Annotated in this window: 39 protein-coding genes and 4 tRNA genes (1 of these 43 running past the window's edge); 27 read left to right on the top strand and 16 right to left on the bottom strand. The window is 68.4% G+C overall.

All coding sequences use genetic code 11. The features are described 5' to 3' along the window. Window positions 1-2: 2 nt before the first annotated feature. From ACYQ78_RS29130 to ACYQ78_RS29110, 5 genes are all read left to right on the top strand, one after another. Window positions 3-74, top strand: a tRNA-Gly gene (locus ACYQ78_RS29130). 1 nt (window position 75) lies between these two features. After that, a tRNA-Cys gene (locus ACYQ78_RS29125) sits at window positions 76-149 on the top strand. Window positions 150-219: 70 nt separating this feature from the next. Continuing rightward, window positions 220-291 (top strand) — tRNA-Gly (locus ACYQ78_RS29120). Window positions 292-304: 13 nt separating this feature from the next. Further along, window positions 305-379, top strand: a tRNA-Val gene (locus ACYQ78_RS29115). Between the two features lie 882 nt (window positions 380-1,261). Beyond that, complete coding sequence (locus tag ACYQ78_RS29110) at window positions 1,262-2,101, top strand: hypothetical protein (protein ID WP_459804136.1); 840 nt, start codon at window positions 1,262-1,264, stop codon at window positions 2,099-2,101. 312 nt (window positions 2,102-2,413) lie between these two features. Here the strand turns inward: ACYQ78_RS29110 and ACYQ78_RS29105 are convergent, their stop codons facing one another. Continuing rightward, window positions 2,414-3,214, bottom strand: a complete 801-nt coding sequence (locus ACYQ78_RS29105; protein ID WP_459804135.1) for a hypothetical protein — start codon at window positions 3,212-3,214, stop codon at window positions 2,414-2,416. A 680-nt stretch (window positions 3,215-3,894) separates the two neighbouring features. Between ACYQ78_RS29105 and ACYQ78_RS29100 the strand changes: the two genes are divergently transcribed. The 3 genes from ACYQ78_RS29100 (at window position 3,895) to ACYQ78_RS29090 (ending at window position 6,180) form a co-directional block, all read left to right on the top strand. After that, window positions 3,895-4,314 carry a hypothetical protein gene (locus ACYQ78_RS29100; protein WP_459804134.1) on the top strand — a complete coding sequence of 140 codons (420 nt, stop codon included), beginning with the start codon at window positions 3,895-3,897 and terminating at the stop codon, window positions 4,312-4,314. After that, the gene (locus ACYQ78_RS29095; protein ID WP_459804133.1) at window positions 4,311-4,505 is read left to right on the top strand and encodes a helix-turn-helix transcriptional regulator; all 195 of its coding nucleotides are present in this window, start codon (window positions 4,311-4,313) and stop codon (window positions 4,503-4,505) included. Before ACYQ78_RS29100 ends, ACYQ78_RS29095 begins: the two co-directional genes overlap by 4 nt. A 118-nt stretch (window positions 4,506-4,623) precedes the next feature. Then, complete coding sequence (locus tag ACYQ78_RS29090) at window positions 4,624-6,180, top strand: alpha/beta hydrolase (protein WP_459804132.1); 1,557 nt, start codon at window positions 4,624-4,626, stop codon at window positions 6,178-6,180. Here ACYQ78_RS29090 and ACYQ78_RS29085 read toward each other — a convergent pair. Both ACYQ78_RS29085 and ACYQ78_RS29080 read right to left on the bottom strand, forming a co-directional pair. After that, window positions 6,158-8,560 carry an FtsX-like permease family protein gene (locus tag ACYQ78_RS29085; protein WP_459804131.1) on the bottom strand — a complete coding sequence of 801 codons (2,403 nt, stop codon included), beginning with the start codon at window positions 8,558-8,560 and terminating at the stop codon, window positions 6,158-6,160. The two genes, ACYQ78_RS29090 and ACYQ78_RS29085, sit on opposite strands and share 23 nt — an antisense overlap. Window positions 8,561-8,808: 248 nt before the next feature. After that, a complete protein-coding gene (locus tag ACYQ78_RS29080) occupies window positions 8,809-8,979 on the bottom strand; it encodes a hypothetical protein (RefSeq protein ID WP_459804130.1) in 171 nt (56 codons plus the stop codon). Window positions 8,980-9,831: 852 nt separating this feature from the next. Here ACYQ78_RS29080 and ACYQ78_RS29075 point away from each other — a divergent pair. Continuing rightward, the gene (locus ACYQ78_RS29075) at window positions 9,832-10,113 is read left to right on the top strand and encodes a winged helix-turn-helix domain-containing protein (protein WP_459804129.1); all 282 of its coding nucleotides are present in this window, start codon (window positions 9,832-9,834) and stop codon (window positions 10,111-10,113) included. Between the two features lie 66 nt (window positions 10,114-10,179). On the opposite strand, the gene ACYQ78_RS29070 is transcribed toward ACYQ78_RS29075, so the two are convergent. Then, window positions 10,180-11,661 (bottom strand): serine/threonine-protein kinase, encoded by a 1,482-nt coding sequence (locus tag ACYQ78_RS29070; protein WP_459804128.1) that lies wholly within the window; start codon window positions 11,659-11,661, stop codon window positions 10,180-10,182. A gap of 803 nt (window positions 11,662-12,464) precedes the next feature. Between ACYQ78_RS29070 and ACYQ78_RS29065 the strand changes: the two genes are divergently transcribed. Next, a complete protein-coding gene (locus ACYQ78_RS29065) occupies window positions 12,465-13,295 on the top strand; it encodes a DUF4231 domain-containing protein (RefSeq protein ID WP_459804127.1) in 831 nt (276 codons plus the stop codon). A gap of 304 nt (window positions 13,296-13,599) precedes the next feature. Here the strand turns inward: ACYQ78_RS29065 and ACYQ78_RS29060 are convergent, their stop codons facing one another. Then, window positions 13,600-14,940, bottom strand: coding sequence for a restriction endonuclease (locus tag ACYQ78_RS29060; RefSeq protein WP_459804126.1), 1,341 nt, complete (start codon window positions 14,938-14,940; stop codon window positions 13,600-13,602). A 555-nt stretch (window positions 14,941-15,495) separates the two neighbouring features. Beyond that, the gene (locus tag ACYQ78_RS29055) at window positions 15,496-16,365 is read right to left on the bottom strand and encodes an LLM class F420-dependent oxidoreductase (protein WP_459804125.1); all 870 of its coding nucleotides are present in this window, start codon (window positions 16,363-16,365) and stop codon (window positions 15,496-15,498) included. Window positions 16,366-16,521: 156 nt separating this feature from the next. Between ACYQ78_RS29055 and ACYQ78_RS29050 the strand changes: the two genes are divergently transcribed. Then, window positions 16,522-17,100, top strand: a complete 579-nt coding sequence (locus ACYQ78_RS29050; RefSeq protein ID WP_459804124.1) for a dihydrofolate reductase family protein — start codon at window positions 16,522-16,524, stop codon at window positions 17,098-17,100. Here ACYQ78_RS29050 and ACYQ78_RS29045 read toward each other — a convergent pair. After that, the gene (locus ACYQ78_RS29045) at window positions 17,082-17,792 is read right to left on the bottom strand and encodes a helix-turn-helix domain-containing protein (RefSeq protein ID WP_459804123.1); all 711 of its coding nucleotides are present in this window, start codon (window positions 17,790-17,792) and stop codon (window positions 17,082-17,084) included. The genes ACYQ78_RS29050 and ACYQ78_RS29045 overlap by 19 nt on opposite strands. An 18-nt stretch (window positions 17,793-17,810) precedes the next feature. Between ACYQ78_RS29045 and ACYQ78_RS29040 the strand changes: the two genes are divergently transcribed. Next, the gene (locus ACYQ78_RS29040) at window positions 17,811-18,551 is read left to right on the top strand and encodes a phosphotransferase family protein (RefSeq protein WP_459804122.1); all 741 of its coding nucleotides are present in this window, start codon (window positions 17,811-17,813) and stop codon (window positions 18,549-18,551) included. A gap of 4 nt (window positions 18,552-18,555) precedes the next feature. Here ACYQ78_RS29040 and ACYQ78_RS29035 read toward each other — a convergent pair whose 3' ends face one another. Beyond that, complete coding sequence (locus ACYQ78_RS29035; protein ID WP_459804121.1) at window positions 18,556-19,260, bottom strand: VOC family protein; 705 nt, start codon at window positions 19,258-19,260, stop codon at window positions 18,556-18,558. A 109-nt stretch (window positions 19,261-19,369) separates the two neighbouring features. On the opposite strand from ACYQ78_RS29035, the gene ACYQ78_RS29030 reads away from it, so the two are divergent. The 4 genes from ACYQ78_RS29030 (at window position 19,370) to ACYQ78_RS29015 (ending at window position 24,370) form a co-directional block, all read left to right on the top strand. Further along, a complete protein-coding gene (locus ACYQ78_RS29030; RefSeq protein WP_459804120.1) occupies window positions 19,370-21,274 on the top strand; it encodes a vWA domain-containing protein in 1,905 nt (634 codons plus the stop codon). Then, a complete protein-coding gene (locus ACYQ78_RS29025) occupies window positions 21,271-22,641 on the top strand; it encodes an extracellular solute-binding protein (protein ID WP_459804119.1) in 1,371 nt (456 codons plus the stop codon). Before ACYQ78_RS29030 ends, ACYQ78_RS29025 begins: the two co-directional genes overlap by 4 nt. A gap of 112 nt (window positions 22,642-22,753) precedes the next feature. Further along, the gene (locus ACYQ78_RS29020) at window positions 22,754-23,377 is read left to right on the top strand and encodes a restriction endonuclease (protein WP_459804118.1); all 624 of its coding nucleotides are present in this window, start codon (window positions 22,754-22,756) and stop codon (window positions 23,375-23,377) included. Window positions 23,378-23,428: 51 nt separating this feature from the next. Continuing rightward, window positions 23,429-24,370: a glutathione S-transferase C-terminal domain-containing protein gene (locus ACYQ78_RS29015; RefSeq protein ID WP_459804117.1), complete on the top strand. Its 942-nt coding sequence runs from the start codon at window positions 23,429-23,431 to the stop codon at window positions 24,368-24,370. A gap of 4 nt (window positions 24,371-24,374) precedes the next feature. On the opposite strand, the gene ACYQ78_RS29010 is transcribed toward ACYQ78_RS29015, so the two are convergent. After that, window positions 24,375-24,995 (bottom strand): TetR/AcrR family transcriptional regulator, encoded by a 621-nt coding sequence (locus ACYQ78_RS29010; RefSeq protein ID WP_459804116.1) that lies wholly within the window; start codon window positions 24,993-24,995, stop codon window positions 24,375-24,377. Window positions 24,996-25,074: 79 nt separating this feature from the next. Between ACYQ78_RS29010 and ACYQ78_RS29005 the strand changes: the two genes are divergently transcribed. The 4 genes from ACYQ78_RS29005 to ACYQ78_RS28990 are packed head-to-tail and all read left to right on the top strand — an operon-like array spanning window position 25,075 to window position 29,680. Continuing rightward, a complete protein-coding gene (locus ACYQ78_RS29005) occupies window positions 25,075-26,508 on the top strand; it encodes a DHA2 family efflux MFS transporter permease subunit (RefSeq protein WP_459804115.1) in 1,434 nt (477 codons plus the stop codon). Further along, window positions 26,498-27,574 (top strand): enolase C-terminal domain-like protein, encoded by a 1,077-nt coding sequence (locus ACYQ78_RS29000; protein WP_459804114.1) that lies wholly within the window; start codon window positions 26,498-26,500, stop codon window positions 27,572-27,574. The genes ACYQ78_RS29005 and ACYQ78_RS29000 overlap by 11 nt, the downstream gene beginning before the upstream one ends. Before the next feature lie 46 nt (window positions 27,575-27,620). Beyond that, the gene (locus tag ACYQ78_RS28995) at window positions 27,621-28,529 is read left to right on the top strand and encodes a ketopantoate reductase family protein (RefSeq protein WP_459804113.1); all 909 of its coding nucleotides are present in this window, start codon (window positions 27,621-27,623) and stop codon (window positions 28,527-28,529) included. Next, entirely contained in the window at window positions 28,526-29,680 is a 1,155-nt protein-coding gene (locus ACYQ78_RS28990; protein ID WP_459804112.1) for an alpha-hydroxy-acid oxidizing protein, read from the top strand. The genes ACYQ78_RS28995 and ACYQ78_RS28990 overlap by 4 nt, the downstream gene beginning before the upstream one ends. Here the strand turns inward: ACYQ78_RS28990 and ACYQ78_RS28985 are convergent. Genes ACYQ78_RS28985 through ACYQ78_RS28970 form a run of 4 tightly spaced genes read right to left on the bottom strand, consistent with a single transcriptional unit; the run spans window position 29,610 to window position 33,384 of the window. Then, a complete protein-coding gene (locus tag ACYQ78_RS28985) occupies window positions 29,610-30,500 on the bottom strand; it encodes a hypothetical protein (RefSeq protein ID WP_459804111.1) in 891 nt (296 codons plus the stop codon). The genes ACYQ78_RS28990 and ACYQ78_RS28985 overlap by 71 nt on opposite strands. Next, window positions 30,497-30,823 (bottom strand): PadR family transcriptional regulator, encoded by a 327-nt coding sequence (locus ACYQ78_RS28980; protein WP_459804110.1) that lies wholly within the window; start codon window positions 30,821-30,823, stop codon window positions 30,497-30,499. The genes ACYQ78_RS28985 and ACYQ78_RS28980 overlap by 4 nt, the downstream gene beginning before the upstream one ends. Before the next feature lie 24 nt (window positions 30,824-30,847). After that, window positions 30,848-32,161: a DNRLRE domain-containing protein gene (locus ACYQ78_RS28975; protein WP_459804109.1), complete on the bottom strand. Its 1,314-nt coding sequence runs from the start codon at window positions 32,159-32,161 to the stop codon at window positions 30,848-30,850. After that, window positions 32,158-33,384: a DNRLRE domain-containing protein gene (locus ACYQ78_RS28970; protein WP_459804108.1), complete on the bottom strand. Its 1,227-nt coding sequence runs from the start codon at window positions 33,382-33,384 to the stop codon at window positions 32,158-32,160. The genes ACYQ78_RS28975 and ACYQ78_RS28970 overlap by 4 nt, the downstream gene beginning before the upstream one ends. A 329-nt stretch (window positions 33,385-33,713) precedes the next feature. Between ACYQ78_RS28970 and ACYQ78_RS28965 the strand changes: the two genes are divergently transcribed. Further along, window positions 33,714-35,120 (top strand): RCC1 domain-containing protein, encoded by a 1,407-nt coding sequence (locus ACYQ78_RS28965; protein ID WP_459804107.1) that lies wholly within the window; start codon window positions 33,714-33,716, stop codon window positions 35,118-35,120. 122 nt (window positions 35,121-35,242) lie between these two features. Next, window positions 35,243-35,794 (top strand): NADAR family protein, encoded by a 552-nt coding sequence (locus ACYQ78_RS28960; RefSeq protein ID WP_459804106.1) that lies wholly within the window; start codon window positions 35,243-35,245, stop codon window positions 35,792-35,794. On the opposite strand, the gene ACYQ78_RS28955 is transcribed toward ACYQ78_RS28960, so the two are convergent. The 3 genes from ACYQ78_RS28955 to ACYQ78_RS28945 form a co-directional block, all read right to left on the bottom strand. After that, window positions 35,787-38,294 carry a DUF4118 domain-containing protein gene (locus tag ACYQ78_RS28955; protein ID WP_459804105.1) on the bottom strand — a complete coding sequence of 836 codons (2,508 nt, stop codon included), beginning with the start codon at window positions 38,292-38,294 and terminating at the stop codon, window positions 35,787-35,789. The genes ACYQ78_RS28960 and ACYQ78_RS28955 overlap by 8 nt on opposite strands. Window positions 38,295-38,457: 163 nt before the next feature. Then, complete coding sequence (locus ACYQ78_RS28950) at window positions 38,458-40,338, bottom strand: APC family permease (protein WP_459804104.1); 1,881 nt, start codon at window positions 40,336-40,338, stop codon at window positions 38,458-38,460. A gap of 33 nt (window positions 40,339-40,371) precedes the next feature. After that, a complete protein-coding gene (locus tag ACYQ78_RS28945) occupies window positions 40,372-40,677 on the bottom strand; it encodes a hypothetical protein (protein WP_459804103.1) in 306 nt (101 codons plus the stop codon). 137 nt (window positions 40,678-40,814) lie between these two features. Here ACYQ78_RS28945 and ACYQ78_RS28940 point away from each other — a divergent pair, with 137 nt between their 5' ends. The 5 genes from ACYQ78_RS28940 to ACYQ78_RS28920 all read left to right on the top strand — a co-directional run. After that, a complete protein-coding gene (locus ACYQ78_RS28940; RefSeq protein ID WP_459804102.1) occupies window positions 40,815-41,576 on the top strand; it encodes a VOC family protein in 762 nt (253 codons plus the stop codon). 145 nt (window positions 41,577-41,721) lie between these two features. Beyond that, window positions 41,722-42,741 carry a glutamine synthetase GlnII gene (gene glnII / locus ACYQ78_RS28935; RefSeq protein ID WP_459804101.1) on the top strand — a complete coding sequence of 340 codons (1,020 nt, stop codon included), beginning with the start codon at window positions 41,722-41,724 and terminating at the stop codon, window positions 42,739-42,741. A 255-nt stretch (window positions 42,742-42,996) separates the two neighbouring features. Next, the gene (locus ACYQ78_RS28930) at window positions 42,997-45,738 is read left to right on the top strand and encodes an ATP-binding protein (RefSeq protein WP_459804100.1); all 2,742 of its coding nucleotides are present in this window, start codon (window positions 42,997-42,999) and stop codon (window positions 45,736-45,738) included. Window positions 45,739-45,808: 70 nt separating this feature from the next. Then, window positions 45,809-46,906: an alpha/beta hydrolase gene (locus tag ACYQ78_RS28925; RefSeq protein WP_459804099.1), complete on the top strand. Its 1,098-nt coding sequence runs from the start codon at window positions 45,809-45,811 to the stop codon at window positions 46,904-46,906. Continuing rightward, window positions 46,893-48,197, top strand: the 5' portion of a protein-coding gene (locus ACYQ78_RS28920) for an FAD-dependent oxidoreductase (RefSeq protein WP_459804098.1). It continues 876 nt past the right edge of the window; only the first 1,305 of its 2,181 coding nucleotides appear in the window; it begins with the start codon at window positions 46,893-46,895; its stop codon lies beyond the right edge, outside the window. The genes ACYQ78_RS28925 and ACYQ78_RS28920 overlap by 14 nt, the downstream gene beginning before the upstream one ends.

The following is a 48,197-nucleotide window of genomic DNA, read 5'->3' as shown; positions in this document are numbered from 1 at the left end:
ACGCGGAAGTGGCTCAGGGGTAGAGCATCACCTTGCCAAGGTGAGGGTCGCGGGTTCGAATCCCGTCTTCCGCTCGGTGGAGTGGCCGAGAGGCGAGGCAGCGGCCTGCAAAGCCGCGTACACGGGTTCAAATCCCGTCTCCACCTCCAGGTCGTCACGAGACGTCGTGAAGTCCGCTAGAGTAAGACAGGTGTCGCGGAGGTAAATCCGAGGCGTCACGCGGAAGTGGCTCAGGGGTAGAGCATCACCTTGCCAAGGTGAGGGTCGCGGGTTCGAATCCCGTCTTCCGCTCGGAAGTTTGCTTGGACGATTAGCTCAGCGGGAGAGCGCTTCCCTGACACGGAAGAGGTCACAGGTTCAATCCCTGTATCGTCCACCAGGAGACGGGAGACCTGCGGTCGGCGCCTAGCGCCTTCGGCGGGTCTCCTTCGTTTGTACGGGGGGACGACCCCCCGAACCCCCCGATGACAGGGGGCTTCGCCCCCTCACGCTCCCCCTGGTCCGCTATCGCGGCCCCGACGTCGCATTCGCTCCGGGTCGCTGCGCTCCTGGCGAAGGGCTCCGCCCCTCGCGCTCCCAGGCAAGGCCTCGCTCCGCTCGGGCTGATCTCGCTCCGCTCGCTTGCTTCTTAGCGCTTCGCCTCGAAACTCGGAACGTCAGCACTAGTGGTGACGTGGTCATATACGAACCGAGCCCCAGTTCACAGCACATGCTGTGAGAGCCTGGGTCTTTCGTTGTTTGCGGTTGTTTGCTGTCCCTCTCAGCACCGGCGCTGATTTCATGTTGACCTAGCTCGCCGCCAGCGCTCTCACAGCACGAGTTCATAGCCGCGGCCGGTATCCGATCAGGCGTTGTCCGTCAGTAGCGACGCAACCGGAACAGCGAATACGAACCGACTACGGGCTGGAGTCGTGTTCAAGAATGACGACCTCGCCCATTCTGGATCTACGACGTGGCTGCGCGACATCGGACTCAGCTGCCCGGCCAACGATACCCCGCTGACCCGGACAAGAGGATTCCGTGACCGAGGAGTCCCGATCGGGTATACGGGCGAACTGCGCTACTAGAAGCAGCGGCTCGCTTGGTGATCTTACTACTTGTATATTCCTACACTTAGTCGACCTCCAACTTCGGCCCCCGAAAATTTCCCTTGACGATGTGCCTATTGTCGACACTTCGAGACTCCAGGAAATCACCCGTAAGACGCATCAGCCCATGTATGCTACCGCTTCGCGCGAGAATCTCTCTTGAGGAGGAATCGATGGGCTCCAGCAATCGTCGGCCAAGCCGCCCACAGCAAGCCGGAAGTAACAGCAACACGCAGGCAAGAGATGAGCGCAATGCACAGGGAACAGACGAAGGAGATGAGCGGAACGATATCACCGGCTTCTTAAAAGAGCATGGCGGAACCCTGGGGCTTATATTGATTTTAATCCCCATTGCGATCAGCCTAACTCGAATATTATTTATGGCCAGAGGAAGTCGAGACACTCTCCTCGTACTATCACACCGACTTGACCTACCAGCACTTGCATACGCCAGCTTCATTAATAGCTTCCCAACAATGTTTATTATTGTGGCCATGATCCTCATAGCCGCAACCCACACCTCGCCATGGGGCAATTCCGTACGAGGAGTCTTCCTCGGGCTCGCAGTGGTCGTGCTGCCACCAGTCTCGGCATTCATCTTCACCGCACTTGGCTTCAGTCAAACCATTGCCACGCGACTACGCTATTCTTCACAAACGCCGGCACTGTTACGGATTCTAATAGGATCGCTCATTAGTGGGGCGCTCGTACTCACTGTTACAACAAATAATGCACTGCCAGTCGAAGCGATCAAGATTGGACAAGAGCCGGAGGCTGCCGTATTCGTGGCGAACGCCGACGACCACCAGATCACTTTTCTGTATCCTGATGGTCGCGTGCGACTCGCCAACCCGAACGAAATTATCTCTAGACGTTTATGCTCTCTAGACGAAAGCAACCCCTGGGATGCCGTGCTTTTGATGCCAACCCTTGATTTTGCAAAATCGTTGATTCAGACTGGAGATATTCAGAAAATTACCCCAACGCCCATGGCTAGATGTCCATCATCATAATCCTCCACCGCTTAGCCCATGGAGCTTCGGGCGCCTCCAGATTGAATCGGCGGGACCTTCGTCACACCACCGGCAGGAACTCTCCGCACTCACAACCTCCGCCGCAGCTTCAAGTCCAACCGACTCGCCGACGATTAAACCCTCACCGATGTGGCCATGATTGTTGGGCATGGGAACTTCCGGACCACCGCTCGGTACACCCACCGCTGAACCTTTCGCTTCACCTCGAATCTAACGAGAGCGTGAGCATGCAAAGCCAAGGCAAACTGGTGGTCTGCGGTGACGGTTCGCGACGGCATCGCGGTCGCTACCTCATCGTTTGGCGGCCGGCTGCACGACGTCCGGGCCGCCGGTGTGCGGTGTTGGAACGTAACCCGGGTGTGGCTCTGGCAGCGCCGCCACACACGCCGCAGAACATGCGTTCACCAGTAACGGCAGCACGTCGGTGCCCACCCAGCGGGAGATCCAGACCTGGTAATGCTCATCTTGGACCGGCCCGTCGCAGATGCTGCAGGTCCGCACCGCGTCGGTGCCCCAGACACCCGGGTCTAGCGCTGCGAAATCTGCCGCTTCTGCACCGGTCACCGGCATCAGTTTCGGAAACGGCGGCCGGAACTTGAAATTGCCGTAGAGGACGCGAGTGCTCACCGTGCTATCGGCCAACTTGGCGCATCTGGTCAGCTCATATGGATACCAGTGCAGTCTGTGTGAGGTGTAGGGCACGAAGGTCTCCAGGCTCGTCATGGCCCCGATCTCGGGTGGGATGCGAACCAGATTCGTGCCGTAGAGCACCAGATGCTTGACGGCGGTCAGGTTCGCGATCGCTGGTGGCAGCGTGACAATCTGCCGGCGCTCGGAAGCGCTCATACCTACGAACGGCTTGAATAGCGTGCGTCCATCCGCAACCGCCTCGTCGATCCGCGCGAGCAGATGCTGCCAGCCTGCTGCCTCGGTGTCCTGCCGGTCTTCGTGGAAGGAGACGGCCGCAGGCCGGGTCGCGACCGAGCGGCCGACGCACTGGCAAAAATCGCGTGCAGGGCGGCCCGCGCCGGGTCTGGCCGCATCGGCAAAACGATGGGGAACCGGTTGCGGAGTGATCTCGCCTGCCTCCATTGGCGGAGCATATGGGACCTCATCGACCTGACGCTTTTACACATCGGCTGAGCGGAAGTCCGTTGTCGCCCGCACGGTCCAGCTCCGCTCGTACCCGTGTACACCTCATGTCTGCGCCAGGCGGTCCGCGCTGTCAGGCCGGCGTCATCGCACCCGAACCGCGCGGTGGATGCCAGACAAGATTGATGCTGTACGCCGGGTGTCCTCCTTTCTCTCGGAGTCACGGGAGCCAATCGGGGAGCCAGTGCTTTTCTGCTTCCCTTACTCCTCACGCCTCAACTCGGCATTACCTGGGTCGACCTGCGAAATTTCGCGGCGGCTTTTACGGGTCTCCTTCGTTTAGACGGAGGGATGACTCGCCCCGGGGTCGGCGGTGAGGTCTCGGATGGCGCCGCGAAATCACCCGCAAGAACAGGGATCGACGACGAATACGCCGTGATCCTCGCCGCAGCCAACGCGGAGGGTTAGTCGCCGGGCACCATCAGCGTCGCCTCAAGGCTCTCTCGGTCGCCGATGGCCCGTAAGCAGCCCGAGCGAGGCGAGGCGAGACCGCGCACCGCGCGACCGTCTGCCCAGTCCAGGTGGGTCAGCCTGGTCGGTGTCAAGTGTGCTTGACACCGCGACGGGCGCCTTCTACCGTGTCAAGCACACTTTACTTTTCGTCGCAGGAAGGGCAGCTCGTGCAAGCACACAACGCGGCCGGGGCCTATGGGGACTCGATCAAGGCGACCGTTCGGCTCGGGCTCTGGACGCTCGCCTGGGTGGCGACGCTCGCCCTGGCCAGGTTCGGGCCGGGGCTTCTTTGGGATTCGCGGCAACCCCTGGCCAGCTGGGCCGCCGTCGCCGTCAATCTCGTCGTCGGCGTCGGATGGATCGTCGCCTTCGCGCGCTTTCTTCGAGGGATCGATGAACTACAGCGGAAATTCCTCCGGGACGCACTGGAGGTCACTCTCGGAGTGGGGTGGGTCTGCGGGTTCGCCTATGTCGTGGCGGACGCCGCCGGGCTCATCGCTTACGACGTGAACATCGCGCTCTTTCCCGTGCTCCTCGGAGTCGTCTACTCGATCACCTTCGTCATCGGCAAGATCAGGTACCGATGAAGAATCGCATCAAGGAGCTTCGGGCCGAACGCTCCTGGACGCAGGCTGACGTGGCACAACGTGTCGGTGTGTCGAGGCAGACGATCAACGCGATCGAGACCGGGAAGTTCGATCCGAGCCTTCCGTTCGCCTTTCGGCTCGCCAAACTGTTCCACCTGACGATCGAAGAGCTCTTTCTCGACGAGCAATAGTCGCGAATCGTGCCGCGCGCCAAGCGGCACGTGCGGGTTCAGTGGGTGGTGAAAGGAAAGCCGTCCGCGTCACCAAGGGAAGTACATCCCGGAGGTATTCGTGCGATTAGGTCTGACAATGCTCATCGTCGGTGCGGTCACGATGGCCACCGTCGGGGCGGGTGCGCCGACGCCTCCGGGCACGGCGGGGCCCGTCTGGGGTGAGTGCGCGATGGCGCCGCAACCCGGCGTCGAGCGCGATCCGCGCCAGCAGTGCGCGACTTTGAAGGTGCCGCTGGACTACCGTGCGCCGCGCGGGCGGACCATCGAGATCACGATCTCCCGGGTCGCGACCGCGCAGGCCGCGACCCGGCGGGGGATTCTGCTGTCCAACCCCGGTGGGCCCGGCGATCAGGGGCTCGACCTGCCCAGTGCGCTGGCCGGGGTGCTGCCACCGGAGGTTCTCGAGCGGTACGACCTGGTCGGGTTCGATCCGCGAGGGGTCGGCAACAGTACGCCGGTCACCTGTGGGATCGACCCTGCGACCCCTCGGTCGCAGGTGCTGCCCTATCCGGCGCCGGACGGTGACATCCGGGGTGATGTCGCCTTCGCGCGGACCACCGCCGCCGCGTGTGCCGAGCACTCCGGCGACGTGCTTCGGTTCATCACCACGGCCAACACCGCTCGGGACATGGATCGCATCCGGGCCGCGCTCGGCGAGCGGAAGGTCTCCTACTACGGCACCTCCTACGGGACCTACCTAGGGGCCGTCTACCTCTCGCTGTTCCCTGGCCGGAGCGACCGGTTCGTTCTGGACAGCGCCGCCGATCCGAACCTGGTGTGGCGGGACATGTTCCGGACCTGGAGTGAGGCGGTCGCGCTGCGGTTGCCCGATCTGCTCGCCTTCGCTGCCGAGCGGGACGCCGTCTACCACCTCGGCGCGACGCCGGATGAGGTGCGGCGTACGTACGACCGGCTGACCTCGGCGCTCGACGAGCGGCCGCTGCCGAATCCGGGTGGGCCGGAGCTCGACGGCAACGCGCTGCGTGAGGTCACCCGGTGGTTGCTCTACTTCGACTTCGCGCTGCCGACCCTGGCCGGGGTCTGGCAGGAGGTGGCCGAGGCCGTCTCCACGGGATCGGCGGTGGACGGTGCGGGAGCCCTCTCCGCTGGTGGGCTGACGGTCGGCGGCCTGGCCGGGGCGGCGGGCGTGCCGGCGGACAACCAGGTCGCCGCGCTCTACGCCGTGGTCTGCGGTGACGCCGCCTGGCCGCGCGATGTGGCGTTGTACGCCCGGGACGTCGCGGGCGACCGGCGGGCGTGGCCCCTGACGGCGGGGATGCCGTCGAACTTCTGGACGTGCGCGGCGTGGCCGACGCGGCCGATCGAGCCGCCGGTGACGGTCTCCGATCATGGGCCGCGCAATGTGCTGATCCTGCAGAACACGCGTGATCCGTCCACCTCTCTGCGTGCCGCGCGTGGCATGCGGGCGGCGCTGGGGCGGCGGGCTGTCATGATCACCGTCGATCAGGGCGGTCACGGGGTGTTCGGGCTGGGTAGCTGCGCCGACGAGGCGACGAACACCTTCCTGGCCACCGGGGCGCTCCCGGCGCGGGATCGGTTCTGCCCGGCACCGGCCGGGGACGCTTTGCGGTCCTCGGCCGGTCCGTACGTCACTCCTGCCTGGCCGTTCTAGTGCCTATCTCGGCTACCCGTAGCCTCGCCGCCGTTCTGCTCGGGGCGGCGGCGAGCAGGGCGGCCAGGAGCAGGGTTGCCGGGATGACCAGCCATAACGTCCCTTGTGTGGACGGCGGAACGTACTGCAAGGGTGTGGTCTCGGCCACGAAGCGCCATACCGCCTGGCCCAGGGCAACGCCCAGCGGGAGGCCCAAAGCCAGGGCGACGGCCGCGAGCACGGCCGCGTGGGTGAAGACGATCTGGCGGGCCTGCGGGCGGGTCAGGCCGAGGGCACGCAGGATCGCCACCTCGTGGCGGCGGCGTCGTACCGCCATGGACAGGGCGTGGCCGACGGCGCCGGTGGCCAGTACGGCGAGGAAGACGCCGAGCAGGATCGGCAGGACCGCCACGTCTCCGATCTCGGCGATCTCTCCCGGGCGGGCCACGGGAGGGACGAAGCCCACCTGGTCGCGCACGACCACCAGCTCATGGAGGCGGGCCAGGGCGGCGTCCTGGTCGGCGCCTGGGGTGAAGGCGATATGGCCTACGTGCCACAGGTAGTTCAGGGGCGCTCCGGCGAACAGGTCTTCGTAACCGTCGGCGGTCATCCAGCCCCCTTCGGTGTACGTGTTCTGCAGGCCTGCGAGGACGAATCCGATCCCCGTCACGGTCAGGGTCCGCGGGGTCGCGCCTGTGACGACGATTCTGCTGCCCACCTGGGCGCGCAGGTTGGCTGCCGTCGCGGTGCCCAGGGCGATCTCGCCGACGCCGGCGGGCAGGCGGCCCTGGGACAGTACCGAGGGCAGCGGGTCGCCGACCGGGTTGTGGGTGAGGACGACGAAGGTGAGGCCCTGGGACTCGGCCCATTGGCTGCGGGAGTCGTTGACTCCGGCCACCGCCGGGTCGCGGGCGATGGTCTCCAGCAGTGGGCGGGCCGCCACGCTGTCCTGGCCGCCGAAGCCCAGGTAGATCTCCACCTGCTGGGTCTGGCCGAAGCGGGCCGGGTTGCCCGCGGCCTCGCTCACGCCCGCCGAGAAGGTCAGGGTCGCCACCACGCCGAGCACTCCGGCGACGGCGCCTGCCAAGGCGGGGCGGACCGCCACGGCGGTGGGTCCCCGGCCGGGTTCCAGCGCGAACCGCACTCCGGTGATCACCGGTACCGGCAGTCCGATCTGGGCCGCGGCGAGGGCGGCGGCCGACGGGCGGCCGGTCCCGCTCGAACCGCCCGCCTGGGCCGCCCACGCGCTCGCCGCCGATCCCGCCGCCGTCAGTGCCATGGTCAGCAGTGCGCCGGGGAGCAGGATCCGCGGGTCGGCGTGGACGCCGGGGGCCGGTTCGTGCAGGGCGGCGCTGCCGATCGGCATCCAGTACGACGCGGCAACCGCGCCCCCGACGGCGACCACCGCGCCGACCGCCCCGGCCAGTGTGGGGGCGGCCGAGGCGGCGGCCACGTGCTGGCGGACGGTCAGGCCCGCGGCGCGCAGAGCGGTCAGTTCGGCCGTGGCCGTCGTGGTGTAGCGGGAGAGCGCCTGGCCCACCAGGACCAGCGCCGCCACGGCGGCGGCCGCGCCGAAGATGAGGAGGCTGGTCGACTCGGTGCGGTCGACGCGGCGCCGGTGCTCGGTGAGGGTGGCGTCGATGTCCTGGACGTCCACGTCCATGCCGGCGGCGGTGTTCAGGCGGCCCCGGAAGGCGTCGATCGCCGCGGATCCGCCGGTCAGGCGGGCCAGGCCGACGATCGGGATGCCCTCGTCCTCCGGGGGTCCGAGCAGGTTCGCGCGGTAGCGGGCCAGGAGCGCCGGGGACGCGATGACGCCGCCTCGGCCGCCGGGATCGTCGGCGAACCAGGCCGAGCGGACCACCCCGACGACGCGGGCCGGCACGACGGGGCCGCGCGGGACGACTCCCCCGCCGACCCTGTTGGTGGCGACCGCCTGCGTGGGGGTCAGCAACCGCAGAGTGACCAGGTCACCGGGGTGTTTGCCGTACTGGGAGGTGACCACGACCTCGTCGAGGCGGCCGGGGTCGGGGAGGCGCCCCTCGAGGACGACCGGGGTTTCGATCGTCCGGAACAGATCGGCGTCGGCGGGTGGCAGCGTGAGGCCGCTCAACGTGTCGGGGCGGTCGTCGACGGCGAAGGCCGCCGCCGGGAACGTGGTGAGCGCCGCCACGTCGTCCATCGCCCTGACCATCGACCAGAAACGGTCGTCGGAGGCGAACGGGCGGATCGCGACGGTCGCCGCACCGGTCGCGGCGGACAGCCGGTCGGTCGCCGTCACGCCGCGCACCGCGCCCGCGACCGCCGCGAGCACGACGGCGGCCGAGAAGGCGACCAGCAGCCCGAGCACCACCAGGGACCGCCACCGGCGACGCACCTCGAGCGCCAGCCAGCATCCCACCAGGGGCCACAACCCGTGATGCGCTCGGCAATCCATGGCCCGCATTACATCTCGCCGGTATGACTCCGTCGAGGGTGCTAACCCTCGTAGGGGTTTCCATTCCATCTCTGCGTTGAGACGCACCTGATGGATGTCGAGACCGCCGCGCAGACGATCATCACTGCACTCAAGATCACGAATGATTACTGAGATGTGGTGCTCCGGCGGGGCTGCCTGAGCGGTGACCTCGAAGCGGCCCCGCCGGAGGACTATCGAACCCGCCAGATTGGCGTGATCTCGTTCATGGACACCACGAGTTGGTGAGCGACGGCGTAGGACAGAAGATCGCTTCCCGACAGGGGAAGTTCGACGTCGTGTTCGCCGGTGAAAGCCGCGTAGCCGTCCGCTGCGGGCGTGTAGACGTGGGCGAGGACGCTCACCGGGTTGGCCTGCCCACCATGTAGACCGCCGGCGCGTCACGAAGGTGAGGACAGAAGGAGAGCGCCACAGGCATACAGTCCAGACAGGTCGGTGGTGTGGCGGTCTGGCCGCAGTCGATCCCTGTACGGCGGAAAACCTCGTCGGTTACGAGCCATGGAACCCTTCCCGACTTGTAGTCCGTGGCAGGACAGCCACAGACCTGGCACAGAAGGTTCTCCATGCACTCCCATTGGCGGCGCGCGTTGGGTGAGCCCCAGATGGGCCGGCCTTCACGCGATTGACCGGCGCGAGCGCGGAGCACTCCCAGCCGCCTGTCGTCGTCACGCGCATGCTCGTAGGCAAGCCGTAGCGCGCCAACGTGGTTCTTGATGAAGATGAGCGGTGATGGGTCGGTCTCGCCTGAGTACGCGGTGATGTAGGGAACGGGCATCGTAGAATCGTCGCCAGGTTGGTGGCGCTTCATCGAAATCACCTGCTCCCGATCGCTGGTTGAAGGGCTTCCGCAAGGACTTGGGCGAGGCGGGCGAGCGTGGGGCTGTGCAGAGTGCGGCGGCACTCGCAGAACTGAGCCGGGCAAGCACTCGTCGCGTACCAGATGCCTCCCAGCTCCCAGATCGTCCACTCCGGGTAGTGCTCTCTGAGCTGGTCAGGGGTCATGCGTCACCATGCCGGGCGGCCCGCCGACCTTGGGTGACGCCAGAAGCCGACGGGCCTGATCAGGTGGAAGTGCGGACCTTCCAAGGTCTCGTCACCGCCCGCCGCAGAGCATAGACAGGCATATAGAGCGGTAAATAGCGGTATGTCGCGTCACGCACGTCTATGCAGCTCAGGGGTGTTCTAGGGTGATCAGCATGAGTGCCATCCCGCCGTACGATCCTGACGCACCCGGGCCCGCCATGTACGTCTACGCGCGGGTGGCCGACCATATTGCTGCACGGATCGAGGCTGGCGAACTTACACCGGGTTCACGGCTTCCTGGAGAGAGGGATCTCGCCGCAGACTATGGCGTCGCACTAGGGACCGCGAGACGCGCAGTCGAGGACCTTCGCGATCGAGGACTGGTGGTCACTTTGCCGGCGAAGGGAACCTACGTCGCCCGTCCGGAAGACATGCCGTCACGGACCACGGAGTAGGGAACCGAGAGTATTGGGGCGTTAAAACCAAAGCCCGCGCCAACAGCGCGGGCTGGATTGCGTGTTTCAGTTCGGCCTACTTTGTCTCCAACTTCCCTGAGGCTCTCGCTCTGGCATGTGGCTGGGATGGCTTAGTCGCCCCTCCGCTGCATCTGCGAACCAGCTAGCCCATCTGTCGATAAATTCGTCAAGTTCGCCAACGATCAAAGGCGTGAACGGCCAAGCGGCTTGCCACTCGGCCATACCGCTCCAGAGTGCTTTTGCCGACTCTTCTCCGGGCTCCAGCATGAAGGGGTCAAGGCGACCTCGCTTCGCCATGAGCGGCGAATACATGAATGCTGTTTCGGACCATTGATATTGGCCCTCATTCTGGGCGTCGCAATACCACAGAGAATGACTCCGTCCATCGTACTCATAGCGATTTGACGGGAGGCGAATTCCGATGGCCGCGTGCGCGATAACGTCGAAAGCGGGTGGTGTCCACGCTCCCCATGGCGCGGCTTCCGTATTAGTTATAGAGGACATTGCGAGATTGGCGTGGTTCAAAATAATTGACCATCCGTTGCCATGTCCAGCCTGAACAGTTGCAGATGGAGCGGCGCGGATAATCGCTTCTTTCAGGGTGGCGGAGATTCTCGCCAGGCTCTTGGAGGCTGCTTCGGCAAGTGCGTTTCGCCGCTCGCTTTCGGTGCGACCCTGCGATAGTTGCCGCTCTGATTCGCTACGGCGCATAACCTCAGCACGGTATGCCTCTTGCAATCGTGCGAGACCACCAGCCGGTTCTTTCGCTGAAATTCCGGAGAGGCGGGCCAAGACGTTACTCGGGCGGGGACGCGCCTCGGCGGCTTTATATAGACACTCTTCAACTAGTGCACTTAGGGATGCCGGATGGGAGGTCAAGTGTCGAGGATCTGCATGAAGGTGCTGATCGCGAAAATCGTGCATATCTGGACCGTTAAAGGGCCATGCACCAGACACCAACTCGTAGGCGATGATGCCCAATGAATAGACGTCAGTTGCGATCGTAGCTCGTTCGTTTCGCCATCGTTCAGGGGCGGAGTAGGGTGGCGACATAGCGTATTTCCGGGTGTCCAGAGCTGTAGTTGCCTCGGCATAACGGGAAATCCCAAAGTCCGCCAGACACCACCGCCCATTCAGGAGCAACACATTCTCCGGCTTGAGATCGCGATGGACCACCTTGCCGTCCAGGTCGACGAGCGTCTCGGCAATATCCGACAGAATAGCGACACTCTCAGCGAGGCTGAGTGGGCCGTCAGTTTCATCTAGGTGTTGGCGCAGGGACTTCTCCGCTCGCGGCATAATGATCACCCAGGCATCGGGTGTGTCGCCGCTGTCGATCACCGGCACCACGTTACTGATGCCGTCGAGCTGCACGAACAGAAGCTCCCGCTGTGCGCCTGATGCCTTGGGGATGAATTTTGCAGCCGCGCTCTGACCTGAGGTTGCCTTGGCGGCATAGACCTGGCCAAAACCTCCTTTGCCGATAGGCTCAGCGAGAGTCCATTTCCGATTGAGGTCCAGTTGCACGGCCGATCCCCTGACTTCCATCTCGATTCCCTGTAATCAAATGTAGTGGTGGCGTGAACTCTGCCCCACGTAATTCACGCCACAGCCACATGATCAGTGATGATACTCCTGTAACGGTCATGCCGGGCGGAGTGAAAGAGGACCTTTCGATCCCGACTCGGTCGATAAATGCCGACCTGTCCGTTCTGTTGCCGGCCTGCTTGCCTGTTCAAGGGTCCATTGATGTCGCAGTGCGAAAGCTATCAAGATCAAAAAAGAGGGCTGTGTGACCGTAGCCCAAGTTGCTGGCAGGGGAAGAGTGCAGGAGTCGCAGTGAGTCGCGCGAGCCAGCCAAGTTCGCTCGAACCCTAAATCATAGCTGCCTCGGTGGTGCTATGTTCGTTTCGTTAACGTTTGGTGGCTTGTGGTTGCTGCTCTTCGAGCAACTATCACGGGCCATTCGTGTTTGGCCATAAGAGGGGACGACGCCCGAACCTCCGATAAGAGATGGCTGCGCCCCTCGCGCTCCCCTTGGTGCGCTTGCGCGCCCCTCGTATCGCTTCACCCTGGGTCGCTTTGCTCCCTGGCGAAGGGCCCCGACACTCGCGCTCCCCGGCAGGGCCTCGCTTCGCCCGTTTTCGAACGGCCTGCCACGTCACACCTTGCGCAGGAACTCGGGTGATGTCCTCGCGCAGAGCCACCTCAACTCATGCTGAAGATAACAATGTGACCGCACCCGTTACGATCCAAGGTTCTATAGCGATGCACTCGTGAGTGCAGCGATGTAGGGACCTGTGCGCGTGAGGTAATGAAAGAGGGGGCATATGAGTGGTGGCGTGCCAGCTCGCTCGGGCAACAATACAGTGGGAGATCTCGACGCTGAGCGGCGTGAATCAGAACGTAAGATCGTCCAACAACAGTCGACACTGCGCAATCTTCGAACCACGAGACTCCTTCAAGCGATATGGCTTATCGCAAGTCTGGTGGCGGCCGCGTTCCTTGGCAGCGCTATGTTTATTGGGATCTGGACCAACTATCGAACGCCCTTTACCCTTATAGGGTTTGCTGCGGCAGCTATCTCAACAGTTTTTGCTGCTGGATACCTTATAAAGCTCCGTCCTGAAGTATCTGAAAATGTACACACGCTTCGAACGCTTGAGACGGAACAACTCCACTTGGCTGCGAGGGAGGAGGCTAACCCGATCTCAGCCCTTCGCATTTATCGCCTGATCGCTTCCAGTGATATCGATGAGCTGAGTCGCCATGCGCGACGCAACCAGCGTTATGCCAATATCCTGCAGTGGATAGTGATCCTTGGCTCCGTAGTCTCTACGAGCCTGGCAGGTATAGCGGTAGGTGGTGGTGATCAACCTGTAGTGCGCCTCATCACTGCCATCTCAAGTGGGCTCGTCAGCGTCGCTGCAGCTGCTGCGGGATTCTTCAAATTCCGTGAACGCAGAACAACTCAACAGCAGACGGCTGACGCGATGAAGCGACATCTAAAAGCTGTAGAGCTACGGATTAGCGAGTACGACGAGGAGGATGAAGCATTAGTGCTCAAACGATTTGCTCAGAACATGGAAGAGCTGAAGGATGAGCAACGCAAGCGTGAATTGCAGTTAGAAGAATCTACGGATAAAAACCCCGGCCAATGACCTGGGCTCAAATCTTCTCCGAGCGCAGCGGAAGGCACTGCTGGTGCGTAGTGGGGAGTGGCAAGCACCTGGGAGTGAGGTCCAGAAATATGGGCATTTGAGATAGGCTGACATTCGCTGGTTTCTGAAGGTCGGAAAAATAGTGTCGGTGGTAGCTGTTCTAAGGCTTGTCAATACGGACTCCGGTCGCTTCTTTAGATCGCGCCATAGTGGAAGTTGACCGCCGAAGGGCGAGTGCGCATCCATCTCGACATGAAGTGAGTGCTGCTAGAAGTAAGTTCCACCTCTGTCCGGGAGTGCGATACTACGGCCGAATGCGTCTTCTAAGGACCGAACTAGTTCTTCTGAAGATCAAAACAGTGTCGGCTAAAATACAGAAGACGCGGAGTTTTGCATCGTCGTAACCATAGAACTGGTCTGGGGGAAGGTTGGCATCGGGATATTCTGTGAAGTCAACCTGGATGATCTCCCGCCATTTTGGCCAGCCCTCTCCTGTGCGCGATCGGCTAATAGCCGATCTGAGCCGAGCTATATCGCGATGTAAAGTAGCGAAGAATAGGTAAATATAAATCAATAACATGACGATAGCGAAAAGCAGTGCTCCGAATGAGGCTTGCGTAATGGTTAGATAAGCGAGGAGGGAAGTGAAGAAGATCAGGCCGACCAGGGAGACGACAGAAATGACGATCTTGCTTCTTAAGGAACCTGGTTCTCTAAATGCGCTTGGTAGCATAGTGCGGGACTTCCAGATTGCTCGCCTTGCGAGATAGTTCTTCGCAACTAGGCTTCCATCGGATCTAATTAGGAACAGGGCCACATTGGTTTCGGGGTCGCGCGCCCACTCTTCTGCTTTCTTTGTGTAGCCGAAAGCGGCAAAAAAATAGGCTGCCTGCCCAGGTTTGGCAGTTCCTGATAGGCGTTGGACATCACCAATCCCCACACGCTTGTCGCGCCAAAATTTCACCTGGGCAATGGCTCGATTTGCATATGCATCAACACCTCCGTCAGGACCAGGTGGAACAGCTTTCGCATCTCGATACCCAAACCTTCGCAGCCATGCTGCAGCCATGAACTCTGCGTCGCGGTAGTCGGCAAGAATCGCTTCTGCCGATGCCCCACCTGTCGCAGTACCGACATTCGATATATAGTCCTCGAATACGGTATCCCAGTCCAGGAAGGGGCTTTCTGGAATTCGCAGACCGATTGCGAGAACGGCGATCATTGAGATGCTCGCTAGCACTCCGGAAATTTGATGCAAGCTAGCCGGCCCTGTTGGTGTATCGATCAATAGTGATGCCGTATTTATAGTGGGGAATGTCCATGCTGCGAGCCATAGTGTAAAATTTGCAGTCCATTCTTTGGCCTTTTCTGCTGCGTTAGCGGCCAGGCTGAGCGGAAGTAGAACTGTCGCGACGGCGAATATAGCGACCTGAATCCATGCCGGACTTGTCTCGGACGGCGGAAGATGAATTACCATTGATAGTGCATAGGATGCAAATATTATTGCGAGTATCCATGAAATGGTGCGCTTTCTGCGGTGCGTTGCAACGTAGTAGGCGGCGTAATCGCGTTGATGATCCATTGCAAGCTCAACGAAAGTTTTTGGGTGAAGTGCTCGATCTTCGTTGGATGTCGTTTTGTCCATCTCTCGATGATGCATGCCGGCACTGACATTTTTGCTGGCCGTCATCGCGTCGCACGATGACGGCTACGTAAGGCTTACTTTCGGGAATGTTTCTCTTACCTCGGAGGCCCCTCGTCGCCGAGGTCCACGCGTGCCGAGTGGTGTCGTGGACAGCAGGTAGTTGGGGCGGCGTTAGACGCAAAGCGTCCTCGGGGCACCTGACTCCGTCCAGCGACGGTGTCGTCGATTTGATCTGGTTGCTGGATAGGCTTCTCCCGCTTGTGAAGGAGCCAATTCGGGGAGCCAACACCTTCTGACTCCCGCAGACTCGCTGCGACTCCATCAGAGCGTTGACGCAGGTGAGAAGCTGTCCGTCCGACTCGCCGCGACCTAGATCGGCTCACGGGCTTCGATGGCCTGGAAGTCACAGCGACGGTCCACGTGCCGGGGGGCCGTCACCGGCCCTCAAACCCCGAGGGCCGAGCGTTTGTGACCTCCAGGGCCGTCAGCGGTGATCGGCAACGGTCCACATGCCGGCGCCCGGGGCCGCCGTCCCCGGCCCTGAGAACCGAAGGCCTAGTGCTTCGACAGGCCCAAGGCCGCAGCGGCGGACTCCAGGGCGGTCAGGTGATCGTCGACGGTGCGCAGGCCCGCTTTCATCGTGTTGATGGAGATGTGGGTCGCGCCGTGGTCGCGCCACTGCTCGGCCAGTGCCGCCACCGCGTCGGGGTCGCCCTGCCAGGACAGGCGGCCCTCCATGCCGAGTGTGGACGGGTCGCGGCCCGCCGCCACCGCGGCCTCGTCGACGGCCGCTTTCGCCTCGGTCAGGTGGGGGCCGGGGGACATCTGGGGGAACCAGCCGTCGGCCAGGCGGCCGGCGCGGTGGTAGGCGGGAGCCGATTGGGCGCCGAACCAGATCGGGATCGGGCGCTGTACCGGGAGCGGGGCCAGGCCGGCGCCCGTGACCCGGTCGAACTCGCCGGTGAAGGTGAGCGAGGGTTCGGTCCAGAGGCGGCGGAGCAGGGGGACCTGTTCGTCGATCCGGCGGCCTCTCTTCGTGAAGTCCTGGCCGAGGGCCTCGTATTCGACCTGGTTCCAGCCCAGGCCCACGCCCAGGCGGAAGTTTCCGCCGGTCAGGAGGTCGACCTCGGCCGCCTGCTTGGCGACCAGGGCCGTCTGGCGCTGGGGCAGGATGATGATGCCGGTGACCATTTCCAGGGAGGTCAGGGCGGCCAGGTAGCCGAACAGGACCATCGGTTCGTGGAAGGTCGTGGTCACGTCGTAGGGGCCGGACCACTCTTGGTGGACGGCCGGATCGGCGCCCAGCACGTGGTCGTAGGCCATGACGTGGCGGAAGCCCAGTTCCTCCACCCGCTGACCGTAGGCGCGGACCGCGCCCGCGTCGGGGCCGATCTCCGTTTGGGGGAAGACGACGCCGATCCGCATGTGGGGCTCCTCTCGAAGATCAACTCACCGGACGTCATTCCCCCGTTCCGTGCTCCTACCGCTGTGCTTCACGAACGGATGACGTTTCCGTACAAGACGACTGTCGGCGGCGCTTTCTAGCATGGGCTCGGTATTCGAAGCGATGAGGAGTGCGGCATGCGTGAGCTGGTCTATACGGGGTTCGTCTCGCTCGACGGCGTGGTCGACTCGCCCGGTGGCGGGCCGGGTGAGGAGCACCGGAGCGGGGGCTGGGTGATCAAGGACATCGAGTTCCTGCCCGAGGCGTTCGCGCTCAAGGGTGAGGAGCTGGAGGAGACGACGGCGTTGATGTTCGGGCGCCGCAGTTATGAGGCGTTCGCTCCGACCTGGCGGGATTCCGAGGATCACGCCGCGTACCGGGATCTGCCCAAGTATGTGGTCTCGACGACCCTCGCCGAGGACGCCCTCGTCGAGGGGTGGGGGCCGACGACGATCCTGCGGTCGGTCGAGGAGATCGCCGAGCTCAAGAAGGGCGAGGGCGGGGCGATCTTCGTCCACGGGAGCGCGGAGCTCGCCCGGAGCCTGTCGGACGCCGGGCTGGTCGACCGCTATCACCTGCTCGTGTTCCCGGTGCTGCTCGGCGCGGGGAAGAGCCTGTTCAGCGGCGCCGACAGGGAGAAGCAGGCGCTGCGGCTGCGGGCGTCGGAGTCCTACCCGAACGGGATCGTCAAGCTGGTCTACGACGTCGTCGGCTGATCGAGGCCGAGGGCGATCGCGCCGCCGGTGCCCTCGCGGAGCTGGCGTGAGGTGCGGCCGACGTAGCGGCGCAGGGCGCGGGCCAGGTGGGGTTCGTCGAAGTAGTCGAGCTTGGTGACGACGTCGGCGACCGGGGTGCCAGCGGCCAGCAGTGCCGAGGCGGTGCGGACGCGTTCGATCTGGCGCACGGCGCCCTGGGTGAGGCCGGTCGCGTCGCGGAAGCGGCGTTCGACGGTGCGGGGTGAGACCTCGGGGCGGCCGCCGCGGCGGACCTCGGTGACGAGCGGGTCGCGGACCACCGCTCCGGCGCGGATCAGGCGTTCGACCAGCGCTTCGGCGTCGTCGGCGCCGGGGGTCTCCCAGCGGAGGCCGTCGAGGCGGAAGGTCGTGCGGGTGGTGTCGGGGAGTGCCAGGCCGCCGTCGACCAGCGCCGGGGTGGGGACGGTGCTCAGGCCGGTGCCGACCGCGAACTCGATGCCGACGAAGCTGGCGCCCTCGGGGACCGGCGCGGTGCCGGTCCCGGTCTCGGGGCCGGTGACGGCTGCGTAGGGAACGCCTTCGAACTCCCAGAACACCAGGCCCCAGCCGGCCGTCGCCACCGAGGTCATCTCGGCGACGTGCTCGCTCGTGCAGGTCCACACGGTGTCGATCCACGGCGAATCGGACGCGCGGGTCTCGAAACGCAGGGCCACGGGAGCAGGATAGGCGGCGTGGAGAAGATCGAGGTCGTGGTCGCCCACCAAGAGCGGGCGACGCTGCGGGTCGGCGACGTGTTCCTGAAGATCGACGGCGATCAGGCGCGGGCCGATATCGAGGTCGAGGCGATGGCCAGGGCGCCGATCCCGACTCCGGAGATCCTGTGGCGCAGGCCGCCCGTGCTCGCGCTCGCCGCCGTTCCCGGCACGGCGCTCGGGCGGCTCGGCGAGCCGTCGGCCGCCTCGCCCGCGGCGTGGGCCGCCGCGGGGGCCGCCGTCCGGAGGTTGCACGACGCGCCGCCGCCTCCGTGGCCCGGCAAGAGCCTGGACGACCTGGCCTCCCGGCTCGACGGCGAATGCGCGTGGCTTCTGGCCAACGACGTCCTGCCCGCCGACCTGGTCACCAGGAACCGTGAGATCGCCGAGGGCGCGCTCCGGCCGTGGACGCCGGTGTTCGTCCACGGCGACCTGCAGATCGGCCACGTGTTCGTCGACGGCGACGAGGTCACCGGCGTGATCGACTGGTCGGAGGGGGCGCCCGGCGACGCCCTGTTCGACCTCGCCACCCTGACGCTCGGACATGAGGACCGCCTCGACGACCTCCTCGCCGGATACGGCACCGACGTCGACCGCGACGTGATCCGGGCGTGGTGGTCGTGGCGGAGCCTGGTGGTGGTCCGGTGGCTGGCCGAGAACGGCTTCGACCCCGACGCGCCGGGCTGCGAGGTCGACGTGCTGAGATCCCGGATGATGTGACGCCCTACAAGACGCAGAACTCGTGGGCCTCCGGGTCGATCAGGCAGGTCCAGGGCACGTCGCCCTGACCCACGTCGAGGTCGGTCGCGCCGAGGACGCGCAGCATGGCCACCTCGGCCGCCCTGTCGCCACCGGGCAGCAGGTCGAGGTGCACCCGGTCGGGCGCGGTCTTCGCGCCGGGGGTGCGGTGGAAGTCGAGGTAGGGGCCGGCTCCGTCGGCGGAGCGCAGCATCGCGTGGTCGTCGGTCAGGGTGTGGAGGGGCCAATCGAGCGCCTCGGCCCAGAAACGGGCCATCGCGCGCGGGTTCGCGCAGTCGACGACCACGGCCGCGATCGGGCCGGTGTCGCGGTGGAGCTCACGGGGTTCCCGCACGCAGAACTCGTTGCCCTCGGGGTCGGCGAGGACCGTCCACGGGACTTCGCCCTGGCCGATGTCGACGGGGGTCGCGCCCAGGGCGAGCAGGCGGGGGATCGAGGTGGGGGCGAGGTCGAGGTGGACGCGGTTCTTCGCCGTCGTCTTGGGCTCCTTGACGGGGACGACGTCCACGCCGACGAAGACCGGGTCGGGCCAGACCAGGCCACCGGCCGGACCGGCGTACGTGGTCACGCCGGGGGTGTAGGCGCTCCAGCCGAGCGCCTCAGCCCAGAAACGGCCGACGGCCGGGGCGTCGAGAGCCTTGATGTTCACCTGAACGGGGCGCAGTGCCATTCGCTGAATTCATTTCTTTCGACATTGAACAGCCATTTGTCGCACGCTACTCACGGGGCAGGATGGGCACATACCCGGATCGCACACTTTATGAGGGAGAACGCGAGCCATGACCGAGTCCACGCCCCCGGACGAGGGCGAGGGACGGCCGACGAAACTCGGCCGGGCGGTCAGGGTACTGGAGGCCGCCGCGGCGGTCGTCGCCGCACTCGGCACACTGGTCGCGGGCGGCAACGCGGTATTGAAGGAGCTGGTCGGCGACGACCCGTGGGCGGCCCGGGTCGCCACCGCGGGCGCGTTCGTGCTGCTGGTCGGGCTCACCGTCGGATGGGGGATGAGCCGGGCGGGGGTGCGCAACCGGTTCGTCGGGGTCTGGCGGAAGGCGTGGCCGGGGCTGCTCTGGCTGCTCGTGGTGGTCACCGCGATGGGGGTCGTGTCGCTGGGGCTGACCTTCGACCGCTGGCTGGCGCTGCGCAACGACCCGTGCGGGGCGCCGCTCGAACTGACCGTGATGGTGCCGCCCGAGGACGTGCGCGACTTCGAGGTGCTGGCCCGGGAGCACGAGGCGGGGCTGGCGGTGGCGGGGTGCCCGCCGGTCAGGGTGGGGGTGCGTGGCGCTCCCCCGGTGTCGCGGCTGGCGGGGGCGATGGCGGCGGGGTGGCGTACCGGCGACGGGGTGCGGCTGCTCGGGCCCCGGCCCGACATGTGGGTGGCCGAGAGCACTGCCGTGGCGGACGCGGTGCTGACCGTTCCCGGGGTGGCGCAGGGGGTGACGGCGCAGCGGCTCGGGTCGGTGGCCACCGACGACCTGGTGCTGGCGGTGCCGGAGGCGCAGCGGCGCCGGTTGCAGGACACCCTCGCCGGGGCCACGGCCGCCGGGGAGGAGGAGACGCGGGACCTGCTGCTGCGGCACTTCACGCAGGAGGAGCGGAAGGTCCGGCGGGCCGATCCGCTGCTGTCGGGCACCGGGCTCGCGGCCATGCCGATGATCGGCGAGTCGGCCGTCTTCGGTTCGACGGCCCAGGCCGAGAGCGCGCTGCGGGCGGCCGACACCATCCGGTACGCCGATCCGCTGGAGCTGCTGTGCCGTTTCCGCGACGGGACCATGCTCGGCCCCTCGACCACCACGGCCACCAGTGAGGACCTGCGGCGCTCGGCTCTGGTCGTACCGGGGCATCTGCGGCGGCAGTATCAGGACGGGCTGCGCGACCGGTGCCCGGCCGCGCTGGGGCAGGGGCAGTGGGAGCAGCTGCCGGTGGCCGCACCGCTGGGCCGGCTCGACTATCCGGCGGTGCTGCTGACCTGGCCCGATCGCCGGGGTGCCGCCCGCGCGGAGGCGGTCAGGGCGCTGGCGCGGTGGTTCACGGTCGAGCAGCGGTTGCGGACCCGATTCTTCGGGCCGCCCGCGCCCGCCGGTCCTTCGCCGTCGGAGACGGTCGCCGACTTACGGACGGCGCTGGCCGCCGCCGTCCAGGCCGAGCGGAGTGTCGCCATCGCGCTGCTGCTCGACGGGTCGGGGTCGATGCGGGCCCATCTGGCGGGCGGGGTCGGGGCGGTCGAGCGGATCCTCGACACGCTGCGCTCGACCGACGAGGTCTCCCTCACCGTGCCGCGCCGCCTCGCCGCCGGTGGCGACGGGCCGCCCGAGATCCGGCAGGAGTACGCGCTGGAGACCGCCGCCCTTCAGGCCGACAACATCCGCCGGTACGTGCAGCAGTGGACACCCCGCGCCTGGGACCTCGACCTCGACACCACCATCGGACTGCTGGCGGCGGCGCGGGCCGACGCCGACGTGTTCGTGGCGATCACCGACACCACGCGCGGCTCCGTGACCGCCCTACAGGAGCGGGTGAGCGGGCTGGCCACCGAATCGCGCCTGGCCATCGTCAACGTCGGGCCCTCCCCCTGCCCGGACGCCCTGCCGCCGCCCGGCGCCGACGACGTTCCGGTGACCTGTGTGCGGCTCGACGAACTCGACGTCGAGAAGCTGCTGACCTGGGCGAGGTCACGATGAACCGGCTCCGGATGTCGGCAGCCACGGCCCGGTTGCTGGCGGGCGCCCTGGTGGGGGCGCTGCTCGGGTGGCTGGCCTTCGGGCCGCCCTGGGAGCCCGCCGGGTCGTCCGGATGCGCCGCGTCCGGCGGCACGCTGACCGTCGCGGCCGGATGGGACGAGAGCGTCGACCAGCAGCGGTCGCGGATCATCGGGGCGTGGAGCGACAACGGCTGGCGGGCCGCGTTCACCCAGATCTCGCCCGTCACCGACGAGAAGCGGGTCGAGATGGCCGCCTCCGCCGGAGACTGCCCGTTCGACGTGCTCATCCTCGACGTGGCGCACCTGGCCGAGTTCGCCGCCTCCGGGGCGATCGCCGAGGTGACGCCGCCGAGCGGGCGTGCGTTCCTGCCGAAGACCGTGGAGGCGGGCACCTACCAGGGGCGTCAGTACGGCGTGCCGTTCGCCGCCGACGTGCCGCTGCTCTATTCGCGGGGCGACACCGCCGAGCTGGTGCGGCAGGCGTGGAGCCGGGAGCCCCTGACCGACGGGAAGGCGGCCGGCAAGGTGATCGTGCAACTCGACGACTACGAGGGCGCCTCGGTCAACCTCATGGAGGCCATCGGGCCGGCCAACCTGGCCAACTTCGGTGATGAGGTGCCGGGTGCGGCGGCGCTGCGGCGGGCGTTCCAGCCGGGGCTCGGCCGGTGGGCCCGGCTCTACCGGGACAACGAGGGCATGCGCGCCTCGGCGCGGTTCAAGGAGCGCGACAGCGTCGAGGAGTTCCGGCTCTCCCCCGGCCCGGTGGTGATGCGCAACTGGCCGTCGTCGTTCGGGGCGCTGGCGGCGGCCGACCGGTTCCGTACCGACGACGGGCGCTTGTCGTTCACGATCGCACCGGTGCCCGGCGGGGTGCTCGGCGGGTCGGTGCTGGCGGTCTCCAGCGGTCTCGATCCGGCCCGCGCGGCGGCGGCCCGGGTGCTGATCGACCATCTCACCTCGCCGCGGACCCAGGCCGAGCTGTTCACCTGCGGAAGTTACGCGCCGGTGCTGGCGGAGTCGTACGACCTCGACACCTTCGCCGGGCTGGGCTTCACCGTGGCCGACGGGTGCCTCGACCTGGGCGACTCCCCCGACGCCGCGACCTACCGCGCCGACTTCCGCGTCCTGGCCACCACCGTGCGCGCCGCCATCGCCGACGCCGGGCTGCGGCCGCCGATCCCGCACTACAGCAGGTTCAGCGAGGTCTTCCGGCGCTGCGCGCGGGCGGTCGTGACCGGTGCGGTGACCGACGTCGGCGACGCCTACTACGGCACGTTCTCGGCGGCGCTGGCGCGGGCGGTCACCGGGCGGCTCACCGAGGGCGCGCCCTCGTCGGTGTGCCGGTGATTCCTTTAAATGCATAAAAGACTATTTCGGTACGCCGATTTTCCGGCTCGCGAGTTTTTGTCGGAGCCGGAGTTCACACTCACCTTCAATGGCGTCTGTCTGAGGGGGTTCCGTGGCGAGGCGGAGAAACGGGCGGAAGAAGAAAGGCCGTGGCGAGGAACTCTGGGTGCTGGTCGCCGTGGTCGGCGTCGTCACCCTGATCGCGGTCTGGCGGTTCGTCAGCGCCCATCCCGAGCTGGCCGTCGGCATCGCCGTCGCGATGCTGGCGCTGACGGCCGGCGGGCTCTCCCTGCGGCACCGGAGCATCGAGGCCGACCGGCGGCGGTTCCTGGCCGCGAACACCGAACTGGCGCGGGTCGACCGCCTCAGCGGGCCCGAGTTCGAGCGCCTGGTCGCCGAACGGCTGCGCACCGACGGGTTCCGCCAGGTCACCCAGCGCGGCGGCGCGGGCGACGGCGGGGTCGACATCACCGCGACCGCCTTCGGGCACGGCCATTACGCCGTCCAGTGCAAGCGCTACCGGGGCACCGTCGGGGCGCCCGAGGTGCGCAACTTCCTGGGGGCGCTGGCCAACGCCTTCGACGGGCACACCGGCATCCTGGTCACCTCGGGCACGCTGACCCGGCAGGCGAAGGCCGAGGCGGCGGCGGCCCGGCAGCCGCTGATCATCGTGGAGCGCGACGAGCTGGCCGACTGGCTGCTGGGCGACCTGACGCTGCTGCCCGCCCACGCCTAAAGCCTATAAATTTGGTAGGTTTTATGGACATAGTCGTCCCGAGGGGATTCCATGACCACGTACTCGCCCTCCTACGCCGGTCCCGTCGACGTCGCCACCTTCGGCCCCTACGGTCCCGGCCGCCTCGACCGCGTGACCGACCGGCCCGTCTATCCGTTCCAGAACCGGATCACCGCCGACGGCTCCAGCGGTTTCCCCGCCGAGCCCGGCCGCTACCACCTCTACCTCGCCTACATCTGCCCGTGGGCCCAGCGCGTCGCGATCATCCGTGACCTGGCCGGGCTGCAGGACGTGGTGTCGCTGTCCTATGTCGACGACGCGCGCGACTCGCGGGGCTGGGCGTTCCGCGAGAACCGGGGGCCCGACCCGGTCAACGGGTTCAGCTTCCTCGCGGAGGCCTACGAGGCGACCGAACCCGGCTACCCGGGCCACATCTCGGTGCCCACACTGTGGGACCGGCAGACCGGGAAGGTCGTCAGCAACGACTACCCCGAGATCCCCATCGACCTCGGCACCCAGTTCTCCGGCGCCGGGCTCGACCTCTACCCCGAGGCGTCCCGCGCCGAGATCATCGCCCTCGACGAGGAGATCGCCCGCGACTTCAGCCTCGCCGCCCACGGGGTGGGCCGGGCCGCGACCCAGGAGGAGTACGACGAGCGGCGGGCCGCCGTGGTCGCCACGCTCGACCGTCTCGACACCCGGCTGGCCGACCGCCGTTACCTGTTCGGCGACGACGTCACCGCCTCCGACGTGCAGCTCTTCGTGGCGCTGGTCCGCTTCGACCTGGCGACCAACCCCCGCAACGGCATCAGCGAGCGCGGGCTGAGCGACCATCCGAACCTCTGGCGCTACGCCCGCGACCTCTACCGCATTCCCGCCTTCCGCGAGACGACCGACTTCGACGCGTTCCGCCCGGCCGGGCCGATCGACCACCCCGACGACGGCGTGACCCGCCTCGTGGTCGAGCCCCACCAGGCCGACTGGGACGAGTGACCGATCACGCCCCGAACGCCCGCAGGAAGGTGTCGACCCCCGCGACCGCGACCTTCTCGGCCTCCCCGGAGTCGAGCGGCGTCGGGAGCTCTTCGTAGACCAGCGCGATGAACTGGTTGGCCGCCCTGACGGGGTCGTCGATGCGCAGGTGGCCGGCGTTGGCCAGGCGGGCCAGCCGCCCGGCCAACGCCTCGATGAACTGGTCGGGGCCGCTGGCCCTGACCTGGTCGAACAGGTCTGGGAAGCGCAGCGCCTCGGCGTAGAGCAGCCGCCGCACCGCCTGTGACTGCTCGTCGATGTAGCAGGCCACCAGTTTCGCGGCGACGTCTTCGAGGCCGGCCCGCAGGTGGCCGGCCTCGTCGGGGAACGACTCGAGCACCTCCAGGGTCTTGCCGTTGGCCCGCGCCGCGGTCTCGGTCATGACGTGGCGGAACAGGTTCTCCTTGGAGCCGAGGTGGTTGTAGATGGTCGGCTTCGCCACCCCCGCCTCGGCCGCGATCACGTCGAGGCTCGCCTGCGCGTAGCCGACCTGGGCGAACACCCGCAGAGCGGCCTCCACGATGGCCCGGCGCTTGTCCAGCCGCCCTCGGTCGGAGGTCAGGTTCTCGGTGTCGCCAACGCTCATCCGGCCATGCTACCGTCCCAGGCAGGCAATTGAACTGACCAGTTCAATTCAACTGACGCCTTGGTTCAAAGGAGTGGCCATGTCAGGCTCGGTCCGGCTCGACCGGTCGCTGCTCACGCTGATCGGCGTGATGGTGCTCGGCGGCATGATGTCCTACCTCGACGCGACGATCGTCAACGTCGGCATCGGCACGCTGACCGCCGAGTTCGAGGCCACCCTGTCCACGATCGAGTGGGTGACCACCGGCTACCTGCTCGCGGTCGCGCTCGCCATCCCGCTGGCCGGATGGGCGACGACGCGCTTCGGCGCCAAGCGCATGTGGCTGCTCGGCCTGACCGTGTTCCTGGCCGGGTCGACGCTCGCGGCCTTCGCCTGGAACGCCGAGAGCCTCATCGCGTTCCGCATCCTGCAGGGCCTCGGCGGCGGCATGGTCGACCCGATCATGATGACCGTCGTCGCGGGCGCGGCCGGTCCGGCCCGCACCGCCCGGGTGATGGGGCTCGTCTCCGTCCCGATCACGCTGGGCCCGGTCGTCGGCCCGATCGTCGGCGGCCTGATCCTGGAGAACCTCTCCTGGCAGTGGATGTTCCTGGTGAACCTCCCGTTCGCGCTGGCCGCGATCGTGCTGGCCGTCGTCGTGCTGCCGGCCGACCCGCCCGGCGGCGCCGCGCCGCTCGACTGGGTGGGCGTCTTCACGCTGTCGCCCGGCTTCGCCGCCCTGGTCTTCGCCCTGTCACGGGCCGGCGCGGAGGGCTTCGGCAGCCCCTCGGTGCTGGTCGGGCTGGCGGTCGGGCTGGCGCTGTTCGCGGCGTACGTCACCCACGCGCTGCGCACCACCGCCACGCCGCTGCTCGACCTGCGGCTGTTCCGCAGCAGGGGGTTCAGCGCCGGCGTCACCACCATGTTCCTCATCGGCGGCGGCCTGTTCTCGCTGCTGTTCCTGCTGCCGCTCTACTACCAGGAGGTCCGCGGCGAGTCGGTGCTGGCCTCGGGCCTGCTGCTGGCCCCGCTCGGGCTGGGCACGCTCATCGGCATGCCGGTCGCGGGCAACCTGGCCGACAGGCTGGGCGCCAAACGACTGGTGCCGGTCGGGGCGCTGCTCATCGGGTTCGGCGCGCTGGTGTTCACCGGCTCGGACGCGGGCACGTCGCAGCTGCTCCTCACCGGCGCGCAGTTCGCCGCCGGGTTCGGCCTCGGCCTGGTCGGCGCGCCGACGATGGGGTCGGTCTACCGCACGGTGCCGGGCGACGCTGTGGCCGGGGCCACCGGCGCGGTGTTCATCCTCAACCAGATCGGCGCCTCGCTCGGCATCGCCGTGGTCGCGCTGATCCTCCAGGGCGGCGGCGCGCACGCCGTGCCCACCACCGGCTCGTTCGGCGACGCCTTCTGGTGGCCGGTGGCCGCGTCGGTGGTGGTCTTCGCCGCCGGGTTCCTGCTGCCGGGCAGGCCCGAGGCGGTGCCCTCTTTGACCGAATCGGCGGTGCTCGACGAGCATCGAACCTATGGACGTTGAGACGATCTCGCTGGTCAGGGCACGTCCGGTCGTCGTACCGATGGCGCGGCCCCTGCGCACCGCGTCAGGGTCGGCGACGGCGGCTCCGCTGGTGCTCTTCGACGTGGTCACCGCGAGTGGGGTGACCGGGCGGTCGTACATCTTCGCGTACGACCCGGCGCTGCTCCCCGCCCTGGTCTCGATCGCCGACCGGATCGACCTGGTCGGCAAGGGTGTCTCGCCCGTCGCCCGGATGCGGGAGTTCCAGGCCCGGTTCCGGCTCCCCGGCATGCAGGGGCTGGTCGGCATGGTCACGTCGGGGATCGAGATGGCCCTCTGGGACGCCCTCGGCCACCTCACCGGCAGGCCCGTGGTCGAGCTGCTCGGCGGGGAGCCGGTCGCGCTGAAGGCCTACGACAGCTACGGGATGATGGACCCCGACCAGGAGGAACACGCCCTCCGAGACTCCGTCGACAGCGGATTCCCCGGTATCAAGATCAAGATCGGCTACCCCGATCCGGCCCGTGACGTCCACGTCGTCAGGAGGGTCCGCGAGATCATCGGGCCCGGCGTAGAGCTCATGGTCGACTACAACCAGTCGCTCACCCCGCAGGAGGCCCGGCGCCGCGTCGACCGGCTCCGCGAGTTCGATCTCTACTGGGTCGAGGAACCGGTCAGGGCCGAAGACCTCGCCGGGCACGCCTACGTGCGCCGCACCACCGGCGCCCGGATCCAGACCGGGGAGAACTGGTGGTTCCCCGACGGCTGCCGGGCCGCCATCGCGGCGTCGGCCTGCGATTTCGCCATGTTCGACCTCATGAAGATCGGTGGTTTCACCGGCTGGACGCTCGCCGCCGGACAGGCCGAGGCGGCCTCGCTGCCCGTCTCCAGTCACCTCTTCGCCGAGGCCAGCGCCCATGCCCTGGCGGTCACCCCCACGGCCGACTGGATCGAGCACCTCGACCTGGCCGGGGCCCTGCTGCGCGAGCCCTACCGCCCGGTCGAGGGCCGGATCACCGCCAAGGGACCGGGGTTGGGGATCTCCTGGGACGAGGACGCGGTCGCGGCGTACACGATGAGGTTTTGACTCCTCCTGGTTGCCCTGGAAAAACGCCCTGCATAGCGTTTTGAGTATGAAGATCCTGGTCGTGGGTGCCGGAGCGGTCGGCGGATACTTCGGGGGCCGGCTCGTCCAAGCCGGTCGAGACGTGACGTTCCTGGTCAGACCGGCGCGGGCCCGCCTGCTGCGCGAGCGGGGTCTGCGGATCGTGGGACTGGGTGAGGAGACGACGCTCCGCCCGTCCACGATCACGGCGAACGAGATCACGTCGCCGTTCGACCTGGTGCTGCTCTCGGTGAAGGCCACCGCGCTCGACCGGGCCGTCGACGATCTCGCCCCGGCGGTCGGCCCGGACACGCTGATCCTGCCGGTGCTCAACGGGATGCGGCACATCGACGTCCTGGCCGAGCGGTTCGGCGACCCGAGAGTGCTCGGGGGGGTCGTGCTGGTGAACACCACTCTCGACGCCAACGGCGACGTGCGCCGCCTGGGTGACGTGCAGAGTCTCACCTACGGCGCCCGCGAGGGGCTGGCCCCCGACCGGCTCGTCGGCGTGCTCGGCGGCGCCGGGTTCGCGACCTGCCTGTCGGCCGACATCGTCGCCGAGATGTGGGCCAAATGGGTGTTCATCGCCGCCACGGGCGGGGTGACCTGCCTGATGCGCGGGACGGTCGGGGAGGTCGCGTCCACCCCCGGCGGGGCCTGGTTCGCCGAGGGGGTCGTGGACGAATGCGCGTCCGTCGCCGAGGCGGCGGGCCACCCCGTGCAGAAGGAGGTGCTGGAGAACACCCGCCAGACGGTCACCGCCGCCGGTTCGCCGCTGACCTCGTCGGCCTACCGCGACCTGGTCGCCGACCGTCCCGTCGAGGTCGAGCAGATCTTCGGCGACCTCACCAGGCGCGCCCGCGAACTCGACGTGCCGGTCCCGCTGCTCGATCTGGTCACCCTCAACCTCCGCGTCTACCAGGGCAGACAGGTATGACCCCCCAGTTCGGCGACTTCCAGAACGAGATCTACGCGGGCGGCCTGCGCGGCCTGCGCCCCTCCTTCCCGATGGCCTTCGCCGACCTGGAGGCCAGGGCCGAATCGGCGCTCCCGCCGTCGATCTGGTCATATGTCGCCGGAGGCGCCGGCGACGAGCACACCCAGCGCGCCAACGTCGCCGCCTTCCACCGCTGGGGCCTGGTCCCGCGCATGCTGGTCGGCGCCGCGCGGCGCGACCTGTCTCTTGATCTGTACGGAATGCGCCTCCCCGCCCCTCTCTTCATGGCCCCGGTCGGGGTGATCGGCCTGTGCGCCCAAGACGGTCACGGCGACCTCGCCACCGCACGGGCGGCGGCCCGCACCGGCATCCCGATGATCGCTTCGACCTTCTCCGTCGACCCGCTGGAGACCGTGGCCGCCGAGTTCGGCGAGACCCCCGGCCTGTTCCAGCTCTACACCCCGGCCGACCGCGACCTGGCCGAGAGCCTGATCCACCGCGCCGAGGCGGCCGGATTCCGCGGCATCGTGATCACCCTCGACACCTGGGTCACCGGCTGGCGCCCCCGCGACCTGAGCACCGCCAACTTCCCCCAGCTCAGAGGCTTCTGCCTGGCCAACTACACCTCCGACCCGGTCTTCCACATCGCCGGGGAGAACCCGAAGGACACCGTCGCCCGCTGGGCCAAGATCTTCGGCAACCCCCTGACCTGGGACGACCTCCCCTGGCTCCGCTCGATCACCAACCTGCCGCTGATCCTCAAGGGCATCTGCCACCCCGACGACGCCCGCCGCGCCAAGGACGCGGGGGTCGACGGCATCTACTGCTCCAACCACGGCGGCCGCCAGGCCAACGGCGGCCTCCCGGCCCTCGACGCCCTGCCCGGCGTGGTCGAGGCGGCGGACGACCTGCCGGTGCTGTTCGACTCGGGCGTCCGCTCGGGCGCCGACGTGATCAAAGCGCTGGCCCTCGGCGCCACCGCCGTCGGCATCGGCCGCCCCTACGCCTACGGGCTGGCGCTGGGCGGCGCCGACGGGATCGTCCACGTGCTCCGGACGATCCTCGCCGAAGCCGACCTGATCATGGCCGTGGACGGCTACCCGACACTCGCCGACCTGACCCCGCAAGCCCTCCGGCCAGTGCCGACATGACCGCGACCAGCAGGCCGACGACCACGATCGGCCACGTCTCGCCCAGGAGGGCGAGCAGCAGCGGGGAGCCGGCGAAGATCCCGACCGGGACGGCGGCCAGCACGATCCCGCGCCTGCCCTGAGGTGTCCGGGCCGCGCGACCCGCCAGGACCGCCAGCACGACGACCGGCACCAGGATCGTGACGAGATCCTGCTCGTAGGTCAGGCCGAGTTCGTACCGGAAGGTCGCCGGCAGCCAGCCGACGGTCAGCAGCACCAGCCACCCGAAGACCGCACGGCCCGGCAGCGCCGGACGCTCCGCGCGCAGCGTCACCAGCACCCCGGCCAGCACGAACGGCACCATGAGAAGAAGGCTGAACATCGCCCGGAAGTCGAAGATCGAGGAGCCGCCGGGCAGGTCCAGGTAGAGGTAGCCGGTCTGCCAGTTGAGGACCACCCACGTCCACGTGGCCGCCGCCGCGAGCCAGCGCGGCCCCCATCGGATCAGGGCGACCACCAGCACCGCACCGCCGGGCAACGCGAGCAGCCACCGAAGGTCCCCGAGCTGCCCCATCGATCGGGACAGCACCTCGGCGGCGAGCACCATCATCGTGATCAGCCCCGCCGACCCGGGGGCCCGCCGCCAGGCCGCGGCCGACTCCGGCCCGAACGCGTGCCGGAACCGGATCCGGATGGCGCCCCAGACGAGATCGGCCGATTCGGCGATCCCCGGGCGTGCGCCCGCCATCAGGACGCCGAGCATCTCTTCTTCGTGGACGGCCCGGTGCGCGCGTGGATATAAGCGCAGCAGCCGCCGGTAGCGGGATTCGAGGTCGCTCACGCCATCCCCCACGACTGCCGGAGGCGGGTGGTGGCGGCGGTGGCGTGCCGGGCGAGCCGGCCGGCCTCCTCGGCCAGGCGGGTCGCGCCCTCGCCGGTGAGCTTGTAGTAGCGGCGGACCCGGCCGTCGACGATCTCCTCGCGATCGGCCTCGATCAGCTCTTCGGCGCGGAGGCGGTCGAGGGCGGCGTACAGGGTTCCCGCCCTCAGCACGACCCGGCCGCCGGAGATCTCGGCGACGTCGGCGATCACGCCGTAGCCGTGCTGAGGGCCCGCCGCGAGCGCGGTCAGGATCAGGAACGTCGGTTCCTGCATCTGTCTCATGTCATCTATATATACCGTTCATCGTTATATGGTGTCGACGGTGCCCTCCTGCCAGTCGGAGGTCACGGCGACGAGCGCCGTCGACGTCGCCCGGACCCGCCAGCGGATCTTCCAGCCGTCCGACAGCCGCCCGGCCGGCACGACGGCCGTGTACGGGCCGTTCGCGAGGTTGCCCCACGGAGGGCCGCCGGTCCAGATGACCCCGGCGCCCTGTTCCGGCACGTCGGGAGCGTGCTCGACCTCGAAGACCACCCACCACAGGTCGTCGTGGCGGTGGCCGATGACGGCGCGCAGTTCCGGAGTGAGGCTCGTGGTCACCGTCGTCCCGCCGGAGGCGAGCGAGGGGGCGATGCCGGTCGAGGTGATGTCGGGAGGGGCCAGGTCCACCACGACCTGCTGCCACGACGACCAGCCGGAGACCACTCCCGTGCTGACGTTGTGGGCCCGGCTGCGCCAGCGGAGCAGCTGGCCGTCGTGGACCACCCCGGCCGGGACCTGCACCATGCTCAACCGGCCTGACGACACCTGGAGCGACAGCCCACTCCAGATCTGGCCGGTGGCGTCGTCTTCGAGGACGAACTCACCCCTCAGCTTGCCGCCGATCGGATCGAACACGGTCGTGAAGAAGCGCGGCGCGTGCGTGATCAATTTGGTGGTGCCGCCCTCGGCCCAGGTGGGCTGGATGTACGGCGACCGCAGCTCGGGCGTCGAGGTGACGGTGATCGTGACCGTGAGCCGGGGCCAGGCGAGGTCGACCTGGTCGGTGGACGCCAGCAGCGACCACCCACCGTTGACGCCCTCGTCGGGCGACTGAAGCACGAACCCCTCGTTGGCGGCGCCGTCGACCCAGTCCTGCACGATCCCCTCGACCGGCCACTCCACGTGGAAGACCGGGACGTCGCAGGTGACGGGCGTGGTGACCGCGTCCTCCGCAGTGGAATCCGGTTTGTTGCCCCAGTGCAGGAAGTCCGAGGTCCAGGGCTCGGTGAGCCGCCGCACCTGGATCCCGTCCCCTGCCTGGGTTCCGCACTGCGCCGAGTGGTGGCCGAGCCTCAGCGTCGCCGAGGTGACGACACCGGCAGGCAGGTCGGAGGTGTCGAACTTCAGATAGGCCCGGCTCTGGCCGCCGGACCACGACCCGACGGCGAGCAGGTCGCCGTTGGGGGTCGCGGGCAGGTTCTCGTCTGTGGACGAATCGGCGCTGGTGTCATCGACGGGATTCAAGGTCTGCACGACCTCGATCGTCGACGGGCTCACGGCCCGCGCCGGAGCGGCCGGGACGACGGCGAGACCGGTCGCCACCAGGGCGGCCACCAGCAGCGACCTCGTCAGCGTCATCGAGCCCCCTGGAGATCGACGGTCGCCTTCTGCCACTCCGACCATTCGCCGACGAGCAGGCCGTTGGCGGTCCGGGCCCGGACCCGCCACTGGATCTTCCAGCCGTCCTCCAGCACCGCCCCCGGCACGGTCACCCGAGCGGGCGTGGCCGGCACGATGTCCCTCTCGTCGTCGCCGGTCCAGATCGCCCCGGTTCCCTGCTCCGGTACGTCCTCATCGTGCGCCACCTCGAACGTGGCGTTCATCGAGAATCCGTAGTCCTGGTAGACCAGGGCCCGGAGTTCCGGTGCGCCGTCGGAGGCGGACGGCGTCGTCCGGAACCCGAAGACCTGGGGCAGGGATTCCCATACGACGCCGTACTCCCACTGCGTCCACGCCGCGGACGGCCCGCTACGTCCCCGCCACTGGATCTTCCAGCCCTGCTGGAGGACCCCGTCCGGGAGCGGCGAGGCGGCGCCGGACCAGATCAGCCCGGTGCCCTGCTCCGGCACGCCCGGGTTGTGCGCGATCTGCACCTGGGCCGCGCTCATGACGGGCGTGAGCGAGGCGATCGTGACGCCGCCGCCCGGCGACACGTGGACGGGGGCGACCGGGACCTTCCTCGGCACGACCACAGTGCCGGTGGTCATCGTGACGGTGAGCCGGGGAGCGGCGAACCCGGAGTTCTCCGCGGACGCGAACGTCCAGTAACCGTCGTCGGCGAGGAGCTCGTTCGGCGCCTGGAGCACGAAGCCGTGGTTCAGCGTCCCCGAGGCCCAGGCCGTCACGAGGTCCGTGACCGGCCACTCCACGTATTCCGGCGGCTCTGCGCAGTCGAGGGCCGAGACCTGTATCCCGTCCGAGGCGGGCGCGTTGAACCAGTGCAGGAAGTCGCCGGTCCAGGGGAAGTCGACCCGCTGGACCTGCACGCCCTGCGCCGAGGGCCCGCACTCCGGCGCGGACGCGACGGCGAGCCGTAACGTGGCGGAGACGACCTCGCCGCCGGACAGCATCGACGGGTCGAACCTCAGATAGGCCCGGCTGTCGGCGCCACCGGGGAGGGTCCCCACGGCGAGGGTCTCGCCGTCGGGGGACGCGAGATCGTCCTCATGTGTGTCGGAGGTCACGGCGATGTCCTCGACGAGACTCGGGGTGATCGTGTACTCGAATGCGGCGTGAGCGGGCGGAATCGCGGTGAGGCCGGTCGCCACCAGGGTCGCGACCAGCAGGGATAGTGCCCTCATCAGGCTCCTTGGCATGCGGAGATGATCAATGGCATCGCGCAAGGACGCTAACAAAATCCCCATCTAACCGAAATATTGACATTTCGGAACAAATGACCGTAAGGGCGGGTGCGCCCCTGTGTGCACCCGCCCGGACACGGAGATGATCTTCAACTTCGCGCAAAGAAAGGTAACAAAGTGTTCCGGCAATAGAAATATTGACTTTTCGGCGATTCCATTTGAAATGACCGACAAATACCGCCTATCGCGCCGAGATGGCGATCCACCGTGTGACACGGTGTTCCACCGGAGTGCACCGGTGAGGGAACGCCTTCCCCGGTGTGAGAACCATGAAGATCCTGGCCGCCACGATGGCGGTCGTCGCGGCACTCGCCGCCTTCACTCCCGAACCGCAATGGACGGGTACGAAATTCTGGGCCTGGGGGCTGAATACCACCGGCCAGTTCGGCGACGGCACCACCACCGGCAGTCCCGTCCCCGCGCTCGTCGGCCGATTGCCCGCGGGATACCCCTGGGGACACGGCCTGGTGCGCATCCGGCAGGTCGCGACCGGGAGCACCGTCAGCGCCGGGGTCAACGACCGGGGGTTCGTCTTCCAGTGGGGCGCCCTCCCCGGCGTCGTCGAGGCGACCACCCCGCAGCAGGTCTACGGGCTGCCCCCGATCAGAACCGTCGCCGTGGGCGACAAACATCTCCTGGCCGTGGCCGAAGACGGCACCGTCTGGGCCTGGGGCGACAACACCTACCGCCAGTTGGGTGACGGTACGACCACCAGCAGGCCCACCCCCCGCATGATCGCCGGGCTGACCGACGTGCGCAGCGTGTCGGCCGGATACCGCTACAGCCTGGCCGTCAAGACCGACGGCACCGTCTGGGCCTGGGGTCACAACGGCTTCGCCGAACTCGGTGACGGTACGACCGTCAACCGGCCCCTTCCCGTCCGGGTCACCGGCATCTCCGGCGTCCGCACCGCCCTGGCCTCGCGGAGCGGCGTCCACTCGGCGGCGGTCAAAACCGACGGCACGGTGTGGACGTGGGGCGGCAACGCCGCAGGTCAGCTCGGCATCGGCGCGGCGCCCCGTTCCTATGTTCCGGTGCAGGTGCCCGGCATCACCGGCGCCCAGTCGGTCATGCCCGGTGAGAAGTCGACCCTCGCCATCGCCGGAGGCCGCCTCTACGCCTGGGGCGACAACACCGGTGGACGTCTCGGCGACGGCACCACCACGACCAGGCGCACCCCCACGCTCACCCCGATCACGGGCCTGACCTGGGCCGACCCCGGCACCGGCGGCACCTCGGCCGGCACGCGAGCCGACGGGACCGTAGTGACCTGGGGCGACAACACCGCAGGCGCACTCGGCACCGGTTCCTCCGCGCCCTTCTCCACGACCGCCGAGGTGGTCGGCATCTCGTCGACGGTGAGCACGATCTCGGTGGGCCGCTCGACGATCCTGGCCGTGACCGGCGTCCAGCAGCCCGACCCGACGCCGACGAGCGGCCCCAGCCCGCCGACCGCGGTGGTCGTCCCCGACGTGACCGGCCTGTTCGAGGACACCGCCGTCACCCGGATCACCGAGAAGGGCCTGAACGTCGGTTCGGTCACCTACTGGGTCGACCGGCTGTGCAACGACGTCGACCAGGTGACCGCCCAGAACCCGGCCGTGGGCACGGTCGTGTCCCTCGGCTCGGACGTCAACCTCACCGTCGCCGTCGAACCGGCGGGACCGTGCCCATGACCAAGCCGAAGAAGACCGCCCCGCCCACCCGCAACGACCAGCGCCGCCCGCGCCCGGCCCCCGCGCCGCGACCGGCCCGGCCGAACGGCGGAACCGTCGGACCCGGGCGTTAGGTTGGCCGGGTGACGTTACCCCGCTCCGTCGAAGAGGCCGTGCACGCCGAGGCGTCCGGCCGGGCCCCGCGCTACCTCTTCTTCTGGGGCCACCGCCCACCTCGCGACGGCGGGGTGGGCGCCGGTTGCCTCAGCCAGTGGTGGGAGGCCGATTTCACCGAAGACGGCCACCTCTTCCCCTCGGCCGAGCACTACATGATGGCCCACAAGGCCTGGCTCTTCGACGACGCGGAAACGGCAGCCGCCATCCTCGCCGCACCCCATCCCGGCGAGGCGAAGAAACTGGGCCGATCGGTCCGCGACTTCGACGAGGCGACCTGGGCGGAACACCGCTTCGCCATCGTCGTCCGAGGCAGCACCGCCAAATTCGCCCAGCACCCCGACCTGCGCGACTTCCTCCTCGGCACCCGAGAGCGAGTCCTGGTCGAAGCCAGCCCTTATGACCGTGTCTGGGGCATCGGCCTGGCGGCCACCGACGAGAAAGCCGCCTCCCCGACAACCTGGCAAGGCCTCAACCTCCTGGGCTTCGCCTTGATGGAAGCCCGCGACGCCCTCACCTGAGGGCCATCGGCAGGGTCACCGTCATGGTCAGGCCGCCACCTGGTGTCTCGTCCGGGGTGAGGGAGCCGCCCATCGCCTCCGCCAGACCCCGCGACAGCGCCAGACCCAGCCCCACCCCCGAGTGGTTGTCGCGGTCGCCGAGGCGCTGGAACGGCTGGAAGACCTGGTCGTGGGCCTCCGGTGGGATCCCCGGGCCCCGGTCGACCACGCGGATCTCCACCTTGTTGTCGTGTGAGCTCGCCGTGAGCAGCACGTAGTCGGGGCTGTAGCGGACCGCGTTCAAGACCAGGTTCGCCAGCACCCGTTCCAGCAGCGCCGGGTCGGCGCTCATCTCGGGCAGGTCGTCGGGCACGTCGATCCGCAGCCGCGCGTCTTCGACCGCCCGGGGCAGCACCTCCGCCAGGTCGACCGGTTGGAGGGCCACCCCCAGGACTCCGGCCTGCAACCGGCTCATGTCGAGCAGGTTCTCCACCAGCCGGGTCAGTTTCACCAGCGACTCGTCGGCGGTTTCGAGCAGTTCGGCCTCGTCGGAGGCCGACCACTTCACGTCGGTGCTGCGCAGGCTCTCGACCGCCGCCTTCGCCGAGGCGAGCGGGGTGCGCAGGTCGTGGCTGACGGCGGCGAGCAGGGCGGTGCGCATGCGGTCGGCCTCGGCCAGCGGCTTGGCCTGCTGGGCCTCCTCCTCCAGCCGGCGCTGCCGCAGCGCCACGGCGGTCTCGGCGGCGAAGGCCTCCAGGACGCGGCGGTCGGAGGCGCCGAGCAGGCGCCCGCGAACGGCCAGCACGAGGTTCTCGTCGATCACCACGTCGGTGTCGGCCGAACCGGGGCTCGTGCAGGGGACGCCTCCGGCGGCGGCGACGATGCGCCACGCCTCGGGGTCGGCGCGGTCGTCGGGGGCGGGTGGAGATCGGCGTTCGAGCAGGGTCACCGAGGTCAGCCCGTAGGTCTCGCGGAGCCGGGCCAGCAGCGAGGGCAGCGCCGCCTCGCCGCGCAGCACGTGGCCCGCCAGGGTCGACAGGACCTCGGCGTCGGCGCCCGCCATCGCGGCCTCGCGCGTTCGCCTGGCCGCCAGGTCGACGACCAGGCTGACGAGGACGGCGACCAATACGTACACGAACAGAGCCAGCAGGTTCTCGGGGTCGGCGACGGTGAACTTGTCGATCGGCGGGGTGAAGAAGTAGTTGAGCAGCAGGAAGCCGACGACGGCGGCGGTGATGGCCGGCCACATGCCGCCGACGAGCGCGACGATCACGACCATGAGCAGGAACAGCAGGATCTGGCCCGACAGCGCGAGCATCCCGCGCAGCGGATAGACCACGGCGGTCAGCGCGGGCATCCCGGCCAGCGCCGCCACCCATCCGGCGATGCGGCGGGTGCGGGTCAGCGCGGCCCGGGAGCCGGGCCGGGGCAGGCCCCTGCGGGCCTGCTGGTGAGTGATCATGTGGACGTCGATCGACCCCGACCGCGCGATCGTCTCGGCCCCCACGCCCCGGAACAGGATCTGGGCCAGCCGCCCCCGCCGCGAGGCGCCCAGCACGAGCTGGGTCGCGTTCACCCCGCGCGCGAAGTCGAGCAGCGCCCGGGGCACGTCGTCGCCGACGACCTGGTGATAGGTCCCGCCGAGCGACTCGACCAGGGCCCGCTGCCGGGCCAGGTGCACGGGATCGCCCCCGACCAGGCCGTCGCCCCGGGTGACGTGGACGCCCAGCAGGTCGGCCCCCTTGGTTCTGGCGGTCACCCTGGCGGCGCGGCGGATCAGCGTGTCGCCCTCGGGGCCGCCGGTCAGCGCCACGACGACGCGTTCGCGCGCCTCCCACGTGCCCTGGATGCCGTGTTCGGCGCGGTAGCGGTCGAGCTGGTCGTCGACCCGCCCGGCCACCCAGAGCAGCGCGAGTTCGCGCAGCGCGGTCAGGTTGCCCACGCGGAAGTAGTTGGACAGCGCCGCGTCGACCTTCTCGGGCGCGTAGACGTTGCCGTGGGCCATGCGGCGGCGCAGCGCCTCGGGCGACATGTCGACCAGCTCGATCTGGTCGGCCCTCCGAACGACCTCGTCGGGCACGGTCTCCCGCTGCGGCACTCCGGTGATCTCCTCGACGACGTCGTTGAGCGACTCCAGGTGCTGCACGTTCACCGTCGTGACGACGTCGATCCCGGCGTCGAGCAGTTCCTCGACGTCCTGCCAGCGCTTGGCGTTGCGGGAGCCCGGCACGTTGGTGTGGGCGAGTTCGTCGACCAGGGCGACCTTCGGGCGGCGGGCCAGCACGGCGTCGACGTCCATCTCGGTGAAGAGCGCGCCCCGGTGGACCAGGTCGCGGCGCGGCACCGCCTCCAAACCGGTGAGCAGCGCGGCCGTCTTCGGGCGGCCGTGCGTCTCGACCAGGCCGACCACGACGTCGCGCCCCCGGTCGAGGGCGCGGCGGCCCTCCCCCAGCATGGCGAAGGTCTTGCCGACGCCGGGGGCGGCGCCCAGGTAGACGCGGAGCCGTCCCCGTGCGGTCATCGCCTCACGTCACCCGCCGGGACGCCAGAAAGGCGGCGGGATCCGGCGGGGACGGTACCGGCCGGGCGGTCGCGTTCCCTCACGGCGCGGCCGGCCCGGAGGCCGGCGCTGCCAATCGGTGGCCGTCGGACGCATATGGCGTTCACCCCCCGATGTTCTCAGGTCAGCCCACATGGACGTGTGGCCTCCTCAGCGGATCGGGCTCGGCCAGGCGGAGCACCTCGCGGGTCAGTGGCGGCACGTCGCCGCCGCCGAAGATCAGGTAGCGGATCATCGCGTTGATCGGGTTGCCCTCCGTCCAGTGGAAGTAGATGTTGGGCACCTGGCCGGTCCGGTCGCGCAGGTAGAGCAGCAGCGCGGCCAGCGCGTTGGGCACGGTCGAGCTGACCACGTTGAGCACCCGGTTGCCGTACCGCTCCTCGCCGCGGACGTAGAGCTCGGTCTCGAACTCCGACGCGTCGCTGATCGTCACCTCGACGAAGATCGCCTGCTCGGAGGCGCGCAGCCGGTGCATGAACCAGTTCTCGCGCAGCTTGTCGTTGTATTCGGCCTGGTCGCGGCGTTGCGGCTCGTTGGCGATGAGGTGCAGTTCGCCCGAGCAGCACTCGTTGACGAACTGCTCGGCCAGCGGGTCGAGCCGCACCCGCGTCACCCGCAGCTCGGTCGACCGGGTCGCCCGCGAGATCAGCGACGTCACCACGATCGCCACGATGAAGAACCCGGCGATCTTGACTCCGTCGGGCCGCTCGATCACGTTGTCGACCAGCGTGTACGTGAGCACGGCGCTGATGATCCCGAAGATCCACGACGCCCGGCGCCGCCCCTTCGCCCGGGTGGACAGGGCGCTCGCCACGGCCGCCGACAGCATCAGCACCAGCACGCCGGTGGCGTAGGCGCCCGCCTGCTGGTCGACGTTCGCGTCGAAGATGAACGTGATCACGAAGGCGATGACGGTGAGGATCAGCACCAGCGGCCGGACCGCCGAGGTCCATTCGGGCGCCATGCCGTACCGGGGCAGGAAGCGGGGCACCAGGTTGATCAGTCCGGCCATCGCCGAGGCGCCGGCGAACCAGAGGATGGCGATGGTGCTGACGTCGTACACGGTGCCGAACCACTCGCCGAGATAGGCGTGCGCGAGGAAGGCGAGCGCCCGGCCGTTGGCCTTGCCGCCCTCCTGGAACTCCTGCGCCGGGATCAGCAGCGTGGTGACGAAGCTGCTCAGGATGAGGAACACGCTCATGATCAGCGCGGCCGTGGTGAGCATCGTGCGGGTGCTCCGGATCCGGCGCGGGATGTCGCCCTTGATCACGGGCATCACCGCGACCCCGGTCTCGAACCCGGAAAGGCCCAGCGCCAGCCGGGGCATGACCAGCAGCGCCAGCCCGATCATGGCCAGCGGGGAGGCGTGCCGGGCCTCCAGCAGCCGGTTCCAGTCGCCGAAGACGGCCGGGTTGGCGACGACGTGCTGGATGCCGACCGCCACCACCACCGCGTTCAGCACCAGATAGACCATGACCAGCACCGTCGCCACGCCGATGGCCTCGGTGAACCCGGCCAGGAAGATCGCCCCGAGCGCCGCCAGCAGCACCAGCGTGATCGGGATCTCCTGGCCGTCGAGCCACGAGGGCGCGAACGGGTTCTCGATGATGTGCGCGGTCGCGTCGGCGGCCGACAGGGTCATCGTGATGACGAAGTCGGTGGCCGCGAAGCCGAGCAGGCAGAGCACGAACAGCTTGCCCTGCCAGGCCGGGACGAGCCGCTCCAGCATCGCGATGGACCCCGCGCCGTGGGGGCTCTCCCCGGCGACGTAGCGGTAGACCGGCAGCGCGCCGAAGAGGGTGAGGGCGACCAGGAACAGCGTCGCGACCGGTGACAGCGCCCCGGCCGCGAGCGCGGCGATGCCCGGCTGGTAGCCGAGTGTGGAGTAGTAGTCGACACCGGTCAGGCACATGACCCGCCACCAGGCGTGCTTCTTCTCCGGGCCGTGCTCGAGCTGACCGCGATCGGCCGTGAGCCCGTCCAGGAGCCACCCCCGCAGGGCCACGGCCACCCCCTCATCGAAGCAGGGGGAGATTTCTCATGATCGCAGGTGGCCGTCGTAGAACCCCACCGGGGTGGCCCCTTCGCTCACCGGCACCCCGTCGAGCCGCTGCCCTAGGGTGCCCGTGAGCTCGCGGAACGCCGGGAACTCCAGCAGGGCCGGGAGATCGTCGGTGGTGACGACGTGGACGAAGGTCAGCCCGTCGTCGAGCCGGTAGGACTGATAGGTGAGCCCGCCGGGCCGTGCCGCCGCGAGTTCGGCGAAGACGGCCTCGACGAGCCGTACGTTCTCCGCGGCCTTCTCCTGGTCGGCGATGCGGTAGCGGATGATCTGGGTCGGCATGAGCCGCACCCTATCGACCGAGGTCACGCTTGCCCCATTTAGCCGGAAAGGCTCCTTTCGGCTCCTCCCCTGCTGGGGAAACTGTCGGCAGGACGTGACAGAGTGTGGTCACCGAAAATTTGTTCGAAGGAGCGCGCATGCTCACGACCGACTACCTGCCGGGCGCCCCCTGCTGGGTCGACCTCGCCTCGCCCGACACGACCGCCTCGGCCACGTTCTACGCCGCCGTGCTCGACTGGGAGTTCCAGTCGGCCGGGCCCGACGCCGGCGGCTACGGCTTCTTCCGCCACGACGGCAAGATCGTCGCCGCGACCGGCCCGCTGACCGAAGAGGGCACGAGCTCGTCGTGGACGATCTATTTCGCCACCCCCGACGCCGACGACGCCGCCGCCCGCGCCGAGAAGGCCGGCGGCACGATCAGGGTGGCGCCCTACGACGTGTTCGACCAGGGCCGCACCGCCGCGCTGACCGACCCGGCCGGGGCCGACTTCGCGATCTGGCAGGGCCGGGGCCGCAAGGGCCTCGACGCCGTGACGGTGCCCGGCAGCCTGGGCTGGACCGAGCTCTATGTCGCCAGCCCGCCCGCCGTCGCACCCTTCTATGAGGCGGCGCTCGACCACCAGTCGATCGAGGCCACCGTCGCGGGCGTCGGCTACACCACGATCCGCCTCCCCGGCGGCGACCGCCCGACGATCGGCGGCGTGATCACCCTCAACCCCGGCACCAAACCGTTCTGGCTGCCCTACTTCGAGGTCAGAGACGTCGACGCCGCCGTCGAGGCGACCGTCACCGAGGGCGGCACCATCCTCGACCCGCCCGTCTCGGTCGAGACCGTGGGCCGGTTCGCCGTCCTGGCCGACCAGTTCGGGGCCCGCTTCGCCGTGATCACGAGCACCTGATCCTGCCCCCGAGCCGGATGATTTAACACGCGGGCCTGCCGTTTCACATCGTGTTCACAAACGGGCAATGGACACGAAATGGCTTCTTGGGAATCTCGGCGTGGCGGCCAAACGACACGGCCCGCCTCCAGGGAAGGAAAAGACGTTGGCGTTCAAGGCCGAGTACATCTGGATAGACGGCACCGAGCCGGTCGCGAAGCTCCGGAGCAAGACCCGGGTGCTGGCGGACGGCGCCGACCTGCCCACCTGGGGCTTTGACGGTTCGAGCACCAATCAGGCCGAAGGTCACGACTCCGACCGCGTGCTCAAGCCGGTGTTCTCGTGTCCCGACCCGATCCGGGGCGGCGACAACGTGCTCGTCATGTGCGAGGTCTACAACGTCGACGGCTCGGCCCACCCGAGCAACACCCGCGCGCTGCTGACCCCCATCGCCGAGCAGTTCGAGGACCAGGAGTCCTGGTTCGGCATCGAGCAGGAATACACCTTCTTCAAGGACGGCCGCCCCTACGGCTTCCCGGTCGGCGGCTTCCCCGGCCCGCAGGGCCCCTACTACTGCGGCATCGGCGCCGACGAGGTCGTCGGCCGTGACATCGTCGAGGCCCACCTCGACGCGTGCATCGAGGCCGGCCTGAAGATCTCCGGCATCAACGCCGAGGTCATGCCCGGCCAGTGGGAGTTCCAGATCGGCCCGGCCGGTCCCCTCGAGGTCTCCGACCACATGTGGATGGCGCGCTACCTGCTCTACCGCATCGCGGAAGACTACAACGTGTCGGCCACGCTCGACGCCAAGCCCGCCAAGGGTGACTGGAACGGCGCCGGCGCCCACACCAACTTCTCCACCAAGGCCATGCGCGAGGGCTACGACGCGATCATCGCGGCGTGCGAGGCGCTCGGCGGCGAGGGCAAGGTCGAGGAGCACATCGCCGGCTACGGCTTCGGCATCGAGCAGCGCCTCACCGGTCACCACGAGACCGCGCCCTACAACATCTACAGCTACGGCGTCTCCAACCGCGGCGCCTCGGTGCGCATCCCGTGGCAGGTCGAGGTCGACAAGAAGGGCTACATCGAGGACCGGCGCCCCAACGCCAACGCCGACCCCTACGTCGTCACCCGCCTGATCACCAACACCTGCTGCTCGGTCCTCGAGGCCAAGGGCCTGGTCTAACCGCCACCCCGCAGACGTGAACGCAGAACGGCCCCTCCCATCTGGAGGGGCCGTTCTCGTCTGTGTACGAGGACTCACCGGCATTGCCTAAACGCGACAACCTGACGTCCGGATGCAAGAACCGCACCTCAGACCGTCACGATTTGCATGACTATGCGTCGAAAGTACCGGTGATGCGGGTTATTGCCGGGCATCGTTTTCGTCGTAGCTGTAAAGTCGCTGTGAGATAGCAGGCAAGTGATCATGGTGCCGCCGATGAATGATCATTCTGCCCCCCTGGTCGGCCGGCGGGACGTGCTGAATGATCTTCGGGGGTCGCTGGACGCGATCGTGAGCGGGGAGTTCCGGCTGCTCGCGCTCGTCGGCGAGCCCGGAGCCGGGAAGACCCGGCTGCTGGCCGAGCTCGAGAAACTCGCCGACGCCCAAGGATGCCTCACGCTGTGGGGCAGGGCCGCCGAGTTCGAGCAGATCATGCCGTTCTCCGCGCTGGTCGACGCCCTCGACGGCCACCTCGAGTCGGTCGAGAACGACGACCCGCTGCTCGCCTCGGTCTTCCCCGCGCTCGGCGCCACGGCCGAGCCCTCCGACGACGTCTCGGCGCTGGCCCGCTACCGCCTCTACCGCTCGGTCGCGCAGCTGCTGACGAAGATCGCCCGTCCGGCGGGGCTGGTGCTCGTGCTCGACGACGTCCACTGGGCCGACGAGGCCACGATCGAGTTCCTCGACCACGTCAGCCGCCACTCCCCCCGCGCGCGGCTCATGGTCGTGGTCGCCTACCGGCCGAAGCAGGCGCCGCCCCGGCTCGCGCTCGGCGGGTCGCGGGTCCAGATCGGCCCGCTCTCGGAGGAGGAGGCCGGCGAACTGCTCGGCCCCGGCGTCAGCAGGAGCCGCAAGAAGGCCCTGTACGACGCCAGTGAGGGCTACCCCTTCTACTTACAGGCCCTGGCGAGGGTCGAGGCGGGCGACCTGCCCGGTTCGAAGAACGACGCGCTCACCCTGGAGCTGCGCGACCTGTCCGGCGACGCGTTGAAGGTCGCCCAGGGCGCGGCGGTGGCCGCCGACGAGTTCGAGGCCGAACTGGCCGCCGTGGCCGCCAAGGTCCCGCTCGCCACCGCGCTCGACGCGCTCGACGAACTCGCCGACCGCGACCTGGTGCGCCCCGGCGCGGGCGGCCGGTTCCGGTTCCGCCATCCCCTGGTCCGCCAGGCCGTGTACGAATCGGCCAAACCCGGCTGGCGCCTGTCGGCCCACCAGCGGATCGCGGAAAGACTGGCCGCCGTCGACGCCCCCGCCCCGCTGCGCGCCCACCACGTGGAACGCTCTGCCTCCTTCGGCGACCTCGAATCGGCCGACGTTCTGGTCAGGGCCGCCCGCCAGGTCTCCACCACCGCCCCGGCCACCTCGGCCCACTGGCTCCAGGTCGCCCTCGGGCTGCTGCCCGACTCCACCGACCGGCTCGACCTGCTGCTGGAGCTGGCCCGCAACCAGACCGTCAGCGGGCGGCTCATCGAGGCCAGGGCCACCGCCTACGAGGTGCTGCGCCTGCTGCCGCGCGACGACTACGCCCGCCGGGGCATGGCCGCCCGCTTCTGCGCCCTCGTGGAACGGCTGCTCGACCGGCCGGGCGAGGGCCGGGCCGTGCTCGTCTCCGAACTGCGCGAGATCCCCGAGCCGCGCCTGCCCGCCGCGCTGCCGATGCGCCTGCGCCTGGTCGCCGAGAGCCTCATGCGCGGCGACCATCGCGCCGCCCAGGCGGTGCTCGACTTCATGCCCGACGACAGCGACGACCCCGGCCTGCGGCTGGCCATCGCGATGCTGCGCCCGATGACCGCCTACGCCGGGCACCGCGTCGAGGAGGCGCTGCGCCACATCGCCGCCGCGCAGGCGCTGGCGGAGTCGACCCCGGAGATCCACCAGCTCGCCTGGATGGACACCATCGCCTGGATGGGCTGGTCGGAGATCTGGCTCGGCCACCACCGCCCGGCGCTGGCCCGGTTCGAACGTGCCATCGCGGCGGTGAAGGCCACCGGCCAGACGTTCATCCTGACCAACATGCTCGCCGGGCTGGCCAATCTCCACGCCCTGTTCGGCAGCATCCCCGAGGGCCGGATCTTCGCCGAGGAGTCGGCCGAGATCGCCCGCCTGCTCAACTCGGGCTACGCCAGCGTCGTCGCGCTGGCCCAGCAGAGCCTGCTGGCCGGTGCGGCGGGCGACGACGAAGACGCCATCCGCCTCGGCCACACCGCCGTCACCTCGGGCTTCAGCACCACCGAGTGGCACGGCGCCCAGGCCCGCTACGCCTACGCCACCGCCCTCGCCCGCGCCGGACGGCTCGACGAGGAGGCCATCGCGGCGGTCGAGGAGGCCTACATCGGCGACCGGCTCGAAGAGTTCAGCATGCTGGCCTTCTGCGAGACGATGGCCGCCGCCCACATCGGCAGGAACGAGCCGAAGGAGGCCACCGCCTGGGCCGACCGGGCGGCCACGATGGTCCGGCCCGAGCTCGAGTTCACCGACGGCCTGGCCCGCCTCGCCCGCGCCCACGTGACCCTCGACGCCGAGGCCGAGGAGCTGGCCGTCACCGCCGCCGAGGTGCTGACCAAGGCCGGTCGCCGCCTCGACGCCGGGCGGGCGCTGCTGCGGGCGGGCACGGCCTGCATCGACGGCGGACGCAAGCGCGCCGCGCTGCCCCATCTGGAGGCGGCGTGCGACCTCTTCACCGCGGTCGGGGCGCGCGGCCTGGCCGCGACGACGGTGCGGGAGCAGCGCCGGGCCGGCAAGCGGGTGGCGGCGGCGCGGGCCGCCGGGGCCCACGGGCTGACCGGGCGCGAGCTTGAGATCGCCCGGCTGGTCGCGCAGGGGTGCGGCAACCAGGAGATCGCCGACCGCCTGCACATCTCCGTCCGGACCGTCGAAACCCATCTGACCAGGGCATTCGAGAAGCTCGGCGTGAACTCCCGGGGCAGCCTCACCGCCACGCTCGCCCAGCTCGGCTGAATGTACGAGTTTTCCACGATGTAGGGGTGTGCCCCGGCTTGGCATTGTGGTTCCCGAGAGGAGGCGGATCATGCGCATCGCCCGGTTCACCAACGACGGCGTCAGCGACGCCGAGATCACCATGTTCCCGTTCCCGACCGACGACGGTCTCGGTCTCGAACTCACCAGGTTCTTCCGGGCCGATTCCGACGACGTCGTGCTGCTGCTGCACGGTCTGCCCGCCTCCACCGACATGTTCATCATGCCGGAGCACACCAACCTGGTGACCTACCTGCTCAACAACGGGCTGACCGACGTCTGGTCACTCGACTTCCGGATGAGCTGCCGGCACCCGTACGACACCGAGAGCAACCGCTTCACCCTCGACGACATCGCGCTGTTCGACCACCCGGCCGGGCTGGCCGAGCTGCGCCGCCACATCGGGCCGCACAAGCGCGTCCACGTGATCGCGCAGTGCCTCGGGTCGGTGTCGTTCATGATGAGCCTGGCCGCCGGGCTGGTCGACGGCATCTCCAGCGTCACCTCCAACAGCGTGGCGCTGTCGGTGAACGTGCCGACCTGGTCGCGGGTCAAGCTGGAGTTCGGTCCCGGCCTGTTCGACTACATCGCCGGGGTGCCGTTCCTCGACCCCCGCTTCGGCAACGCGCCGGTCATGACGCGCGGCTGGATGATCTCCAAGATGGTGTCGCTGTTCCACCGCGAGTGCGACGAGCCCGCCTGCCACATGATCAGCTTCATGTGGGGCTCGGGCAACCCGGGCCTGTGGAGCCACGAGATGATCGCCGAGGAGACCCACAAGCGGGTGGCCGACCTGTTCGGCTCCAGCGGCGTCCACTACTACCGCCACATGCGGAAGATGGCCCGCGCGGGCCACGCGGTCAGGCACGACGACCGGTTCCGCGAACTGCCCGAGGACTACCTGAAGGCGGCGGCCGAGATCGACGTGCCGGTGCTGTTCCTCACCGGCGACCGCAACCACGTCTTCACCGACTCCAACATCGTCTGCCACGACGCCATGTCGAAGCAGAACCCGGGCCTGCACGAGCTGCGCATCCTCCCCGGCTACGGCCACGTCGACCCGATCATCGGCAAGAACGCCCACCGCGACGTCTTCCCGCACATCCTGGAGTTCATCGCCAAGCACGGGAGCGGCCGTGGAGCACGTTGACGCGGTCGTCGTCGGCTCCGGGTTCGGCGGCGCGGTCGCGGCCTACCGGCTGGCCGAGGCGGGCCTGTCGGTCGTCGTGCTCGAACGCGGCCGCCCCTACCCGCCCGGCAGCTTCCCGCGCAGCCCCGCCCAGATGGGCCGCGCGTTCTGGGACCCGGCCGAGGGCCTGCACGGGATGTACGACGTGTGGAGCTTCGGCGCCTGCGACTCGATCGTCTCCAGCGGTCTCGGCGGCGGCTCGCTCATCTACGCCAACGTGCTGCTGCGCAAGGACGAGAAGGCGTTCGTCCACGAGTCGCCGCTGCCCGGCGGCGGCTACGAGCACTGGCCCATCTGCCGCGCCGACCTCGACCCCCACTACGACGAGGTCGAGCGGATGCTCGGCGCGACGACCTACCCGGTCGACCGCCCGGCCTTCCGGAACACGCTGAAGACCCGGGTCATCCAGGACGCCGCGGCCGAACTGGGCCTCGACTTCTCCCTGCCGCCCCTGGCGGTCAGCTTCGCCCCCAAGCCGGGCGCCGAGCCGGGCCTCGGCCTGCCGATCGTCGAGCCTGGCTACGGCAGCCTGCACGACGCGCAGCGGCGGACCTGCCGCCTGTGCGGCGAGTGCAACATCGGCTGCAACGAGGGCGCCAAGAACAGCCTCGACCACAACTACCTGGCCGCCGCCCACCACCTGGGCGCCGACATCAGGACGTTGCACGAGGTGAAGTCGATCACGCCGCGCACGGGGGGCGGCTATGACATCGGCTACGTACAGCACGACCCGTTGACCGGCCCGCACACGATCAGCTGCGACGCGCTGGTCCTGGCGGCCGGAACCTACGGGACGGTGAAGCTGCTGCTGTCGAACCGGCACGCGCTGCCCGGCATGAGCCACATGCTGGGCACCCGGTTCTCCGGCAACGGCGATCTGATCGCGTTCCTGACGCGTTCCAAAGACCGGCCGGTCGCGGCATCGAAGGGGCCGGTCATCACGAGTGTGGTCAAGTTGCCGGGGTCGGCGTACATCCAGGAAGGCGGGTTCCCCTCCTTCGTCGACTGGATAGCGGAGGCCGCCGACGTCGGCGACGAGTTCAAGCGGGCGGTCAGGTTCGCGTTGGAGCGCGTACGGGGCCTGGTCACCCGCGACCACAACCTGTCGGCCGAGATGGCCCGCCTCATGGGGAGAGGCGAGCTCTCGGACCGGTCGCTGCCGATGCTGGCGATGGGCCGTGACGTGCCCGACGGCATACTGCGGCTCTCCGGCGACCGGCTGGTTCTCGACTGGACGGCCGAGACCAGCGAC

This window comes from Herbidospora sp. RD11066 (genome assembly GCF_054661255.1).
This window is presented reverse-complemented; position numbering and strand designations above follow the sequence as displayed.

What these genes read in the sequence shown, in the direction of transcription:
- ACYQ78_RS29110 (WP_459804136.1), top strand. Translation starts at nt 1,262, where the DNA reads ATGGGCTCCAGCAATCGTCGGCCAAGCCGCCCACAGCAAGCCGGAAGT.
- ACYQ78_RS29105 (WP_459804135.1), bottom strand. Translation starts at nt 3,214, where the DNA reads ATGGAGGCAGGCGAGATCACTCCGCAACCGGTTCCCCATCGTTTTGCC.
- ACYQ78_RS29095 (WP_459804133.1), top strand. Translation starts at nt 4,311, where the DNA reads ATGAAGAATCGCATCAAGGAGCTTCGGGCCGAACGCTCCTGGACGCAG.
- ACYQ78_RS29090 (WP_459804132.1), top strand. Translation starts at nt 4,624, where the DNA reads ATGCTCATCGTCGGTGCGGTCACGATGGCCACCGTCGGGGCGGGTGCG.
- ACYQ78_RS29075 (WP_459804129.1), top strand. Translation starts at nt 9,832, where the DNA reads ATGAGTGCCATCCCGCCGTACGATCCTGACGCACCCGGGCCCGCCATG.
- ACYQ78_RS29065 (WP_459804127.1), top strand. Translation starts at nt 12,465, where the DNA reads ATGAGTGGTGGCGTGCCAGCTCGCTCGGGCAACAATACAGTGGGAGAT.
- ACYQ78_RS29060 (WP_459804126.1), bottom strand. Translation starts at nt 14,940, where the DNA reads ATGGACAAAACGACATCCAACGAAGATCGAGCACTTCACCCAAAAACT.
- ACYQ78_RS29055 (WP_459804125.1), bottom strand. Translation starts at nt 16,365, where the DNA reads ATGCGGATCGGCGTCGTCTTCCCCCAAACGGAGATCGGCCCCGACGCG.
- ACYQ78_RS29050 (WP_459804124.1), top strand. Translation starts at nt 16,522, where the DNA reads ATGCGTGAGCTGGTCTATACGGGGTTCGTCTCGCTCGACGGCGTGGTC.
- ACYQ78_RS29035 (WP_459804121.1), bottom strand. Translation starts at nt 19,260, where the DNA reads ATGGCACTGCGCCCCGTTCAGGTGAACATCAAGGCTCTCGACGCCCCG.
- ACYQ78_RS29030 (WP_459804120.1), top strand. Translation starts at nt 19,370, where the DNA reads ATGACCGAGTCCACGCCCCCGGACGAGGGCGAGGGACGGCCGACGAAA.
- ACYQ78_RS29025 (WP_459804119.1), top strand. Translation starts at nt 21,271, where the DNA reads ATGAACCGGCTCCGGATGTCGGCAGCCACGGCCCGGTTGCTGGCGGGC.
- ACYQ78_RS29015 (WP_459804117.1), top strand. Translation starts at nt 23,429, where the DNA reads ATGACCACGTACTCGCCCTCCTACGCCGGTCCCGTCGACGTCGCCACC.
- ACYQ78_RS29010 (WP_459804116.1), bottom strand. Translation starts at nt 24,995, where the DNA reads ATGAGCGTTGGCGACACCGAGAACCTGACCTCCGACCGAGGGCGGCTG.
- ACYQ78_RS29005 (WP_459804115.1), top strand. Translation starts at nt 25,075, where the DNA reads ATGTCAGGCTCGGTCCGGCTCGACCGGTCGCTGCTCACGCTGATCGGC.
- ACYQ78_RS29000 (WP_459804114.1), top strand. Translation starts at nt 26,498, where the DNA reads ATGGACGTTGAGACGATCTCGCTGGTCAGGGCACGTCCGGTCGTCGTA.
- ACYQ78_RS28995 (WP_459804113.1), top strand. Translation starts at nt 27,621, where the DNA reads ATGAAGATCCTGGTCGTGGGTGCCGGAGCGGTCGGCGGATACTTCGGG.
- ACYQ78_RS28990 (WP_459804112.1), top strand. Translation starts at nt 28,526, where the DNA reads ATGACCCCCCAGTTCGGCGACTTCCAGAACGAGATCTACGCGGGCGGC.
- ACYQ78_RS28980 (WP_459804110.1), bottom strand. Translation starts at nt 30,823, where the DNA reads ATGAGACAGATGCAGGAACCGACGTTCCTGATCCTGACCGCGCTCGCG.
- ACYQ78_RS28975 (WP_459804109.1), bottom strand. Translation starts at nt 32,161, where the DNA reads ATGACGCTGACGAGGTCGCTGCTGGTGGCCGCCCTGGTGGCGACCGGT.
- ACYQ78_RS28970 (WP_459804108.1), bottom strand. Translation starts at nt 33,384, where the DNA reads ATGAGGGCACTATCCCTGCTGGTCGCGACCCTGGTGGCGACCGGCCTC.
- ACYQ78_RS28965 (WP_459804107.1), top strand. Translation starts at nt 33,714, where the DNA reads ATGAAGATCCTGGCCGCCACGATGGCGGTCGTCGCGGCACTCGCCGCC.
- ACYQ78_RS28955 (WP_459804105.1), bottom strand. Translation starts at nt 38,294, where the DNA reads ATGACCGCACGGGGACGGCTCCGCGTCTACCTGGGCGCCGCCCCCGGC.
- ACYQ78_RS28945 (WP_459804103.1), bottom strand. Translation starts at nt 40,677, where the DNA reads ATGCCGACCCAGATCATCCGCTACCGCATCGCCGACCAGGAGAAGGCC.
- ACYQ78_RS28940 (WP_459804102.1), top strand. Translation starts at nt 40,815, where the DNA reads ATGCTCACGACCGACTACCTGCCGGGCGCCCCCTGCTGGGTCGACCTC.
- ACYQ78_RS28930 (WP_459804100.1), top strand. Translation starts at nt 42,997, where the DNA reads ATGAATGATCATTCTGCCCCCCTGGTCGGCCGGCGGGACGTGCTGAAT.
- ACYQ78_RS28925 (WP_459804099.1), top strand. Translation starts at nt 45,809, where the DNA reads ATGCGCATCGCCCGGTTCACCAACGACGGCGTCAGCGACGCCGAGATC.